The 54,691-nt window shown below is 71.4% G+C and carries 43 protein-coding genes and 1 pseudogene (1 of these 44 cut by a window edge); 19 read left to right on the plus strand and 25 right to left on the minus strand.

The window, feature by feature from the left end; all coding sequences use genetic code 11:
* The 11 genes from ACZ6SA_RS30000 to ACZ6SA_RS30050 form a co-directional block, all read right to left on the minus strand.
* Positions 1-27: the beginning of an electron transfer flavoprotein subunit beta/FixA family protein gene (locus tag ACZ6SA_RS30000; protein ID WP_347645425.1), read on the minus strand. 753 nt of this gene lie to the left of the window's left edge; only the first 27 of its 780 coding nucleotides appear in the window; its start codon is at positions 25-27; the stop codon falls past the left edge of the window.
* Between the two features lie 250 nt (positions 28-277).
* Positions 278-1,492, minus strand: coding sequence for a serine/threonine-protein kinase (locus ACZ6SA_RS30005; protein WP_465831842.1), 1,215 nt, complete (start codon positions 1,490-1,492; stop codon positions 278-280).
* A 35-nt stretch (positions 1,493-1,527) separates the two neighbouring features.
* Entirely contained in the window at positions 1,528-3,318 is a 1,791-nt protein-coding gene (locus ACZ6SA_RS30010) for a serine/threonine-protein kinase (RefSeq protein WP_465831844.1), read from the minus strand.
* A 16-nt stretch (positions 3,319-3,334) separates the two neighbouring features.
* Entirely contained in the window at positions 3,335-5,341 is a 2,007-nt protein-coding gene (locus tag ACZ6SA_RS30015; protein ID WP_465831846.1) for a serine/threonine-protein kinase, read from the minus strand.
* A gap of 131 nt (positions 5,342-5,472) precedes the next feature.
* Positions 5,473-5,985, minus strand: coding sequence for a YbaK/EbsC family protein (locus ACZ6SA_RS30020; RefSeq protein ID WP_347645429.1), 513 nt, complete (start codon positions 5,983-5,985; stop codon positions 5,473-5,475).
* Positions 5,986-6,045: 60 nt separating this feature from the next.
* Positions 6,046-7,596, minus strand: a complete 1,551-nt coding sequence (locus ACZ6SA_RS30025; protein ID WP_347645430.1) for a flavin monoamine oxidase family protein — start codon at positions 7,594-7,596, stop codon at positions 6,046-6,048.
* 54 nt (positions 7,597-7,650) lie between these two features.
* Positions 7,651-8,493, minus strand: a complete 843-nt coding sequence (locus ACZ6SA_RS30030) for a M55 family metallopeptidase (protein ID WP_347645431.1) — start codon at positions 8,491-8,493, stop codon at positions 7,651-7,653.
* Positions 8,494-8,531: 38 nt separating this feature from the next.
* Complete coding sequence (locus ACZ6SA_RS30035; RefSeq protein WP_465831849.1) at positions 8,532-9,737, minus strand: DUF6395 domain-containing protein; 1,206 nt, start codon at positions 9,735-9,737, stop codon at positions 8,532-8,534.
* Positions 9,728-10,150, minus strand: coding sequence for a hypothetical protein (locus ACZ6SA_RS30040; RefSeq protein ID WP_347645433.1), 423 nt, complete (start codon positions 10,148-10,150; stop codon positions 9,728-9,730). The genes ACZ6SA_RS30035 and ACZ6SA_RS30040 overlap by 10 nt, the downstream gene beginning before the upstream one ends.
* 110 nt (positions 10,151-10,260) lie before the next feature.
* Complete coding sequence (locus tag ACZ6SA_RS30045; RefSeq protein WP_465831851.1) at positions 10,261-11,034, minus strand: enoyl-CoA hydratase/isomerase family protein; 774 nt, start codon at positions 11,032-11,034, stop codon at positions 10,261-10,263.
* 84 nt (positions 11,035-11,118) lie between these two features.
* Positions 11,119-11,775 (minus strand): endonuclease, encoded by a 657-nt coding sequence (locus tag ACZ6SA_RS30050; RefSeq protein WP_465831853.1) that lies wholly within the window; start codon positions 11,773-11,775, stop codon positions 11,119-11,121.
* Positions 11,776-11,901: 126 nt separating this feature from the next.
* Here ACZ6SA_RS30050 and ACZ6SA_RS30055 point away from each other — a divergent pair, with 126 nt between their 5' ends.
* The 3 genes from ACZ6SA_RS30055 to ACZ6SA_RS30065 all read left to right on the plus strand — a co-directional run bounded on the left by ACZ6SA_RS30055 (position 11,902) and on the right by ACZ6SA_RS30065 (position 15,106).
* Entirely contained in the window at positions 11,902-12,186 is a 285-nt protein-coding gene (locus ACZ6SA_RS30055) for a HesB/YadR/YfhF-family protein (RefSeq protein ID WP_132595371.1), read from the plus strand.
* 71 nt (positions 12,187-12,257) lie between these two features.
* Positions 12,258-14,273, plus strand: coding sequence for a CehA/McbA family metallohydrolase (locus ACZ6SA_RS30060; RefSeq protein WP_465831855.1), 2,016 nt, complete (start codon positions 12,258-12,260; stop codon positions 14,271-14,273).
* Between the two features lie 182 nt (positions 14,274-14,455).
* Entirely contained in the window at positions 14,456-15,106 is a 651-nt protein-coding gene (locus ACZ6SA_RS30065) for a TetR/AcrR family transcriptional regulator (protein WP_347645437.1), read from the plus strand.
* A gap of 22 nt (positions 15,107-15,128) precedes the next feature.
* Here ACZ6SA_RS30065 and ACZ6SA_RS30070 read toward each other — a convergent pair.
* The 4 genes and pseudogenes from ACZ6SA_RS30070 to ACZ6SA_RS30085 all read right to left on the minus strand — a co-directional run.
* Positions 15,129-16,019: pseudogene (locus ACZ6SA_RS30070) on the minus strand (2-hydroxy-3-oxopropionate reductase); the annotation flags it as partial.
* A gap of 66 nt (positions 16,020-16,085) precedes the next feature.
* A complete protein-coding gene (locus tag ACZ6SA_RS30075) occupies positions 16,086-16,892 on the minus strand; it encodes a hydroxypyruvate isomerase family protein (protein ID WP_347645438.1) in 807 nt (268 codons plus the stop codon).
* An 8-nt stretch (positions 16,893-16,900) separates the two neighbouring features.
* Complete coding sequence (locus ACZ6SA_RS30080; protein WP_465831858.1) at positions 16,901-17,434, minus strand: GntR family transcriptional regulator; 534 nt, start codon at positions 17,432-17,434, stop codon at positions 16,901-16,903.
* A 102-nt stretch (positions 17,435-17,536) separates the two neighbouring features.
* Positions 17,537-17,935, minus strand: a complete 399-nt coding sequence (locus tag ACZ6SA_RS30085; protein WP_347645440.1) for an NAD(P)-dependent oxidoreductase — start codon at positions 17,933-17,935, stop codon at positions 17,537-17,539.
* 53 nt (positions 17,936-17,988) lie between these two features.
* Between ACZ6SA_RS30085 and ACZ6SA_RS30090 the strand changes: the two genes are divergently transcribed.
* From ACZ6SA_RS30090 to ACZ6SA_RS30100, 3 genes are all read left to right on the plus strand, one after another.
* Positions 17,989-18,966 carry a zinc-binding dehydrogenase gene (locus ACZ6SA_RS30090; protein ID WP_347645441.1) on the plus strand — a complete coding sequence of 326 codons (978 nt, stop codon included), beginning with the start codon at positions 17,989-17,991 and terminating at the stop codon, positions 18,964-18,966.
* A gap of 100 nt (positions 18,967-19,066) precedes the next feature.
* Entirely contained in the window at positions 19,067-20,788 is a 1,722-nt protein-coding gene (locus tag ACZ6SA_RS30095; protein WP_465831861.1) for an ABC transporter transmembrane domain-containing protein, read from the plus strand.
* A gap of 4 nt (positions 20,789-20,792) precedes the next feature.
* Positions 20,793-22,580, plus strand: coding sequence for an ABC transporter ATP-binding protein (locus tag ACZ6SA_RS30100; RefSeq protein ID WP_465831863.1), 1,788 nt, complete (start codon positions 20,793-20,795; stop codon positions 22,578-22,580).
* Positions 22,581-22,589: 9 nt separating this feature from the next.
* Here the strand turns inward: ACZ6SA_RS30100 and ACZ6SA_RS30105 are convergent, their stop codons facing one another.
* Positions 22,590-23,084, minus strand: coding sequence for a helix-turn-helix domain-containing protein (locus tag ACZ6SA_RS30105; protein ID WP_347645444.1), 495 nt, complete (start codon positions 23,082-23,084; stop codon positions 22,590-22,592).
* Between the two features lie 65 nt (positions 23,085-23,149).
* Here ACZ6SA_RS30105 and ACZ6SA_RS30110 point away from each other — a divergent pair, with 65 nt between their 5' ends.
* From ACZ6SA_RS30110 to ACZ6SA_RS30120, 3 genes are all read left to right on the plus strand, one after another.
* Positions 23,150-24,373, plus strand: a complete 1,224-nt coding sequence (locus ACZ6SA_RS30110) for an MFS transporter (RefSeq protein ID WP_347645445.1) — start codon at positions 23,150-23,152, stop codon at positions 24,371-24,373.
* 74 nt (positions 24,374-24,447) lie between these two features.
* Complete coding sequence (locus ACZ6SA_RS30115) at positions 24,448-24,891, plus strand: hypothetical protein (RefSeq protein WP_465831865.1); 444 nt, start codon at positions 24,448-24,450, stop codon at positions 24,889-24,891.
* Positions 24,892-25,001: 110 nt separating this feature from the next.
* The gene (locus ACZ6SA_RS30120; RefSeq protein ID WP_465831867.1) at positions 25,002-26,912 is read left to right on the plus strand and encodes an N-acetylmuramoyl-L-alanine amidase; all 1,911 of its coding nucleotides are present in this window, start codon (positions 25,002-25,004) and stop codon (positions 26,910-26,912) included.
* Here the strand turns inward: ACZ6SA_RS30120 and ACZ6SA_RS30125 are convergent.
* Both ACZ6SA_RS30125 and glgP read right to left on the minus strand, forming a co-directional pair.
* A complete protein-coding gene (locus tag ACZ6SA_RS30125) occupies positions 26,875-27,771 on the minus strand; it encodes a MurR/RpiR family transcriptional regulator (protein ID WP_132604877.1) in 897 nt (298 codons plus the stop codon). The two genes, ACZ6SA_RS30120 and ACZ6SA_RS30125, sit on opposite strands and share 38 nt — an antisense overlap.
* Positions 27,772-27,813: 42 nt before the next feature.
* Positions 27,814-30,396, minus strand: a complete 2,583-nt coding sequence (gene glgP / locus ACZ6SA_RS30130) for an alpha-glucan family phosphorylase (protein WP_347645448.1) — start codon at positions 30,394-30,396, stop codon at positions 27,814-27,816.
* Positions 30,397-30,685: 289 nt separating this feature from the next.
* Here glgP and ACZ6SA_RS30135 point away from each other — a divergent pair, with 289 nt between their 5' ends.
* From ACZ6SA_RS30135 to ACZ6SA_RS30175, 9 genes are all read left to right on the plus strand, one after another.
* The gene (locus tag ACZ6SA_RS30135) at positions 30,686-32,776 is read left to right on the plus strand and encodes an alpha-1,4-glucan--maltose-1-phosphate maltosyltransferase (protein ID WP_347645449.1); all 2,091 of its coding nucleotides are present in this window, start codon (positions 30,686-30,688) and stop codon (positions 32,774-32,776) included.
* A gap of 71 nt (positions 32,777-32,847) precedes the next feature.
* Positions 32,848-34,548, plus strand: a complete 1,701-nt coding sequence (treS, locus tag ACZ6SA_RS30140) for a maltose alpha-D-glucosyltransferase (protein ID WP_347774772.1) — start codon at positions 32,848-32,850, stop codon at positions 34,546-34,548.
* Between the two features lie 3 nt (positions 34,549-34,551).
* The gene (locus tag ACZ6SA_RS30145) at positions 34,552-35,889 is read left to right on the plus strand and encodes a maltokinase N-terminal cap-like domain-containing protein (protein WP_465831871.1); all 1,338 of its coding nucleotides are present in this window, start codon (positions 34,552-34,554) and stop codon (positions 35,887-35,889) included.
* Positions 35,890-36,104: 215 nt separating this feature from the next.
* Positions 36,105-36,569 carry a hypothetical protein gene (locus ACZ6SA_RS30150; RefSeq protein ID WP_465831873.1) on the plus strand — a complete coding sequence of 155 codons (465 nt, stop codon included), beginning with the start codon at positions 36,105-36,107 and terminating at the stop codon, positions 36,567-36,569.
* Positions 36,570-36,822: 253 nt separating this feature from the next.
* Positions 36,823-37,338: a pyridoxamine 5'-phosphate oxidase family protein gene (locus tag ACZ6SA_RS30155; RefSeq protein WP_465831875.1), complete on the plus strand. Its 516-nt coding sequence runs from the start codon at positions 36,823-36,825 to the stop codon at positions 37,336-37,338.
* A 222-nt stretch (positions 37,339-37,560) separates the two neighbouring features.
* The gene (gene glgB, locus ACZ6SA_RS30160) at positions 37,561-39,747 is read left to right on the plus strand and encodes a 1,4-alpha-glucan branching protein GlgB (protein ID WP_465831907.1); all 2,187 of its coding nucleotides are present in this window, start codon (positions 37,561-37,563) and stop codon (positions 39,745-39,747) included.
* 152 nt (positions 39,748-39,899) lie between these two features.
* On the plus strand, positions 39,900-41,912 hold the full coding sequence (locus ACZ6SA_RS30165) for a S8 family peptidase (RefSeq protein WP_465831877.1): 2,013 nt from the start codon (positions 39,900-39,902) through the stop codon (positions 41,910-41,912).
* 194 nt (positions 41,913-42,106) lie between these two features.
* Positions 42,107-43,480 (plus strand): S8 family peptidase, encoded by a 1,374-nt coding sequence (locus ACZ6SA_RS30170; RefSeq protein WP_465831879.1) that lies wholly within the window; start codon positions 42,107-42,109, stop codon positions 43,478-43,480.
* A 149-nt stretch (positions 43,481-43,629) separates the two neighbouring features.
* Positions 43,630-44,985: a S8 family peptidase gene (locus ACZ6SA_RS30175; protein ID WP_465831881.1), complete on the plus strand. Its 1,356-nt coding sequence runs from the start codon at positions 43,630-43,632 to the stop codon at positions 44,983-44,985.
* A 244-nt stretch (positions 44,986-45,229) separates the two neighbouring features.
* Here ACZ6SA_RS30175 and ACZ6SA_RS30180 read toward each other — a convergent pair whose 3' ends face one another.
* Together ACZ6SA_RS30180 and ACZ6SA_RS30185 are read right to left on the minus strand one after the other, a co-directional pair.
* The gene (locus tag ACZ6SA_RS30180; RefSeq protein WP_465831883.1) at positions 45,230-47,992 is read right to left on the minus strand and encodes an AfsR/SARP family transcriptional regulator; all 2,763 of its coding nucleotides are present in this window, start codon (positions 47,990-47,992) and stop codon (positions 45,230-45,232) included.
* Positions 47,993-48,053: 61 nt separating this feature from the next.
* Positions 48,054-48,869: a hypothetical protein gene (locus ACZ6SA_RS30185; protein ID WP_465831885.1), complete on the minus strand. Its 816-nt coding sequence runs from the start codon at positions 48,867-48,869 to the stop codon at positions 48,054-48,056.
* A gap of 29 nt (positions 48,870-48,898) precedes the next feature.
* Here ACZ6SA_RS30185 and sppA point away from each other — a divergent pair, with 29 nt between their 5' ends.
* The gene (gene sppA, locus ACZ6SA_RS30190) at positions 48,899-50,596 is read left to right on the plus strand and encodes a signal peptide peptidase SppA (protein ID WP_347645458.1); all 1,698 of its coding nucleotides are present in this window, start codon (positions 48,899-48,901) and stop codon (positions 50,594-50,596) included.
* A gap of 76 nt (positions 50,597-50,672) precedes the next feature.
* Here the strand turns inward: sppA and ACZ6SA_RS30195 are convergent, their stop codons facing one another.
* Genes ACZ6SA_RS30195 through ACZ6SA_RS30215 form a run of 5 tightly spaced genes read right to left on the minus strand, consistent with a single transcriptional unit; the run spans position 50,673 to position 54,565 of the window.
* Positions 50,673-51,155 carry a flavin reductase family protein gene (locus ACZ6SA_RS30195; protein ID WP_465831887.1) on the minus strand — a complete coding sequence of 161 codons (483 nt, stop codon included), beginning with the start codon at positions 51,153-51,155 and terminating at the stop codon, positions 50,673-50,675.
* Positions 51,156-51,195: 40 nt separating this feature from the next.
* The gene (locus ACZ6SA_RS30200) at positions 51,196-52,116 is read right to left on the minus strand and encodes an ABC transporter substrate-binding protein (protein ID WP_443154861.1); all 921 of its coding nucleotides are present in this window, start codon (positions 52,114-52,116) and stop codon (positions 51,196-51,198) included.
* A 25-nt stretch (positions 52,117-52,141) separates the two neighbouring features.
* Positions 52,142-52,834: an ABC transporter permease gene (locus ACZ6SA_RS30205; protein WP_465831890.1), complete on the minus strand. Its 693-nt coding sequence runs from the start codon at positions 52,832-52,834 to the stop codon at positions 52,142-52,144.
* Positions 52,831-53,511 carry an ABC transporter permease gene (locus ACZ6SA_RS30210; RefSeq protein WP_347645462.1) on the minus strand — a complete coding sequence of 227 codons (681 nt, stop codon included), beginning with the start codon at positions 53,509-53,511 and terminating at the stop codon, positions 52,831-52,833. Before ACZ6SA_RS30210 ends, ACZ6SA_RS30205 begins: the two co-directional genes overlap by 4 nt.
* On the minus strand, positions 53,504-54,565 hold the full coding sequence (locus tag ACZ6SA_RS30215) for an ABC transporter ATP-binding protein (RefSeq protein WP_443154863.1): 1,062 nt from the start codon (positions 54,563-54,565) through the stop codon (positions 53,504-53,506). The genes ACZ6SA_RS30210 and ACZ6SA_RS30215 overlap by 8 nt, the downstream gene beginning before the upstream one ends.
* Positions 54,566-54,691 lie beyond the last annotated feature (126 nt).

The following is a 54,691-nucleotide window of genomic DNA, read 5'->3' on the forward strand; positions in this document are numbered from 1 at the left end:
CTGCTTCACGCAGACGACGATGTTCATGGCCGGTGGCCGACCTCCCGTGTTCGCGTGCGCCACCGCCTCGCTGCGGTGGGCGCCGAATGCAATGCTGTCCAGACTGCCAGGTGCCCGCCGGGCTCCCGACAGAGGGTGTGCCATGGTCTGGCGTTATGTTACCCATGAGTAGTCGGTGTGCAACCGCCCGGGTGGGGGCGGCCGGCGGAAGGGTCCCGCCGGCACCACCATACCGAACTTCATTCTGTTGCTGCCTCCCACCCCTTCGCGGCGGGGATCACGCCGACAGCAGGAACACGATCCCCACCACCAGGGCCGTGCCCGCGAACAAGGCCAGGGTGAACGTGCTGAACACCGCCGCCAGCCCGAAACAGAGCCCGACCGTGCCCGCCACACTGACCATATCCGTGACGACGCGGCGGCGCCGGTAGAGGGCGCGCGAGAAGAGCGCCACCCCGGCGTCGGACACCACACCCAGCGCGTACGCGGCCAGCAGGAAGAGCGCCACCTCGGGCAGCGTCTCCTGGGCGGCGGCGGCCAGCAGCCCCACGAACAGCCCGGAACCGATCACCCACCGCCTGCGCACCTTCTCCCTGTGCCGCGCCCTCGACTCCTCCACCGGGCGTCGGCGGCGCTCCTTGCCCGGCCGCCACTCCCTCGTGCTCGTGTCTTCGGCGTCCGAACGCGGGCGTGCGGGCTGGGCGAAGGCACGGGGCACGTGGGAGACGGGCGCCACGTCGAGCCTGGCACAGATCTGCGCGGCCGTCGGCCGCGCAGCGGGATCGGTGGACAGGCACTCCGCTAACAGCGGCTCCAGCCAGCCGGGCACGCCCTCCAGGTCGGGCTCGTGGTGCACGACCCGGTAGGCGACCGCCGACGCGGGGCCCTGCCCGTACGGCTGTCGCCCGGTCACCGCGTAGGCCAGCGTCGCCCCGAAGGAGAACACGTCGGCCTCAGGGCCCGCGTTCTTGCCCTCCAGCACCTCGGGAGCAAGGTAGCCGGGCGTGCCCACCACCGCGCCCGAGGCCGTGACGGACAACGAGTCGAGGGCGCTGGCGATGCCGAAGTCGATGACGACCGGCTCGCCTTCGGCCATCATCACGTTGGCCGGTTTGAGATCGCGGTGCACCACGCCCGACTCGTGCATGGCGAGCAGCGCGTCGGCCAGCCCGCAGGCCAGCCGGCGGAGGTCGGCGACGGGCACGGGCACCGCGCTGAGCGGCCTGCCCTGGACGTAGCGGGTCACCAGGTAGGGGCGGGCGCCCTCAAGGGAGGCGTCCAGCACCTCGGCCACGTGCGGCCCGCCGACCCTGCGCATGGTCTCCACCTCGCGCGCGAGCCTGGCCAGCGCGCCGCCGTCGGCCGCGACATGCGGATGCAGCACCTTGACGGCGACCGTGCGGCCCTCCGCGTCGAGCGCGAGGTGCACCTCGCCGAACCCACCGGCCCCGAGCCGGGAGAGGAGCTCATACGGACCGAGCCTGTCGCCCATACTTCTTCTCTCCCCTCGAGAGCCCGCGGGGACACTCAGTTCCAGGGAGTCAGGAACCCCAGCCCGAGCCCGTCGAGCAAGCTGTCGATCATCCCCGTGATCAGGCCGACCGTGGTCTGCCTGGCGTCGCTCGCCAGGTCCTCGATCACGGTCTCCGGCGCCCGCCACGGTGTCCACACCGCGTCCTGGCCCAGCGCGAACATCACCGCGAACAACGCCGCCGTGCCCATCAGCACGACCGCGACCAGCGCGGCTCCCGGGCTGCGCAGCACGCCGGTGAGCGTGCGGGTGACGGCCTTGCGCGGCGCGCCGCCGCCGGGCAACACGAACAGGCCCGCCGCGAACGCGCCCGCGGCGTAGGACGCCGCCACGTTGACGCTCATCTGGCCGACCCAGTGGAGCAGCCCCCAGACGCACACGCCGAACAGCAGCGCCAGCGGCACATGCACCGCCGACACGAGCGCGGACTTGACCAGCGCCCACGGCGTGCCCACCACCACGAGCCACGGGTCGGCCGCGCTGCTCCCCCGCACCTGGCGCCGCTTGACCAGGTCGCCGAAGAGGTATTCGCCGATGCGCAGCACCAGCACGATCGCCACGGCGATCGCGCCCACCATGACCGGCATCATCACGGTCAGCGCCACCAGGGTGACGAGCATGAGCAGCCCCACGAACTGGCTGCCGAAAAGATATTTCCTCCGCTCGGACGGCGGGGTGTACTTCCGCGGCTCGGGCGGCGGCGTGTAGGGCCTGGCCTGCGCCGGAGCGGTGGGCCGTGGCGCGGCGTAGCCCGCCACGTGCTGGTCGGCACGCGGCACGGGGGGCCTGGCCGAGACCGGCGCGGGCACGTAGGGCGGTGGCCGCTCGTCACGCCGTGGCGGCGCCTCCTCACGCCGCTGGGGCACCGGTGGCGCGCCGTAGTCGACCGGCGGCAGCAGATCGGAGAACGTGTCCATGGTCCGGGTGCGGTCGCCCATGCGCTTGGTGCCCGTGGGGCCGTCGAAGGAGGCCTCGTTGAACGCGGTCACCGACGGGTCGAGCGCCTTGGCCATCCGCAGCAGCTCGTGCGCGTCAGGCCGGGCTGACGGGTCGACCTGCAGCGCGCGGGTGAGCCAGCCGCGCAGCCACGCGGGCGCCTTGTCGATCTGCGCCCGCCCTTCCATGATGTTGAAGCAGACCGCCTCGAACGTGCCCGTGCCGAACGGCGGCGCCCCCGTCGCGGCGAAGAACACCGTCGAGGCCATCGCGTGCACGTCGGCCGCCTGGGTGATCTCGGAGTCGCGGATGATCTCGGGCGCGAGATAGCCGGGCGTGCCGACGAACATGCCGGTCTGGGTGAGCCTGGTGGCGTTCACCAGGTGGGCGATGCCGAAGTCGATGACCAGCGGCTCGCCGTCGACGAGCATCACGTTGGACGGCTTGAAGTCGCGGTGGATCACGTCGGCCGCGTGGATGGCCACCAGCGCCCTGCACAGCCCCTGGGCGAGCCTGATGAGGTCGCGTGCCTCCAGGGGGCCCTCGGCCAGGACGGTGTCCTCCAGCGTGCGGCCGGGCGCGAAGCGGGTGACGACATAGGGCTGGCCGCCGACGAGTTCGGCGTCGATCACCTCGGCCACGTGCGGGCTGCGCACCCGGCGCATGGTCTCGACCTCGCGGGTCAGCCGGTCGCGTGCCTTGAGGTCGGCGGCCACGTGCGGATGGAGCACCTTGATCGCGACCTCGCGGCCGTCACCGTCGAGACCGAGGTGGACGACCCCCATCCCGCCTTCGCCGATCTTCCTGACCAGCCGGTAAGGGCCGAGGCGCTCTGGTGCCTGGGTGTTCATCGCCACCTTCCCCGCGTCATCCTCCTGAATTCCCCCTCAGACTTTCGAGCTGCTTGACCACTGGATCGACGTTCAGCGGAGTCCATACGGCCCCCCTTGGCTTGTCCCCGAACGTGCCGTAAGCGAGGATCAGCGAGAGCGCGGCGCCTGCCGCGAGCACTCCGGCCATCACCATCGCCGCTGTTCTCGAGGGTACGAGCGATGAGAGCGTTCTGCGCATCTGCCTGCCTGGCCCTTCCACCCCCGGACCCGCGCAGACGGTCCACAGGGCGATCGCGGCGCCCCACGCCAGGGCGTAGGACGGTTCCATCCTGGCGACCACGGTGAGCAACAACGTCACCGGCAATCCCAGGATGACGGCATAAAGCAGCAGAGCGAGCGTGATGCCCGCCGATTTGGCGAGTTCTTTGGGGTAGGAGAGCACCCTGACGACGTCGAGCGCCGCCGCGCCCGCGGCACGGCGCGCCATCAGCGCGGGCTGCGCCAGGTCGGCCGCCCGCAGCAACACCGCGACCGGGATCGCGAGGACCGCCACCAGCACGGGCGCGAGCACGGCCGCCACGATCATGAGGACGAGCAGCATGGCGCTCGCCACGCCGTAGGCCCTGGAACGCTGCAGCACGTTGCCAGGGGACACGGCCGGGATGAAGGGCTCACGCTTCGTGGGGCCGGGCTGGTAGTGCTGCTGCGCCGGGATGTAGGGCGGCGGCTGCGCCGGCGTCGGCGCCGGCCTGGCGTAGTCGTGGCCGGGCCCGGACCGGCCAGGACCTGCCGCTCCACTGGGCCCTCCAGCGGGCCCTCCAGCGGGACCCGTACCGGGCCTGGCGTCGGCGGGCGAGCCGGCGGCGAGCCTGCGAAACTCGGGAGAGTCGGGCCGCACCCGCCTGGTGGGCACGTCGGCCTCGCCCGGCGGCGCGTTGTGGGCGCCCGGCTGCGCCTGCCAGGGCTGCGACGCCCCGGTCTCACGCTGGATCCTGCGCAGCTCCTCCGGCGACACCCTGCGGGTCGGCCAGGGGTCGGGCTGGTTGGGCAGGAGCGAGACGTACTGCTGATCCTGCGGTGGCGGGGTGACCGGGTGGTCCTGGCTCTCGAGCAGCCGCCGCGGCGTCACCGGCGGCGTGGACACGTCGTGGGGCGGCTTGTCGGCCGCGGGCCGCGGGACCGGAAGGCCGGCCGGCGACGTGCCGGGCCGCGGCACGGTGGACAGCTCGTCGGGCGCGCCGCCCCGCGGCGGCTGGGGCATCATCCTGGCGGTCTGCTCGGCCAGGTCGGCCGCCTTGGGGCGCTTGGCCGGATTGCGCTGGAAAGCCGCCTTGAGCAGCGGCTGCAACGTCGCCGGGGCCGCGCTGATGTCGGCCTTGCCCGCCGTGATGTTGTAGAAGACCATCTCCAGCGTGCCCTTGCCGAAGGGCGGCTGGCCGGTCGCGGCGTACAGCAGCGTGCCCGCCCACGCGTGGATGTCGACCTCGGGGCCGGCCTCCTGGCCCTCGATGATCTCTGGCGCGAGATAGCCGGGGGTGCCGATGAACATGCCGGTCTGCGTCAGCCGGGTCGCGTCGACCGCCTGCGCGATGCCGAAGTCGATCAGCACGGGCTCGCCGTCGAGGATCAGCACGTTGCCCGGCTTGAGGTCGCGGTGGATCACCCCCACCGAGTGCACGACGGCCAGCGCCGAGGCCACCCCGTGCGCGACCTTGACCAGCGCGGGCAGGTCGAGCGGCCCGTCGTCCTTGACGATCTCGTCGAGGGGACGGCCGGGCACGTAGCGGGTGACGATGTAGGGGCGACGCCCGGTCACGTCGGCGTCGAGCACCTCGGCGATGTAGTTGCTCCGCACCCTGCGCATGGTCTCGACCTCGCGCGAAAGCCGCCGCCTGGCGACCTCGTCGCCGGCGACCTCCCCGCGCAGGACCTTGACCGCCACCTGGCGCCCCTGCGGGTCGGCGGCGAGGTGGACAACGCCCATCCCGCCTTCACCGAGCCGCCTGAGCAACCGGTAAGGGCCAAGTCGGTCATCGTTCATGGCATGAAGCACCATATCGGCTTAGTCACCGCCCACGAGATGAACCATGAGGCCACATTCCCACTCGTACAACGTCCGGAAAGGGCTCATCGGTTTCCCATCCAACGGTCTCGAATCGGCTTCGGTTTCTGTCAGCCGGCCAGCGAGAGAACCTCGGCCCCCTTCAGCCCGGCCAGCCCTGCCCCGGAGACGGCCAGCTTCGACCTGCGCACACCGCTTCCGATCACCACCCTCGGGTGCTCCGCGACGTGCGTGTCCACGAGGATCGGCCAGTCATCCGGCAGCCCCAGTGGCGTGATGCCGCCGTATTCCATGCCGGTCAGCTCGACCGCGTCGGCCATCGGCGCGAAACTCGCCTTCCTGGCGTCGAGATGCCTGCGCACGACGCCGTTCACGTCCGCCCGCATCGTCGCGAGCACCATGCATGCGGCGTAGCGGATCTCACCGCCTCGTCTGGCGGCCACGACCACGCAGTTGGCCGACTCGTCGAGGCGCACGGCGTAGCGCTCGCAGAACGCCGTCGTGTCGGCCAGATCGGGGTCGATCTCGGCCACCTCGGCATCCTCCACGTGCGGAACGGCCCGCGCCACCGGATCGGCCAGGAGGTCGATCCGTTCGGTCGCGGGCACCCAGTGCAAGCTCATCCCATCTCCTCGATCGCTTCTCCTTGGACCCTAACCCGGGCGTCGGAGCAGCGTGCGACGTCACGGAGACTGCAGCACCCGCTGGTGCAGCAGCGTGACGGCGCCGCGGGCGGACTCCATGGCCCCCGCCTGCCAGGCGATCAGATGGGTGAGCCAGTCGCCCGCGAAGTAAACCCTTCCGGCGGGGCGTTGCAGAAAAGTGAAGGACGAATCAAAGGACGGCCAGCGCACCCAGCCGCCCTGGATGTGCTCCTGGCGCTCCCACGCGATGGAGACGCTGGACAGGAGGTTCTGGCGGTACTTCTCGCCGTGGATCTTCTTGCCCTGGGTGAGCGCCCTGCGCCTGCGGTCGTCGGGGGTGAGGGCCCCGTACAGCTCGGCGTCGCGCTCGGCGTTGTAGTAGCCGACCAGGAGGCCGCGTTCGGCGTGGTAGTCGTGGGACGGATACCAGATGTGGGTGATGTCGAGGTCCGTCTCCGTCACGCCGCCGTAGATGTGGTCGTCCAGCTCCCACCAGCGCCGGCCGTACTCCAGGCCGATCTTTCCCGCGGCGACCGGGACGGGCGCCTTGAGCGCCGTGGTGACCTGGGCTCCGAGATTGTGCGGGATCTTGGCGAGGATGTGCGGCGGGAGGGCGGCGATGCAGTAGTCGGCCTTGACGCTGCCGCCGGTCCAGACGACCTCGACGCCGTCGTCCAGCGAGGTGATCTTGGTGACCTTGGCGCCGGTCGTGATGTTGTCCTCGCCCACCGCCTCCACCAGCCTGGTGACGATCGCGTCCATGCCGCCGACGGGCTGGAACATGGGGGTGGCCTGGTCGAAGCCGAAGTTGTTGGTGATGGCGCGGCCGGTGCCCGCGGCGAGGATCTCGTGGAGGGAGCCGGGGGCGTCCAGGAGGACACCACCATCTATTGCCGGAAATTTCGTGAAACCGCGGCGCGACGAGCCTTCATATTCCAGCCGCGGGCCCAGGTCACCGAACCTTCTGAGGAAATCGAGCAGGCGTTCCTGGTCGTCCTTGGTGATGGCCTTATCCAGCGCACCGACATTTGTGGCTTTCGCCAGCATTTCCGCGACATATCCATACATGTCGGCTCGGGCGGTCCGTGCCCGCATCGTCCGCCCGTTGGTGTGCACGTACGCGGCGGCGTTGTCGTTGATGAAGGTCTCGATCGGGATGCCCAGCTCGCGACAGTAGTCGAGGGTCACCATCCACGGCGCGATCCTGGCGGGGCCCGCGTTGAAGTAGACGCCCTCGCCGAGCGTCACCTCCTGCGCCGGGCCGTTCAGCTCGCTGAGGCGGTCGCCGCCGCGCAGCGTGAGGTTCCGCCCGCCGGCCTTCTCCCTGGCCTCCAGCAGCGTGCAGTCGTAACCGGCCTTGCCCAGCTCGTACGCCGCCGTCAGCCCCGCCACCCCCGCGCCGATGATCACGACCCTGGCCGTGCCCTTGCCGCGCAGGGTGAAGTCGCCCGGCCTGGGCGCCACGTAGTCCTTGGACTGCTCCGAGGGCGCCAGCCCCAACGCGCCCATGGCCGCGTACATGGCGCCCGCGCCGCCCACCGCGCCGATCCCGACGAGCAGCCCGCGCCGGGTCAGCGCCGCGCCTTCCACGTCACCCGCCCCCTACACCCGGTCCCGGGCGTTCACCGTCATCCCCACGCCCTGTCACCCGTACGGTCCGCTGCCGCAGGCGACCTGGCCGCCGATGGTGGCGAAGATGCCGAACAGCGCCATGATCTGGGTGAAGTCGTCGGTGGTGAACTCGGTGTGACGCGACCCCGCGGACTTCACACCGGGGATGAGCGCCACAGCGGCGGCGATGGCGGTGGAGTTCCACTCCACCCCAAGCGTGTACGGCGCCGCCACCTCATACGGCGTGAAGTCGCTCAACCTGCCGAGCGCCCGCGCCGTGGCCTCACGGATCCTTGCCTGGGCGACGCTCGGCGGCAGCAGCTCGGCCGAGAACTTGTCGATCCCCTTCTTCACCGCGACCGTCTCGACGTCGCCGAGCAGCGCGCGTGCCTCCTCGCCGACGGCCTCGTCCCCCGTCACCACCGCCACCGGCACCCCGTGGAACCCGGCGCACGCGGCGACGAGCCGGGTCTCCCCGCACAGCTCGCCGTTGAGGTGGACGTTCTGGATCTCCTTGCCCATCCAGGTGTGGTTCAGCACGCCGTCCTGCACGCCGGCGCGGGCGTGGTAGCCCACGAAGCAGGCGGCCTGGAACGACCCGTCGAGCCCCTGCGCCATCCGCTGTGCCTTGCCCGGTCCACGGATGAGACTGGCCCGGGGATCGAGCAGGTCGATCCGGAGGTTCTTGGTGGACCCGTGGGCGTCGTTGACCAGCACGCTCGCCGCCCCGGCGTCGAACGCGCCCTCGACGGCGGCGTTGGCGTCGGCGGTCATCAGCTCGCAGCCGCGCTCGTAGCCGCGTTTGCCCGCGTGCATCTCCTCGGGGTCCGTCAGCCCCGTCACGCCCTCCATGTCCACCGACAGATAGACCTTCACGTGCCCTGCTCCTTCATCGCTCCAAGCCCGCCCGGTGTTCAGGCGCCCCAAGTCTCCACCCGGCGCACCTCATCCTCCGTCATGAGCCCCACGTTCGCCTCGATGTACGCGGCCGCCTCGGGCCGCCACGGGGCAGGGATCTCGTCGAGGGCCGGCGGGTAGCAGTGGTCCAGCCAGCTCGTGGACTCCTCCGTGGCGTCGAAGTAGTCGAGCACCCCGGCGAAGAGGGTGTGCTCGATCCCGGGGACGCGCGCCAGCCCGTACTCGACCATCTCCTGGCCGCCGTAGGGCGGCTTCTTGAGCCACGGCTGTGCGGCGCGGTGCCTTGCGGTCATGGGGGTGTCGAGCGGCCGGCGCTCGACGGCGGCCTGGATGAGCTCCTTGTAGAGGCACTTGCCGCAGTTACGGCACGGCCCGTCGGTGCCGCGCAGGCACCAGCGCACGTACTTCTTCAGATCGGAGTCGAGGGCCAGGCGCATGGTGACCGCCTCGCTCACGCCCCCCACGGGCAGCACGATGTGCACGCCCGCCGCCGCGAATAATTTGCCCCATCTGCCGTTCGGCGCCCACATGGGGTTGTCCGGCGTGTAGCGCAACACGTAGCGATCCCCGCCGAGCCAGCGTGAACCGAGTTCATAGCCGAATGCCAGGCCGCCGAGGTTCAGCTGGTCGGCCAGGAGCAGCGCGCCCACCGCCACCGCGTGGTGCTCCGGATAGCCGGGACGCGGCTCGGCGAGGGTGTACTCCAGGTCGGAGGTGACCGTGGACAGCTCGCGGCCCGTCCGCTCGGCGAGCCTGGCCAGCACGTCGGACCGGTAGTGGGGCCAGCGGTTGGGGACCCGCCGGTGCGGCACGCGCCGGAAGTGCACGAACGGCGCCTCCGGATACATGGCGGCCGCCGCGACGGAGTCCGCGCCGCCGCTGTACGAGATCGCGAGCCTGGCCCCCGGCCGGCGCGGCTCCGCCCCCACGGGGCCCGCCTCGATCCCCCAGCCGGCGTGCAGGGCCTCGGCCAGCTCCGCCGACACGGCCCGGTCGAAGGAGACGCGCCGGCGGGTCCACGGCGCCACGACCGTCCAGGCGGCGAGGGCGAAGAGGTCGGGGTGGGCGTCGTCGGGGACGCCTCCGACGGAGCAGGAGTTGGTGGCGAGCTTGATGGGGTGCTCGTCGGACGCCTTGCCGGTGATCTCGTCGTCCGGGTCGAGGCGGAACGTCAGCTCCGCGCCGGTCCAGGTCACGCGCACGGCTGCTCCTCGGAACGCCCCCGTGCCGGCTCGTCCGCCCGGTCCGCCGCGCGGGCGTCTCCCCCGGGCAGGCGGGTACGCAGGTCGTCGATGGCCTGCCAGACGAGGACCTCGTTCTGCAGCACGCCGTCCAGCGCCTTGGCCGTCTCCTGGGCGAGCCGGTGGGCGTCGTCGGCCTTGCCGCCGAGCTTGTCGATCTTGCTGTCGACCGTGCCGCCGCCGGCCGACGGCGGGCGCGCGTTCCGCAGCCGCTCGACCTCGCCCTGGAGGGTCGCCATCTCGCGCCGCAGGGTCTGGACCTCCCAGAGCGCGTCCCTGATGTCCTGGCGATGATCGGCGATGGAGATGTAACGGGAGTCGAACCACGTACGCACGGCTTTGCGCAGCCGGACAGGGACGGGAACGCGCATCATGAAACGCCACGATAGTGGCAATCCACAGCCCGGACGGACGAAGCTACCGAGGGGTTATCAGAGTCCCTCGAAAGCTCCGTCCAGTTTGCGGTGACATGTCCAGAAGAGCGCTATTGCCCGGTGAATTTGGGCTTGGACTTCTCGGCGAACGCGCGCATGCCTATCTTGGCGTCGTCGGTGGCGAAGAGCCCGGAGAACTGCAGCCGCTCGATCTCCAGGCCGGTGTCGAGGTCGACCTCCAGCCCTTGGTCGACGGCTTGCTTGGCGGCGCGGAGCGCGATCGTGGGACCGCCCACGAAGGTGGCGGCCCATTCGAGGGCGGCGGTGTAGACCTGCTCGTCCGGGACCACCCGGTCGACCAGGCCCATCACGAGGGCCTCGGAGGCGGGCACGTGGCGGCCCGTGAAGATCAGATCTTTCGCCCGGGCCGGGCCGACCAGGCGGGGCAGGCGCTGGGTGCCGCCCGCGCCGGGGATGATGCCGAGCAGGATCTCGGGCTGCCCCAGCTTGGCCGACTCTCCCACGACCCGGAAGTCGGCGCAGAGGGCGAGCTCGCAGCCGCCGCCCAGGGCGTAGCCGGTGATGGCGGCGATGACCGGCTTGCCGATGCGGGTGACCGCGGTGAAGCAGTCCTGAAGCGTACGGGAATGGGTGGACATGTCGGCATAGGACATGTCGGCCATCTCTTTGATGTCCGCGCCCGCCGCGAAGACCTTCTCGCCTCCGTAGATGATCACCGCCTGCACCTGCGGGTCGGCGTCGACGAGGCCGGCGGCCTCGCCGATCTCCTGCTGGACCTGGCCGTTGAGGGCGTTCATCTTCGGACGGTCAAGACGGATCGTGGCGATCTGGTCGGCCACCTCGACGCTCACAAACTCACCCATACGTCGAACCTAACAGAGCAGATCGTCAGCGGGCCGCCGCCGTCCCGCACGCCCCCCGTCAGCACTCACCGTCAGGCCGCGCCGTCAGCGGGCCGCGGCGGACTTCACCTCCTCGGCGGTCCGCTTGCTGCGGGACACCCGTACGAGGGCGGCGGACAGGCGGGCCAGTTCGTCGCCGGAGCGGGCCAGCCGGGCCAGCGAGCGCTCCTGGCGGGGCAGGCCGACGTTGGCCGCGCCGTCCAGCACCTTCTTGTCCAGGTGCGGCGCGACCTGGGGCCAGACGGCCTGGACCTCGCGCAGGAAGATGTCCGCGCCGGTCGGCCCGATGCCGGGGAACTCCATCAGCAGCCCGGCGGTGCTGCGCGGATCGCCGCCCGCCTCGTCGCGCAGGCGGCGCAGATCGCCCTTCCACCGGTCGAGGAGCAGTTCGGCCCCCCGGCCCAGCATGGTGGCGGTGCGCTCGTCGTAGCGGCGGTAGTGGCCGCGACCCAGCGCGTCCACCCGGTCCTGCCAGGTCGCCTCCCGCATGGCCTTCGGGGTGGCGTACCCGGCCGCGAACAGCTCCCGGGCGGCCGCCACCGCCACGTCCGCCGAGATCCGCGCGCTGAGCAGGGTGGCCAGGACGAGCAGCTGGTAGAGCGGTTTCGGCTGGTCGGCCAGCTTGATCCCGGCCTCGTTCGCGAACGTGCGACCGTACCGGTCGAGCAGCACGTCCATGACGGCTTTGTCGGTCTTGGTCATGAGTGTCCCGCTACCCGCGACCCCTACGGGCATGCCGGGCCACCGGGTTCGCGGCGGAGGCCGGCCCGGGTTTGGGGCAAGGGCCGGAGGGGAGGCGAAGGTTTCCCGAGCGAAAAGGAGTCTGTTGTGCTGACACTGACAGACAACGCCGTTGAAGCCATCCGCGACCTCATGGTCGGGGAGGACGTGCCCGCCGACGCCGGGCTGCGCATCGCCCCGAAGACCGACGAGGCGGGAACACTCGAAGTCACCCTGGTGAGCACGCCGTACGCGGGCGACCAGGTCGTGGAGAAGGGAGACGTGCGCGTCTTCGTGTCGGAGGACGCGGCGCCGATCCTGGACGACAAGGCGCTGGACGCCCAGCAGAGCGTTCCGGGGCAGCCGACGTTCAGCCTCGGTCGGCGCGCCTGACCGTGCATCGCAGGGGACGTGGCGGCCGATTCATGTCACGATGACGACGCGTCCGATTCAGGGGGTGTCCGATGAGTGACGATCCGCTGCTCCCCCAACCGGTGGCTCGCGCGCTGGCCGGCTACCGCGCGCTGCGTGACGCGCACGGTGTCTGCTGGGGCGAGCCGCCTCTCACATACGTCGTCCAGGCCTGGACCACCGTCTTCCTCGACAACCGGTACGACTTCTGGGGCGCCGGGCTGCGCCAGCTCGCCGAGCGCCATCCCGAGGTCCCCCAGGATCAGCTCGAAGACCTCCTCGGCGGGGTCGACGCCGACCGGGTGGTGCGCGACGCGCTCGGCGGCGACGTGGTGGACAATCTCGCCGCGCTGCGGCTCGCCCCCGAAGGCGTCACGCTCGAAGCGGTCACGCAGGTCGTGCTGGACGACCAGCCGTTCCGCACGTCGCTGCTCCTCGACTCCAGCAGGGACGAGCCCGTCACCGTCGTGGTGGACGGCACCGCGTACGAGGTGCCGCCACGCGGCGCCAGGGTGGTCGCGGCCGGCGGGTCCGTCACCGCCGACGGCCGGCCGGTGGATCTGGCCCCGCTGTGCCGCAGGGCGGCGCCGGCCGCGGTCAGGGTGCGGGCGGGGTTTCCGTGCCGGTGGAGCGTGACGGGCGCGAACGGCCAGGGCTGGTATCCCGAGGGCGCTCCCCGCAAGGTCGACGCCCTGCGCAGACCGTACTTCCATGGCGACGATCTCGTGGTCGCGGTGCCCGCCGAGCCGCTCACGGTGGCGGTGGCCAGGGGGATGGAGTACTCGTCGGCCGAGGTCGTGATCACGCCGGAGGCGGGCGCGGAGACGCTCGTCGAGCTGGCCCCCGAGCGGCTCTACGACGCCGCAGCCCGCGGCTGGTACGGCGGCGACCTGCACGTGCACCTCAACTGGATGGGCGAGGAGCCCGCCGCGCCCGAGCTGGCCGCGGCCGCGCAGCACGGCGAGGACCTGCACGTGCTCAACCTCGTGGCGGGCAACGTGGCCAGCGAGCGGGTCTACGACCTGGAGGCGCTGGCGCACTGGGCGGGCGAGGACCTGCCGTGGTCGGACGACAGGCACCTGGCCAGGATCGGCGTCGAATACCGCAGCGACCTGGTCGGGCACCTCACCGCGTTCGGGCTCCGGCAGCCGCCGCAGCGCTGTCACACGGGCTTCCAGGGCACGGCCGACTGGCCGCCCAACGCCGTGGCGTGCGAGGAGCTGCGGGCGCTCGGCGGGGTGATCGGGTACGGGCATCCGTTCCACATGGCGTTCGGCGAGGACGATCCGCCCGGCGTGGTGCTCGACCGCGGGCGCGACTGCTCGGCCAGGGAGATCGTCGCGGACGCGGCGCTCGGCCTGATCGACGCCCTGGACGTGCTCAACCACTCCTCGATCACCGGCACCGCGGCCGTCTACCGGCGGCTCATCGGCGCGGGCAACAGGATCGCGGTCACGGCCGGAACGGACGCGGTGTTGTCGTTCTGCCGCCGCGGGACCGCGTCGAGCCCGCCCGGATGGGAGCGGGTGTACGCCAACGTCGCCGGCCCGCTGACCGCCGAGTCGTACGCGGAGGCGATCCTGCTCGGCCGCACGTTCGCCACCACCGGGCCGTGGCTGGAGCTCTCCGTCAACGGGCACGGGCCTGGCGACACGCTGGACCTGGCGCCAGGGCAGCGGGCGGAGATCGTGCTCACCTCGGTCGGTCCCGAGGTCGAGCGGCTGGAGATCCGCACCGCCGAGGGCGTGCTGGCGCAGGGCCGGCCGGGGCGGCTGACCGCGACGCTGGTCGCGGACGAGCCGACGTACGTGGTCGCCGTCGCCACCGGCCCGCCGCATCCGCGCACCCTGCACCGGAGCGGCGTCCACGCGCACACCAGCCCGGTGTACGTGAACGTCGCGGGCTCTCCCGTGGCCAGGGAGACGGACGTGCGGTGGTGCCTGGCGTGGCTGGACCGGCTGGAGGAGCTGCTGCGCGAGTCCGGCACGTTCGAGACCGAGGAGCAGCTCGGCGAGCACCTGGAGGTGTACGCGCGGGCCAGGAAGGTCTACCGCGGGAGGCTGGCCTGAACGTCCGGCATCGAGACGACGTACTTGCCCGGTGACGGTGCCCGTGAAGTCGGTGCCGGGGACGCAGGGGAAGCGGAGCCCGAACCTTATAAGTGAAGAGATTTTCTCCGCTTTCCAGCCGTTATGCTGCTGTGGAGAGCCACGTCAAGCGATCTCCAGCACACGAGAGGCGGCCAGCCGATATGCGCGCGCCGGGCCAACTGAGAGCGGACGCACAACGCAACCGGGACCTGATCATCGACACGGCCAGGGAGGTGTTCGCCGAGCAGGGCACCGGCGCCACGATGGACGAGGTCGCGCGGCTCGCCGGCGTGGGGGCGGGCACGCTCTACCGGCACTTCCCCGACCGCGACAGCCTCATCCACGCCGTGCTGGCCGACGCCCTCGAACGCATGATCGCGCTCGCGCAGAAGGCGCGCGAGGAGGAGACCTGGGCGTGGGACGCGCTCAGCCGGTTCGTACGCGGCTGCGCCGAACTGCGGCTCGACCTGCTCATCTCCGTGGCGGGGGCGCAGGTGCACCGCGTGGCGGGCACGCCCGAGATCAACGAGGGCCGCGGCCGCCTGCTGGAGGTCCTCGACCAGATCGTGAGCGCCGCCCACGACGAGGGGGCGCTGCGCACCGACGTCGGCACGGGCGACGTCATGGGGGTCGTCGGGCTGCTCGTCCGCGGGCTGCCCACCCTGCCCGCCGCCCTGGGCGGCGAGCTGCGGGAGCGCGCGGTGCGGCTGGCGCTCGCCGGCATGCGCGCCCACCCGGCGCCCTCCCCGCCCGAGGAGCCGCTGACGTCCGAAGAGCTGATCCGGCGCTTCACCGCCGAACGCGAAAGCTGAGCCACGCCGGCAGCCCGTGGCCCTACAGGTCGCCGGAGAGGCGTTCGACGCCCCGGAGCAGCGCGGAGTGGTCGAGCGTTCCGTCGCCCGACGCGTTGGCAGCGGCCACGAGCTGGGCGACCAGCGCGCCGAGCGGCAGCACCACCCCGGCCTCGCGGGCCGCCGACGTGACGATCCCCATGTCCTTGTGGTGCAGGGCGATGCGGAAGCCGGGCTCGAACGCGTGGTCCAGCATGTTGCCGCGCTTCTGGGCCAGCACCGCCGAACCCGCCAGGCCGCCGCCCAGCACGTCCAGCGCCGCCTCCAGATCCACTCCGTACGCCTTCAGGAACACGACCGCCTCGGCCAGCGCCTCGATGTTCGCGGCGACGATGAGCTGGTTCGCCGCCTTGACCGTCTGGCCCGCGCCGCTCGGCCCGACGTGCACGACGGTCCTGCCGACCGCGTCGAAGATCGGCCCGGCCGCCGCGAAGGCGTCGCTCTCGCCGCCCACCATGATCGACAGGGCTGCGTTCCTGGCGCCCGCCTCGCCTCCGGAGACGGGGGCGTCGAGATAGCGCAGGCCGCGGGCGGCCGCCTCTCCGGCCAGCTCGCGGGTGACGTCGGGCCGGATCGAGGAGAAGTCGATGACCAGCGTGCCGGGCGCGGCGTGCGCGAACACGCCGTCATCCCCGGTCAGCACGGCCTGCACGTCGGGAGAGTCGGGCACCATGAGGGCGACCACGTCGGCCCCCGTCACGGCGTCGGCGATCGAGGCGGCCGCGCGCCCGCCCGCCTCGGTCAGGGCCTTGGTCTTCTCGGGCGAGCGGTTGTAGCCGGCCACGGTGTGCCCGGCCCTGACCAGGTGCACGGCCATGGGGCTGCCCATGATGCCGAGGCCGATGAAGGCGATGGTGCTCACGTCGTTCCTCTCCCGTCGGTTGCTCTCGCGCCGATCCCTGCCGCGCGGGTCTCGCGCGGGTTCCTGTCGCGCGGGTCTCTATCGCGCCGGTCCCCCGGGGGCGGCGGCTCGCTCCTGGCGGGGGAGCCAGTCAAAGGCGCCGGGCCCGTCGGAGCGGTATTCCAGGCCGATATATCCGTCATATCCGGCTGCGTACACGTCAGAGATCCACGGCCGGAGCGGCAGCGCACCCTCACCCGGCGCCCCCCTGCCGGGGGCGTCGGCGATCTGCACGTGGGCGATGCGCGCGGCGTGCCGCTCGATGACGGCGGGCACGTCGTCGCCGTTGACGGCCAGGTGGTAGAAGTCGGCCAGCAGCCCAACGCCGGGCACGTCACCGAGCCGGTCGAGCACGGCCACCGCGTCGGCGGCCGTCAGCAGGGGATAGCGCGGCGCGCCGCTGACCGGCTCGACCAGCACGGTGCCGTCGACGCCGCGCGCGCAGGCCGCCAGCATCTCCACGGCCAGGTCGTCCTGCTCCTTCGCGTCGATCCCTTCGACACGGTTGCCGTAGAGGGCGTTGAAGGCCCGGCAGCCGAGCCGCTCGCCGATGGCCGCCACCACAGGGATGTTGTCGAGCAGCTCGCGGGAGCGCTCCGGCCACGACACGAGGCCGCGGTCCCCTGCCACCATGTCGCCCGCGAAGAAGTTGAGCCCGGTCAGGTGCACGCCCGCGTCCTCGACGGCGCGTACGAACGTGTCCACGTCACGGTCGGCGGGCACGGCCTGCGGCCACGGCCACCAGAACTCCACCGCCGTGAACCCGTCGGCGGCCGCCGCGGCCGGGCGGTCGAGCAGGGGCAGGCCGGTGTAGAGGATCGAGCAGTTGACGGTCCATCTGGTCACATGAGCTCCTACGCGGTGGCCTCTTCCGGCCGCTCGCGGCGCAACTGGCCGAGCAGGCGGCCCTGGGCCTGGTCGAGATGGCGGGCGAGGCGCTGCTGGGCCCGCTCGGGGTCTCCGTCGCCGATCGCCTTGAGGATGTCGTCGTGCTCGTGCACCACGTTCGTCGGGTGCGTGGTCCTGTGGGCCTGGAACTGGCCCATCGTCAGGTGCACCTCGCCGAGGATCACCTCGTGCATGCGCGACAGCCGCCGGCTGCCCACGGCCGCGACCAGCACGGAGTGGAACGCGATGTCGGCCTCCACCTGGCCGGCGAAGGCCATGTCGCCGGCCGCCGCCTTCATCGCCGCCTGCGCGCGGGCGGCGGCCTGCGGCACGGTGGCGGTGCGGGCGAGCGCCGCGACCGCCGCGCGCTCGACGGTCTCGCGGCTGAGGTAGAGGTCGCGGATGTCGTCCTCGTCGAGCTTGGGGACTTCGCCGGCGACGCGGGTCTCGGTGAGCTTCTCCCCCGGCGCGATCTCGCCGTCGACGATGCGCTTGCGCACGGACTCGTAAAGCGCTTCCGTCAGAGACGACGGTCCGAGAGAAAAGCTGGTCTGGCCGTCCAAAGGCCCCCTCCCGACAATCGCCGAACACGAGCAGAATCGTCAGACAAGTACACTAGCCCTCAATACCCGGCCGCCTTGCCGACGACGTTGCGCAGCGGCTCGCCACGGGCGAACCTGCCGACGTTGTCCAGCATGATCGATGCCGCCGCGCGAGACGCAGACGAAGCACGCCGTACGCTTCATCGCGGCGAACGCGGCCCGGTCGAACCGCCCCGGGGTGGCCGCCGTGAGCGGCGCGGTGACCACCACGAAGTCGCACGCGGCCAGGAACCGGAGGAAGTCGTCCTGGGCGAACAGCTCGTCCACGCCCGGCGCGGGCACGCCGGCCCTGCGGCGCAGGCCCAGCACCCGCATGTGGAACGCCTTCGCCTTGGCCGCCAAACCGAGCCCCGCGTTGCCCAACCCGTAGAGCCCGACGTCACGGTTGACATCAAGCAAAGTTGAGGTTGCACCCTCGGAGGGTCGAACGCACAACCTCCAAGGAGCCCCTCATGCACGCCGTCGTCCTGCACGCCTTCGGCCCGGCCGGCAATTTCCGCTACGAGACCGTCCCCGACCCCGAGCCGGGCCCCGGCCAGGTGCGCATCGCCGTCAAGGCGGCGGGCGTGCACCTGGTGGAGACCATGATGCGCTCGGGCATGGCCAGTGATTCGCTGCCGCCGCTGCCGGAGCTCCCCTCCGTCTTCGGGGGCGAGGTGTCGGGGCGGGTCGACGCCGTGGGCCCGGAGGTGGACCCCGCCTGGATCGGGCGCGACGTCGTGACCTCCGCCGGGCAGCCCGGCGGCTACGCCGAGCTGGCCGTCGCGGACGTGGCGTCGGTGCACCGGCTGCCCCGCGAGCTGGGACACGAGACGGCCGTCGCCATGATCGTCACCGGGTGCACGGCGCTGCAGTTCCTCGACGTGGCCAGGCTGACCTCCGACGACGTCGTGCTGGTGACCTCGGCGGCCGGCGGGATCGGCCGCCTGGTCGTCCAGTACGCCCACGCCCTCGGCGCCACCGTCATCGGCGCGGCGGGCGGCCCCGCCAAGGTGGCTGCCGTGCGCGAGCTCGGTGCGGACCTCTCCGTCGACTACGACGAGCCCGGCTGGGAACGGCAGGTGGCCGAGCGGCTGGGTGGCCGAACGGTCACCGCCCTGCTCGACGGGGTCGGCGGCGACAAGGCGCGGGCCGCGTTCGGGCTGCTGTCCGACGGCGGGCGTCACGTCACCATCGGCAACGCCTCCCAGCAGGACTTCCAGCCGGACCCCGCGATGCTCAAGGAGCGGGATCTCACGGTGACCAACGCCCTGCTGGTCCTGCTCGGCAGTCCGGAGCAGCGGCCGGCGTACGAGGCCCGCGCGCTGGCGGCGGCCGCCGAGGGCACGTTGACGCCGGCCGTGCAGACGTTCCCGCTGGCGCGGGCCGCCGCCGCGCACGCCGCGCTGGAGAGCCGGGCGACGACGGGCAAGGTCGTCCTCATCCCCTGAGCGGCCACGCGGCCGTCCCCGAGCGGTCACGCGGGATTCTCCGTACGCCCGCCGCGAACCCGCCGGACAGGCCGAGCGGACCGGCACATAGGGTCCAGCCATGACCTCGGCCACCATGGACCCCGGCACTCCCGACAGCCGGAGTGCCGGACGCTATCTCTGGTGGCTGGTCACCAGCCAGCGCGGCAGGGTCGTGGCCGGGGCCCTGCTCGGCACCGGCTGGACGGTCTGCCTGACGCTCGCCCCCTACCTGCTGTCCCGCGCCATCGACGACGGGCTGACGCCGGGGCACTGGCCCGCGCTGGCCGGCTGGGCGGCGGCGTTACTGGGCTACGGGGTGCTGACCGCGTGGCTGGCCATCATGCGGCACCGGACGATGACCCGGGTGCGGATGGACGCCGCGTTCCGTTCCGTACAGGTGCTGGCCCTGCAGGCGACGCGCCTGGGTGCGGCGCTGCCGCGCCAGGTCACGGCCGGGGAGGTGGTCACGATCGGGTTCACCGACGTCGCCATGATGTCCGAGGCGCTGACCGTCACCGGCCCCGGTGTCGGCGCGGTCCTCGCCTACGCCGTCGTGGCCGGGCTGCTGCTGTCGGTCTCGCCGCTGCTCGCCTCGGTCGTCCTGCTGGGCGTGCCGCTGCTGGTCGTCGTGCTCGGCCCGCTGCTGGGGCGGCTGCGGGGCGCCGAGACCGGCTACCGCTCGCGGCAGGGGGCGCTCGCCGCCCGGTTCGGGGACATCGCCGCGGGGTTGCGGGTCCTCAACGGCGTCGGCGGCAAGGACGTGTACGCCGAGCGCTACCGTCGCGGCTCCCAGGAGCTGAGGGAGCAGGGTTACCGGGTCGGCGCGGTGACGAGCTGGATCCAGGCTCTCGGGGTGGGCCTGCCCACCCTGTTCCTCGGCGCGGTGACCTGGCTGGCGGCCCGGATGGCCGCGCGGGGCGACATCACCGCGGGCGAGCTGGTGGCGGTCTACGGGTACGCCGCGGTGCTGGTGGTGCCCGTGTCGTTCTTCATCGAGGGCGGCTACGGCCTCAGCCGCGGCCTGGTGGCCGCCCGCAGGGTCGTGCGGTTCCTGGGCTTGGAACCCGCCGCCGGGGTCAACGACGACCCGGTGGACCCGCCCGCCCCCATGTCGGTGCTGCGCGATCCGGTCTCAGGCGTGGAGATCGCGCCGGGACGGCTGACCGCCCTGGTCAGCGCCCGCCCGGCGGAGGCGGCGGCGGTGCTCGACCGGTTAGGCGGGTTCGCCGGTCCCGCCGCGACCTGGGGCGGGATCCGGCTGAGCGACATCGACCCGGCGCGGCTCCGGGAGCGGATCCTGGTGGCCGACAACGAGGCCGACCTGTTCGCGGGCACGCTGCGCGACATCGTCGCGGGCAGGCTCGACCCCGACGACGACGCCATCGGCCTCGCCGTCCACGCGGCCATGGCGGACGACATCGTCCGCGGCCTGCCCGGCGGGCTGGACGCGCGCGTCGACGCGCAGGGCCGCAACCTGTCGGGAGGCCAGCGCCAGCGCGTACGCCTGGCCAGGGCCCTGCTGGCCGACCCCGAGATCCTCCTCGCGGCCGAGCCGACCTCGGCCGTGGACGCGCACACCGAGGCGACGATCGCGGCCCGGCTGCGCGCGACGCGGGCGGGCCGCACCACGGTCGTCACCACCACGTCGCCCCTCGTGCTGGCCCATGCCGACACCGTCCACTACCTGGCGGGCGGCTCCGTCGTGGCGACCGGCGGGCACGGCGACCTCCTGGGCTGGCAGCCCGGCTACCGCGCCCTGGTGGCCCGGGATGACGACGGCAGCAGGAAGGCGGCCCGATGAGCCGATGCGCGGGGAGCGAGCGCGGCAGAAGCGCGGCCCGATGACGAGCGGCGCCCTGCCGGTGGCTGACTCCGCCCGGCTGCGCAGGGCGGCGTTCCGGCTCATCCGGCTGGACCGGCGCGCGTTCTGCGCCATGGTCGTCCTCAACGCGCTGGCCTCCGCCGCGGGACTGGCCGGCCCGTGGCTGCTCGGCCGCATCATCGACGAGGTGCGGGACGGCGCAGGGGTCGCCACCGTGGACCGGCTGGCGCTCGCGCTCCTCGGGTTCGCGCTGGCACAGTTCCTGCTGGTCCGCTACGCCGGCCACATCGGGCACCGCTTCGGCGAGCGCATGCTGGCGCGCATCCGCGAGGAGTTCACCGGCCGCGTGCTCGCGCTGCCGGTGGGGGTGGTCGAGCGCGCCGGGGCGGGCGACCTGACCACCCGCGGCACCGCCGACGTCGCGGCGGTGGGCACCATGCTGCGCGGCGCGGGCCCCGACGTGCTGATCGCGAGCGTGCAGGCGGTGTTCGTGCTGGGCGCGGTCGTCGTCCTCGACCCGCTGCTGGGCGGGTGCGGCGTGCTCGGGCTGGCGGGCATCTGGTTCGCCGCCCGGTGGTACCTGCGCCGGGCGGTGCCGGCCTACCTCGCCGAAGGGGCCGCCAACTCGGAGCTCGCCGAGCAGCTCGCGGCCACCACCGCGGGCGCCCGTACGGTGGAGGCCCTCGGGCTGGGGCGGCGCCGCCTCGAGACCTGCCAGGAGGCGATCGAGCAGTGCCGGGTCACCCGCACCCGGACGTTGTTCCTGCGCAGCGTGCTCTTCCCCATCGTGGACGTCTCCCACGCCATCCCGGTGGTCGCCGTCCTGCTCGCGGGCGGCCTGCTGCTCGCGCAGGGCGCCGTGACCCTGGGCACGGTGGTCGCCGCCGCACTCTACCTGCGCCAGCTCTCCCAGCCGCTCGACGTCATCCTGCTCACCATGGAACGCCTCCAGAGCGGCGCCGCCTCCTTCGCCCGGGTGGAGGGCGCCGGCCTGGCCCTCCGGGCGGACCAGGACGCCGCCGCCCCCGAGCCGGTCGACGACCGGCTGCAGGTGTCCGGTGTGCACTATGCCTACGACGGTGGCCCCGACGTCCTGCACGGGGTGGACCTGACGGTGCAGCCAGGCGAGCGGCTGGCCGTCGTCGGGCCGTCCGGCGCGGGCAAGACCACCCTGGGCAGGCTGCTGGCGGGCATGGACGTCCCGAGCGCCGGCTCCGTGACCGTCGGGCGGGTGCCGGTCGCCGGGCTCGACCCCGCCCGGCTGCGCGAGCGGGTCATGCTCGTCACCCAGGAGCATCACGTGTTCCTCGGCACCGTACGCGACAATCTGCTGATCGCCGCGCCCGAGGCCACCGACGACGCGTTGCGCGCCGCCCTGGCCGCCGTCGGGGCGGGCTGGATCGACGAGCTTCCCGACGGACTGGACACCGAGCCGGGCCCGGAGGGCGAGCGGCTGGACGGCGCGCAGGCCCAGCAGCTGGCCCTGGCCCGCGTGGTGCTGGCCGACCCGCACACGCTGATCCTCGACGAGGCCACCGCCCTGCTGGACCCGCGCACCGCGCGGCACACCGAACGCGCGCTCGCCGCCGTGCTCGCCGGGCGCACTGTCATCGCGATCGCCCACCGCCTCCAGACCGCCCACGACGCCGACCGGGTGGCCGTGCTGCGGGACGGCAGGCTCACCGAGCTCGGCACGCACGACGAGCTCGTGGCGGCGGGCGGCGCGTACGCCGCGCTCTGGCGCTCCTGGCACGGCGGGCACCCGGAGTGAGCGCCGCGGTCATGAGGCCGGGTGGGCGAGGATCAGCACGATCGCGTCGAGCAGCCGCTGCCAGTCGCCTTGGTGCAGGTCCCGGTCGAGCGGTCCGGCGACGGCGGCGAGCGCGCCGACCAGCGTGGCCCGCACCACCCGGTCCTCCTCGCCCAGCAGCGCGGCCAGGGATCCGGCCTCGCGCCGGAACCTCCTGGTCCGCGCGAACTCCACGAGCGACGGTGGCGGGGCAACCTCCTCCGAAGCCGAGCCCGCGCCCCGGGCCGTGCCCTGGCCCGTGCCCGAAACCGTGCTCGGGTCGGCGAAGGTGAGCACCAGCCGGGTGCCGAGGGCCTCGGCGAGCCGGTCGAGGGCGGAGAGGGTGGGGTTGCCCCTGCCGTTCTCCAGGTTGGCCACGTAGGGCACCGACAGCGCGGCGTCGGTGGCCACCGACGCGACGGTCCTGCCGAGTGCCGCCCGGCGGCTGCGCAACCGCCGGCCCAGATCCGCATGATCCACGCTCATATCTTGACAGAATACTCGATCGCCCGTTTCTCTTTTGTGAGAATACAAGCGATCGGGGGAAGACCATGGTGCAGGCCCTTCGGGTGCGGGACTTCCGGCTGCTGTGGGCGGCCCGGGCGGTGGCAGGACTCGGGACGAGCATGCTGGTCGTCGCGGTTCCCGCCCACGTCTTCGCCGTCACCGGGTCGGTGCTGGCGACGGGCGTCACCCTGGCCTTCGAGTACCTGCCCTCGCTGCTGCTGGGGCCGTTCGCCGGGGTGCTGGCCGACCGGTGGGACCGCCGCCGCCTGATGGTGGCGACCGACCTCGTGCACGTCCTGGCGATCAGCGTGATGCTGCTCGCCAGGACACCCGAGACGATCTGGCTCGTCTACGTGGCCGTGCTCGGGCAGGGCAGCGCCGCCGTGCTCTTCCGCCCCGCGGGCCAGGCCCACGTTCCCTCCGTGGTGGGCACCGGGCCTGCCCTCACCAGCGCCAACGCCCTCAGCGCCGTCACCACCGGCGTGGTCGCGCTTGGCGGCCCGCCGCTCGGCGGGCTGCTGTTCGCCTTCAACGGCATCGGCGCGGTCGTCGCGGCCAGCGCCGCCGCCGGGCTGCTGTCGGCGGCGACCATCGCCATGACCTCGCCCCGGCCTCGCGACCCCGGCGCGACCTCCCGCGGCGTGCTCGCAGGCATCGGCCAGGGGCTGCGGCACGTGCGGCAGGCCGCGGCGACCCGGGGCCTGCTGGCGACGAACAGCCTCTACCTGCTGGCCAACGCGGCGCTCACCGCCCTCCTCGTGCCGTTCGGCGTGACGCGGCTCGGCGGCAGCGTGGAGGTCGGCTACCTGCTGTCCGCTCTGGGGCTCGGCTTCCTGCTCGGCGCTCCCGTCAGCCGCAGGCTCGCCGACCGCCACTCCGCCAGGACGACCGTCGCCGCCGGCCAGGCGCTCGTCGCGGCCGCGTTCGCGCTGCTGTTCAACAGCACCGCGCTGCCTCTCGTGCTGGTCGCCGCCGTGCTGCTCGGGCTGCCGGCGGTGACCGTACTGGTGTCCGTGCAGTCGTGGGTTCAGCGGACGACGCCCGGGGGGCTGCTCGGCCGGGTCAGCTCGGCGTTCCTCACCATGGAGGCCGCCGCGACGATGCTCGGCGCCTTCGCGGGGCCCGCCGTGAGCGAGCTGTTCGGCATGACGGCCGCGCTCAACGCCGCCTGCGCGGTCGCGCTGCTGTCGGCCCCGCTCACGCTCTGGCTGGTCCCCCGCCGGTCCGCGGCCTCCCGTCCCCCCGCGGAGTGCGAGGCCGGGCACTGACGCACAGCCGGGTTCTCCGCCCGCCAGACTGGGGCGGAATGACGCGCGGGCCGCGTTCGTGAGGGGAGACGGCGGTGGAGGTTCACTGGGTCGTGGAGGAGGTCGAGCGTACTTCCGAGCGGCTGGACGCGCTGCGCAGCTCGCCCTTCGTGTTCTGGATGGACGTGCGCGGCCCCGTGCCCTCTCCTGGGCCGGACCTGGCGGCGGCGGCCGTCGCGGCCTACGGGGACGTGACGCGGGTGACGGGGGTCGAGCCGGCCGCGGACTGGCGGAGCGAGGTCCGGCAGGCGGCCCGTCGGATGGGGCTCTTCGCCGAGCTGTTCCGTGGTGAGGCTCGTGAGGAGCCGGAGTTCCTGGTCGAGTGGGTGCTGGAGATCATCGAGGACACGCTCGGGACCGTACGGGCCGCGGGCCGTGTCACGCACCGGCCGACGGGGTGGTATGCGGCGTTGTGGGAGGACTGGGTCCTCGTCACGGACGAGTGGGCGGTCGTGCTGAGCCTGACCAACGACAGCTGAGCGGGCTCCCCCGTAAGGGATGAAGAATCTCTTCGCAAAGATCTCGCCTGCGAAGGAAAATATTGAGACGCTGAACCCCACCACGCTCCCCCAGCCCCAAGGAGTGGTTCATGCGCAGACTACTGGCGATCTCCCTCGTCGCCGCCCTGCCGTTAAGCACCGTGACAGCGGCGCACGCCCAGGAAGCCGGCCGCCAGGCGGCCTTCGCCTCAGCCGCCGAGGAGTTCCAGGTGCCGGAGAGCGTGCTGCTCGGCGTCTCCTACCTCGAGTCGCGCTGGGACGCCCACGCCGGCCGGCCCTCCAGCGACGCCGGGTTCGGGCCCATGCACCTGACCGACGCCGCCTCCTTCACGGGATCCAACCACCACCACGAAGGCGAGGAGGACGCGCGCGGCGACGAAAGCAGGCCCCTCCCCGCCCCGAGCGCGCGTCCCGCGCCCGCCGACCTCCCCGCCTCGCTCCGCACGATGGAGAAGGCCGCCGAGCTCACCGGCGAGAGCCGCGAGCGCCTGCGTACGGACGCCGCCGCCAACATCCGCGGCGGCGCGGCGCTGCTCGCGGACTACCAGAAGGCGCTCGGCGCGCCGCTGAGCGACGAGCCAGGCGACTGGTACGGCGCCGTCGCGAGATACTCCGGAGCCGAGGAGGCGGGCGCGGCCAGGTTCTTCGCCGACGAGGTCTTCGCGACGATCAAGGAAGGCGCCGAGCGGACGACGGACGACGGCCACCAGGTCAGGCTGGCTCCCGTCCCCGGGCTCACGAAGATCGAGAAGTGGCTGGACAAGCTCGGACTGCGCAAGCCGAGGACCGGCGGCGTGGAGTGCCCGGCGTCGATCTCGTGCGAGTGGATCCCGTCGGCGTACCAGGAGCTTCCGAACGACGACTACGGCCACTACGACCTGGCGAACCGCCCGTTCAGCCAGAAGATCGAGTACATCATCATTCACGACATGGAGGGATATTTCCTGCCCTCCATCCGCCTCAACCAGGACCCCGCCTACGGCGCCAGCTGGCAGTACTCCGTCCGCTCCACCGACGGCCACATCGCCCAGCACATCAAGGCCAAGGACGTCGCCTGGCAGGCGGGCAACTGGTACGTCAACGCCAAGTCCATCGGCATCGAGCACGAGGGTTTCCTGGCCGAGGGCGGCACCTGGTACACCGAGGCGATGTACCGCTCCTCCGCCCGCCTGGTCCGCTACCTGGCGCTGCGGCACGGCGTCCCGATGGACCGGGCCCACATCCTGGGCCACGACAACGTCCCGGGCACGCTGCCGACCACGGTCAGGCAGATGCACGAGGACCCGGGCCCGTTCTGGGACTGGGCGCACTACTTCCAGCTGATGGGCGCGCCGCTGCACGGCCTCGGCGGCCCCAGATCCGGCTCGGTCATGATCAAGCCGGACTTCGCGACGAATAAGCCGTACTTCTATGGCTGCGACCGCCAGAACCCCGAGGCCGCCTGCCCGCCGCTTCCCGCCCACACCGTCTGGCTCCGCACCGAGCCGCGCGACGACGCCCCGCTCGTCAAGGACATCGGCAAGCACCCCACGGGCGAGTCGCTCTACAGCGTGTACGACCACAGCGCCCGCGCGAGCACCGGCCAGCGCTTCGCCGTGGCCGGCCGGCAGGGCGACTGGACCGCCATCTGGTACCTCGGCCAGAAGGCCTGGTTCCACAACCCGATGAGCGCGCCCACGGCCGTGCCCTCCATGGGCCTGGTGGTCACCCCCAAGCCCGGCAAGGCGACCGTCCCGGTCTACGGCCGGGCGTACCCGGAGGCGGAGGCCTATCCCGAGGGCATCCCCTACCAGGAGGTGACCCCGCTGCAGTACACGTTCTCGGCCGGCGAGAAGTACACCCTCGCGGGGCCGGCCGCGACGGAGTACTACCGGGCGGTCACGTTCAACCTGGAGGACCACAAGGTGGTGCGGGGCAGGACGAAGTACCTGCAGATCCAGTTCGGCCACCGCGTGATGTTCGTCAAGGCTGACGACGTGCGGGTGACGTTCTCCGGGTGAACGCGTTGACGGCGCGCCTGGTGCTCGCGAGCGCCTCCTGAGAGGAGTCGAACGTACGCTGGGCGACGCCGACGAACACGCAGTCGACGACGAGGAGCTGGCTGATCCGGCTGGCCAGGGCGCCGGGACGGAACTCCGTCTCGCGCCCGGCCGAGATCAGCACGTGTTCGGCCAGCTCCGCGATGGTGGAGCGGGGGTTGTTGGTGATGGCGACGGTCGTGGCCCCGCCCTCGGCGGCCCGGGTCAGCGGCTCGATCACGTCGGGGGTCTCCCCCGACGTGCTGACCCCGAGCGCCACGTCGCCGTGTTTCAGCAGCACCGCGCTGGTCAGCGCCAGGTGCGCGTCCTGGAACGCGTGGCTGGACAGCCCGATGCGCAGCAGCTTCTGGGCGAAGTCCTCGGCCACCAGGCCCGACGCGCCGACGCCGTAGGCGTCGATCCGCCGCGCGCCGACGACGGCGTCGACCACGAGCCCGAGCCGCTCGGAGGTCAGCTGCGCGACCGTGTCGTTGATCGCCTCCGACTCGGCCCGCGCCACCTTGTGGATGACCTCCGAGAGCGGGTCGTCGGGGGCCAGGTCGCCGGGCACCAGCCGGTCGGGCTGCGCGGCGGCGGCCGCCAGGGCTAACCGGAGTTGCGGATAGCCCGCGAACCCGAGCAGCCGCGCCGTGCGCACGATCGTGGCCTCGCTCGTGCCGGAGGCGGCGGAGAGCTCCGTGATGGTGCTCCGCGCCACCGTCGCGGGGTCTTCGAGGATGAGGCGGGCGACGGTCTGGGCGGCAGGCGTCAGGGACGGCAGCACACCGCGGACCGTGGCCACCAGAGTGTCGGCCCGCAGGCCGTTGCCGCTGTCGTCCACGGTCCCGATTATGCCGCTTGCGCCGGGATCCCGAGCTGCTGGTTAGCGCAGAGTCCCGTTCGTCATGCCCGCGGGCTCCTCGGGCACCGTGATGAGGCCCAGCTCGGCCGGGGTGACGACGAGCGGGTGGTGCGGGACGACGCGCACGGTGTAGCCGAAGGCGCCCGTGTGGTCGAGCGGGACGACGCCGGTGAAGTGCGCCCGCCCGTCGTCCTCCGCCGAGGCCATCTCCAGCTTCGCGTACGCGGGACGCACCAGCTCGTCGTGCGGCCCGACCCTGCCGTAGACGGCCTCGACCCGCACGTCGGCGGCCTCCAGGTCGCCGAGCGCGATCGTCGCGTGCAGCTCGATGGACGAACCGACCTCCGGGGTGTCGCCCACCCCCGTGGCCTCGGCGTGCTCGACCCTGACGCCCGGCCACGCCTTGGCGACCCGCAGGCGCCAGGCGGCGAACGCCTTCGCCGGCGCGTAGCCGTCGGCGGACAGCGCCCTGGCCGCGCCGGCCGCCGGGTTGTACAGGGTCACGACGTAGTCGCGCAGCATGCGCCCGGCGAGCACCTTCGGCCCGAGCGAGGCCAGCGTGTGCTTGACCATCTCCATCCACCGCCGGGGCAGCCCGTCACCGGGACGGTCGTAGAACCGGTCGGACACCTCGTGCTCGATCAGGTCGTAGAGAGCGGCGGCCTCCAGCTCGTCGCGGCGGTCGGTGTCGGCCACGCCGTCCGCGGTGGGGATCGCCCAGCCGTTGGAGCCGTCGTACCACTCGTCCCACCAGCCGTCACGGATGGACAGATTGAGGCCGCCGTTGAGCGCGGACTTCATCCCGGACGTGCCGGACGCCTCCAGCGGGCGCAGCGGGTTGTTCAGCCAGACGTCGCAACCCTGCACCATGAGCCGGCCGAGCGCCATGTCGTAGTCGGGCAGGAAGACGATGCGGTGGCGGACCTTCTGCTGGTCGGCGAACTTGACGATCTGCTGGATCAGCTTCTTGCCGCCCTCGTCGGCCGGATGGGCCTTGCCCGCGATCACGATCTGGACCGGCTTGTCGGGGTCGAGCAGCAGCTCGGTGAGCCGCTCGGGGTCGCGCAGCATGAGCGTGAGCCGCTTGTAGGAGGGGACGCGCCGGGCGAACCCGATCGTGAGCACGTCGGGGTCGAGCGCGTCGTCGATCCACCCCAGCTCGGCGTCGGAGGCCCCGCGCTCGCGCCATGACCGGCGCAACCGCACGCGGGCGCCCTCGACGAGCTGCCTGCGCAGCGTTCCCCTGATCTGCCAGATGTCGCCGTCGGGGATCTTCTGGATGCCGTCCCAGCCGCGGGCGCGTTCGATCAGGGAGGGCAGCTCGCGGTCGGCCAGCTCCATGAACTCGCGCCCCACCCACGTGGGGGCGTGCACGCCGTTCGTGATCGAGCCGATCGGCACCTCGTCCAGGTCGAAGCCCGGCCAGAGGCCCTTGAACATCTCCCTGCTGACCTCGCCGTGGAGGCGGGACACGCCGTTGACGCGCTGCGCCAGGCGCATGCCCATGACGGCCATGTTGAACCGCTGGGGATCGGACTCCGCGCCCAGTGCCAGGATGCGGTCGACGGGCACGGTGGGCCAGGCGTTCGATCCGCCGAAGTGGCGGGCGATCATCTCGACGGGGAAGCGGTCGATCCCGGCGGGCACGGGCGTGTGCGTGGTGAACACCGTGCCGGCCCGCACCGCCTCCCACGCCTCGTCGAAGGAGAGCCGGGCCTCGGTCAGCTCGCGGATGCGCTCGAGGCCCAGGAATCCGGCGTGGCCCTCGTTGGTGTGGAACACCTCGGGCTCGGCATGCCCGGTGATCTTGCAGTACGCCCTGATCGCGCGCACACCGCCCACGCCCAGCAGCAGCTCCTGCATGAGCCGGTGGTCGGTGCCGCCGCCGTAGAGCCGGTCGGTGACGTCGCGGGCGGCGGTGTCGTTGTCGGCCACGTCGGAGTCGAGCAGCAGCAGCGGCACCCGGCCCACCTGCGCCACCCACACCTGGGCGTGCAACATCCGCTCGTCCGGCAGGCCGATGCGGATCTTGACCGGCGCGTCGTCGGCGTCCTTGAGCAGGGTGAGCGGCAGCCCGCCGGCGTCGAGCGACGGGTAGTGCTCCTGCTGCCAGCCCTCGGGCGACAACGACTGCGTGAAGTAGCCGTGGCGGTAGAGCAGGCCGACCGCGAGGATCGGCACGCCCAGGTCGCTGGCGGCCTTGAGGTGGTCTCCCGCCAGGATGCCGAGACCGCCCGAATATTGCGGGAGAGCCGCGGCGATGCCGTACTCGGGGGAGAAGTAGGCGATGGCGCGCGCGGCGTCGGGCAGCGTCTGGTACCACCGCGGCGAGGTCATGTACTCGCGCAGGTCGTCGGCGGCGTCGGCGAGGCGGCGCAGGAAGCGGCGGTCGGCGGCCAGCTCGGACAGCCTGGCGGGGGTGACCGCGCCGAGCAGGGCGACGGGGTCGTGCCCGACCCGCTCCCAGAGGTCGGCGTCGACCTCGGAGAAGAGGTCCATCGTCTCCGGGTGCCAGGACCAGCGGAGATTGTGCACGAGCTCGCCGAGGGCGGCCAGCTCCGCGGGCAGGACGGTGCGGACGGTAAACCGGCGGATAGCTCTCACGTTTCTGCACCCTACGGGCTAGGAGGGACCTCTCAGTCCTTCACCCTCATGATGACCGTTCAAACCCCTTCCAGGAACAAGCATGAAGAGGCACCATTGGGGCAACTTTCCTCTTTGTTGGCCCTCCCACAGACACACTCGGGAGGTCTATCCGCTGCTGTCCAGAAATAACGTGCAAGGATCGTTACTGCCTGGGTAGGCCGCCTCCAGCGGACCACCGGCAACGGCGTGTGCATCCACGGAAAGCCTCCGGCGGCACCGAGTGTGTCGCCGCAAACCCTTGAATGCGATGATCGGACGAATTCCCATCACGGACATCTCCCCCGTCGTCGACTGCGGGCAGTGGCCCGCCAAGGCGGTCGCCGGCGAGACCTTCGAGGTCTCGGCGACCGTGTTCAGAGAGGGCCACGACGCTGTGGCCGCGGGCGTGGTGATGACCGCGCCCGACGGGCAGCGCGGGCGGTTGAGACCGATGCGCGAGCTGGCGCCGGGCACCGACCGCTGGGGCGTGGAGGTGTGCCTGCCGGCCGAGGGCGACTGGCTGTTCCGCGTGGAGGCGTGGAGCGATCCGATCAGCACGTGGCTGCACGACGCCGAGATCAAGATCCCGCGCGGGATGGACGTCGACCTCATGTGCGAGGAGGGCGCGCGGCTGTTCGAGCGGGCCGCCAGGGCCGTGCGGGTGGCCGACTGCGCGAACGACCGGCCGGCCCAGGAGGGGCACGCCGGCGCGAACGGGCAGCGCAGGCAGAACGGCAACGGCGACAGCGCGTGCGGGCACCGCGCGGCGCTGCTGTCGATCTCCGCCACGCTGCGGGACGAGGATCTCGACCCGCGGGCGCGGTTGTCGATCGCCCAGCTTCCCGAGACCGCCGCGCTGCTGCAGGCCCACCCGTTCCGCGAGCTGGTGACCAGGTCCAGGTCGCACAAGGTCAGGGTCGACCGGCGCAGGGCGCTCTACGGCTCCTGGTACGAGTTCTTCCCCCGGTCGGAGGGGGCGATCGTGGACGAGTTCGGCGTCTCCAAGTCCGGCACCTTCCAGACCGCCGCCAGGCGGCTGCCCGCGATCGCCAAGATGGGCTTCGACGTCGTCTACCTGCCGCCCGTCCACCCGATCGGCACGACGCACCGCAAGGGGCGCAACAACACGCTCAGCCCCGAGCCCGACGATCCCGGCTCGCCGTGGGCGATCGGCTCGGAGGACGGCGGTCACGACGCCGTCCACCCCGACCTCGGCACGCTGGAGGACTTCGACGAGTTCGTCGGCCGGGCCAGGGAGCTGGGCATGGAGGTGGCGCTCGACTTCGCGCTGCAGTGCTCGCCCGACCACCCGTGGGTGAAGGAGCACCCGGAGTGGTTCACGATCAGGGCGGACGGGTCGATCGCGTACGCCGAGAACCCGCCGAAGAAATATCAGGACATCTACCCGGTCAACTTCGACAAGGACCCGGAGGGCGTCTACGCCGAGGTCAAGCGGGTGCTGCTGCACTGGATGCGGCACGGCGTGCGGATCTTCCGGGTGGACAACCCGCACACGAAGCCCGTGGCGTTCTGGGAGCGGCTGCTGGCCGACATCCACACGACCGATCCCGACGTGATCTTCCTGTCGGAGGCGTTCACCCGGCCGGCGATGATGCGCGCGCTGGCCAAGGTCGGCTTCCACCAGTCGTACACGTACTACACGTGGAAGAACTCCAAGTACGACGTGGAGGGCTACCTGTCGGAGCTGGCCCACGAGACCTCGCACTATCTGCGGCCGAACCTGTTCGTCAACACGCCGGACATCCTGCACGAGTACCTGCAGCACGGCGGCGTCCCTGCGTTCAAGATCAGGGCGGTGCTGGCCGCGCTGACGTCGCCGGCCTGGGGTGTCTACTCCGGGTATGAACTGGGGGAGAACGTACCGGTACGCCCGGGTAGCGAAGAATACCTGGATAGCGAAAAATATCAGTACAAGCCTCGCGATTGGGTTACAGCAGAACGCGAGGGACGTAGTCTGGCTCCCTTCATCACTCACCTGAATTTGTTCCGAAGAGCGCATCCGGCACTGCAGGAATTGCGTAACCTACGATTCCACAGGGTCGATCAACCGGACATCGTTTGCTTCTCCAAACGGCTGCCGGGCGCCTACGACCCGGCCACACGAAGGCACGGGATGGGCGACGTCGTGCTCGCGGTCATCAACTTGGATCCACACCACACCCATGAGGCGACCGTGGATCTCGACCTGCCCGCCATCGGTCTCGACTGGAACGCGGAGTTCGTCGTCGACGACGAGCTGTCGGGCGAGTCGTACCGCTGGAGGCAGAGCAACTATGTACGCCTCGACCCCCACATCCAGCCTGCCCATATTCTCACCGTACGAGCCGCGCCACGGTAGAACTGAATTCAGCGGGGAGTCTTCAACGTGTGTGACAGCGCCTCCCTCATGAGCACCCTGCGAGGCCGCTCATGAGCATCACACCCATTCCCAACACTTTTGACGAAGAGAAGCCGCGCGACCCCTACTGGTACAAACGAGCGGTCTTCTACGAGGTCCTGATCAGGGGTTTCGCCGACTCCAACGGCGACGGGACCGGCGACATGCGCGGGCTCATCAGCCGGCTCGACTATCTGCAGTGGCTCGGCGTCGACTGCCTGTGGCTGCTGCCGCTGTACGAGTCGCCGCTGCGCGACGGCGGCTACGACATCGCCGACTTCATGAAGATCCTGCCCGAGTTCGGGGATCTGGGAGACTTCGTGAAACTCGTGGACGAGGCACACAAGCGCGGCATGCGCGTCATCGCCGACCTCGTCATGAACCACACCAGCGACGCCCACCCCTGGTTCCAGGCGTCACGGCACGACCCCGAGGGCCCGTTCGGCGACTTCTACGTGTGGTCCGACACCGACGAGAAGTACCAGGACGCCCGGATCATCTTCATCGACACCGAGACGTCCAACTGGACCTACGACCCCGTACGCGGCCAGTACTACTGGCACCGGTTCTTCCACCACCAGCCCGACCTCAACTACGAGAACCCGGCCGTGCAGGACGCGATGCTGGAGGTGCTGCGGTTCTGGCTGGACCTGGGCATCGACGGGTTCCGGCTGGACGCGGTCCCCTACCTCTTCGAGGAGGAGAACACCAACTGCGAGAACCTCCCGAGGACCCACCAGTACCTCAAGCGGATCAGGTCGGAGGTCGACCGCCTCTTCCCCGACCGGGTGCTGCTGGCGGAGGCGAACCAGTGGCCGTCGGACGTCGTGGAGTATTTCGGCGACCCGGTCGGCGGCGGGGACGAATGCCACATGGCATTCCATTTCCCTCTGATGCCGCGCATCTTCATGGCCGTACGCCGGGAATCCCGCTACCCTATTTCCGAAATTCTGGCCCAAACGCCGAAAATTCCGGAAAATTGCCAATGGGGAATCTTCCTCCGCAACCATGACGAGCTCACCCTCGAAATGGTCACGGATGAGGAACGCGACTACATGTACACCGAGTACGCCAAAGACCCCCGTATGCGGGCGAATGTCGGCATACGCCGCCGCCTGGCCCCCCTGCTGGAGAACGACCGCAACCAGATCGAGCTGTTCACCGCGCTGCTCCTGTCGCTGCCGGGCTCCCCGGTGCTCTACTACGGCGACGAGATCGGCATGGGCGACAACATCTGGCTCGGCGACCGCGACGGCGTGCGCACCCCCATGCAGTGGGACCCCGACCGCAACGCCGGCTTCTCCGACTGCGACCCCGGGCGGCTCTACCTGCCGGTCATCATGGACCCGATCTACGGCTACCAGGCCATCAACGTCGAGGCCCAGCAGAAGAACGCCGGCTCGCTGCTGCACTGGACCAGGCGCATGATCGAGATCCGCAAGCGGCACCCGGTCTTCGGACTGGGCGGTTACGCCGAGCTCAACTCCTCCAACCCCAGCGTGCTGGCGTTCGTACGCGAGCTGGGCGACGACCGCATGTTGTGCGTGAACAACCTGTCGCGCTTCCCGCAGCCGGTCGAGCTCGATCTGCGCAGGTTCGTCGGCGTCGCTCCCGTGGAGACGATGGGTGGGGTCCCATTCCCGGCAATTGGCGAACTTCCGTATCTTTTGACGCTTCCCGGGCATGGGTTCTACTGGTTCACGCTCCCGCCGGCCGTCATCCAGGAGGAGTAGGACGTGCTTGACGAGCTCCTTGCCGCATGGATCGGCCGCCAGCGTTGGTTCGGTGGCAAGGGGCGCCCGATCGACCATCTGTCGATCGACTCGGACGTCGAGCTGACCCCCGGGCTCCGGCATCTGATCGTCGCCGTCTGGCAGGAGGGCTCGCGCGAGCGCTACCAGGTTCTGCTCGGGGAGCGCCCCTCGCTCCCCGACCGGCTCGCCCACGCGCTGATCGGCACGATCGGCGACGTCTACCTCTACGACGCCGTGCACGACGCCGAGCGCACGGACTGGCTGCTCGACGGGATGGCCCGCGACGAGGAGCGCAGCGGCCTGCGCATGCGCCACGTCCCCGGCGCCGCCGTCGACACCGAGCCGCGCAGCGTGGTGCTGAGCGCCGAGCAGTCCAACACCTCTCTCGTGTACGGCGACGCCTACATCTGCAAGCTGTTCCGCCGCCTCATCCCCGGCGTCAACCCCGAACTGGAGATCGTCACCGCGCTGGCCGCCAGGAACGCGCCGCACATCGCGCAGCCGTACGGGTGGATCGAGACCGACCTCGACGGCACCGGCACCACGCTCGCGTTCATGCAGGAGTTCCTGTCCACCGCGAACGACGGCTGGGACCTCGCCCTGGCCAGCGTGCGCGACCTCTACGCCTCGCTGCCCGAGGTCCCGGCGTCCGAGGCCGGAGGGGACTTCGCGGCCGAGTCGCTGCGGCTGGGCACGGCCACCGCCCGCGTGCACCGCGAGCTGGCCGCCGCCTTCCCCACGGACGTCATCGAGACCCACGAGGTCAAGCGCATGGCCGAGGGCTTCCGACGCCGGCTCGGCCGCGCCGTGTCCGAGGTGCCCGCGTTGCGCCAGCATGTGACCGTCATTGAGCACGCCTACCACCAGGTGGAACTGCTCACCAACGAGGTGCCCGTGCAGCGTGTTCACGGCGACTACCACCTCGGCCAGGTGATGCGCACCACGACGGACTGGGTGGTGCTGGACTTCGAGGGCGAGCCGGGGCAGCCGCTGGCCGAGCGCAGGGCGCTGTCGTCGCCGCTGCGCGACGTGGCAGGGATGTTGCGCTCGTTCGACTACGCGGCCAGGCACCTGCTGGCCGGCCACTCCGAGGCCGAGGCGCTGGAGCCGCGGGCCCAGGAGTGGGCCGACCGCAACAGGGCCGCGTTCCTCGACGGGTACACCGAGGGCGGCGGCGTGATCACGCGCGGCGACGCGGTGCTGCTGAGGGCGTTCGAGCTGTCGAAGGCCGTGTACGAGGTCGTCTACGAGGCCCGCAACCGGCCCTCGTGGCTGCCGATCCCCCTGGCCGCCTTCCGCCCGCCGGCTACTCGCCGCTGAAAGAGGATGGTCGGCGACCAGCAGCACCACCAGGAACGCGCGCCGCCAGCGGCTCGGCCACGCTCACCCGACCGCCATCGATGTACCGGATCCCGATGTCACCCTGCGGCGGCGCGTCCGTCCGCGCTGAAGAGATCGACAAGAAGGTGTGAATCCACTGCCAACGACTCGCGGGCAGCGCTGCACGATACTTCCCCCCGAAAGAAGGGAAACACGTGCGTAGCAGACATCTCACCGCTGCATTGAGCCTGGGCTTGGCGGTTTCCATGCTCGGTACGGCCCAGCCCGCCGCTGCCGCCTCCTCCTCCAAAGAGTCCAGCGCAGATCTTGAGTGTTACCTGCAAATGTGGGATGGCCGCATCTACGCCGGCTCTCTCTCGGGCATCGTCCGCATCTACTACACCGGGCGCAGCCTTCGCTCCGGCCTCGTGACGCGTATCCGCTACAGCGTCTGGAACGGCAAGTGGCCCCAGCGATCCAAGAACAACGTCAAGGTCGAGGACCATGGCGCGAAGGGCGGGAAGAAGACGTTCAAGAACGCCGACAACGGCCGGGGAAATGACAAGTGGCAGAATTTGACCATAAGCGACTACCGGAGGACTGGCGGGAAGGTGAAGATCCAGTTTGACTTCGACTTCCCCGGCAGCGACCCGCGGTGTTCCAAGACCTTCAACCTGTGACCGTCCGGCGAAGGCGATGACCCTCTCCATTCCGGCCATGGGCGGCGCCGAGGCAGTGATGCGGTGACATCGAAGGACAGGTGCCGGTCGGCGTTCATCCTGTTCGTTCTGAAGGACCCGCGTTCAACCCGAAGAAGACGGCGCCGTTGTCGGCCGCGTTCTTCGGGACCGACCAGACGGACTGGGTAGTGCTGAACTTGGAGGGCGAGCCGGGGCAACCAGACGGTTCGCCGACCGCCGTTGAGGGGGAACCATGGTTCGTACGCCGGAAACCACCATCGATCCGCGGTACAGCAGCGACGACGCCCGGCCCACCCCGTGGCCGGACGCCGTCGCCCACCTCCGGGACGCGGAGCTGTTCTGGGTGTCCACCGTCCGGCCCGACGGGCGGCCCCACGTCACTCCGGTCGTCGGGGTCTGGCTGGACGACGCCTTCTACTTCTCCAGCGGACCGGAGGAGCAGAAGTCGAAGAACCTCGCGGCCAGCGCGCACTGCGCGGTGACCACCGGGTGCAACCGGTGGAACGACGGCCTGGACCTCGTCCTGCACGGCGACGCCGTCGCGGTGCGGGACCGGCGGCTACTGCGCCGGGTGGCCGGCGCCCACACCGCCAAATACGGCAGCGCCTGGGCCGCCGAGGTCGACGACGACGGCGTCTTCCGCATGCACGGGCACGAACCCGTGGTGTACCAGGTGCGCCCGGCCCAGGCGCTGGGGTTCGGCAAGACGGACGGGTTCAGCCACACGCGGTGGGACTTCACCGCCTAGCCCGCCTGGCCTGACGCGGCGCGGCAGGACCGGCCCGCCGGGAATGGTCTGGCGCTGGTGGCGCGGCGGCGGGGGGACGGTATGCCGGGTTAAGAACGGGAAAAGACTCTGAGTTCCGCCTTGTGGATGAACCCGGATTTTGCACTTTCGGTGATTGTCTCGGTGATAGCGGGCAGTGCCTGGGATGGACGGTCATCATGGGGCAAGGTGGGGAGTATGCCGATGAGGACAGAGCTCGACCGCCTGGCGGGCGGGGCGCATCACGATCCGCACTCCGTGCTGGGCGCGCATCCCGTGGCGGGCGGGATGGTCTTCCGCGCCCTGCGACCGCTGGCCGAGCGGGTCGAGGTGGTGTTCGACGACGGTACGGCCCACACCATGAAACACCAGGCCCACGGCGTGTTCGAGGTCACCGTCCCCGGGCTCGACAAGGTCCCCGGCTACGCGTTGAGGATCAGGTACGCCGGCGCGGAACCGTACATGATGCGCGACCCCTACCGGCACTGGCCCACGCTCGGCGAGGTGGACCTGCACCTCATCGGCGAGGGGCGGCACGAGCGGCTCTGGGAGGTGCTCGGCGCCCGCGTGATGGAGCACGAGGACATCGACGGCACGGCGTTCGCGGTGTGGGCGCCCAACGCGCGCGGCATCAGGGTCGTCGGCGACTTCAACCACTGGGACGGCACCGGCTATCCGATGCGCTCGCTGGGGCGTTCGGGGGTGTGGGAGTTGTTCGTTCCGGGGCTCGGGGTGGGCGAGCGGTACAAGTACCAGATTCTCGGCGCCGACGGGATGTGGCGCGACAAGGCCGACCCGATGGCCAGGCGGACCGAGGTGCCGCCGATGACGGCGTCCGTGGTGGACAGGTCCGAGCACGTCTGGGAGGACGGCACGTGGATGGCCGAGCGGCGGGAGCGGCAGCCGCAGCACGGCCCCATGAGCATCTACGAGGTGCACCTGGGTTCGTGGCGGCCGGGGCTGTCGTACGTCGAGCTGGCCGAGCAGCTCTCCGCGTACGTGTCCGACCTGGGATTCACCCACGTGGAGCTGCTGCCGGTGGCCGAGCACCCGTTCGGGGGTTCGTGGGGCTACCAGGTGACGTCCTACTACGCGCCGACGGCCAGGTTCGGCACGCCTGACGACTTCCGCACGTTCGTGGACCTGCTGCACCAGCGCGGCGTCGGGGTGCTGCTCGACTGGGTGCCGGCCCATTTCCCCATGGACGACTGGGCGCTCGCGCGCTTCGACGGCACGCCGCTGTACGAGCACGCCGACCCGGCCAGGGGCGAGCACCCCGACTGGGGCACGTACGTGTTCGACTTCGGTCGCAGGGAGGTCAGGAACTTCCTGGTGGCGAACGCCCTCTACTGGCTGAAGGAGTTCCACGTCGACGGGCTGCGGGTGGACGCGGTGGCGTCGATGCTCTACCTCGACTACTCGCGCCGCGAGGGCGAGTGGACGCCGAACGTCTACGGCGGCAGGGAGAACCTCGACGCGGTGGACTTCCTCAAGGAGATGAACTCCGTGTGCTACCGCGAGGCGCCCGGCATCTCTACCGTGGCCGAGGAGTCGACGGCCTGGCCGGGGGTGTCGCGCCCGGTGCATCTTGGCGGTCTCGGCTTCGGGTTCAAGTGGAACATGGGCTGGATGCACGACACGCTCGAATACCTGCGCCACGAGCCGGTCTTCCGCCAGTACCACCACCATCAGATGACGTTCTCGCTGCTGTACGCGTACTCGGAGAACTACGTGCTGCCGCTGTCGCACGACGAGGTCGTGCACGGCAAGGGTTCGCTGCTGGGCAAGATGCCCGGCGACGAGTGGCAGCGCTTCGCGCAGGTGCGGGCGCTGCTGGCGTTCATGTGGGCCCATCCGGGCAAGCAGCTGCTGTTCATGGGCAGCGAGTTCGGCCAGGGCTCGGAGTGGTCGGAGGAGCGCGGGCTCGACTGGTGGGTGCTGGAGTTCGACGGCCACCAGGGCGTGCAGCGGCTCGTACGCGACCTCAACCGCGTCTACAAGGAGACCCCCGCGCTGTGGCAGCAGGACCACGCGCCCGAGGGGTTCCGCTGGATCGACGCCGACGACGCCTCGGGCAACACGTTCTCGTTCGTCCGTTACGGGACCGACGGGTCCGCGGTGGCGTGCGTGGTCAACTTCAGCGGCGGGCCGCACGAGAGCTACCGGCTCGGGCTTCCGTACGGCGGCCAGTGGACGGAGATCGTCAACACCGACGCCTACGACTACTGGGGCAGCGGCGTGGGGAACATGGGCATGGTGGAGGCGGGTGACGAGCCGTGGCACGGGTTGCCCTACTCGACGACGCTGCGGGTGCCGCCGCTCGGCGCGGTCTGGCTCACGCACGAGGCGCCGGCGGCGGACGGCGGCCGATCGGTGCCGGACGAGGGCTGATCGGCGGCTGATCGGCGGTCGATCGGCCGCTGATCGGCGGTGCACGGTGGTTGACCGGCGGTCACTGAAAGTTCGGTGAGAAAGCGGCGGGAGCCCTGTGCCTGTCGGGCAAATCACCATAAACTCCGAGATCATCCCTTCTCGGAGGACGCGTGCGACTTCGCCCCCTGATCGTATGCTCGATCGCCCTGGCCCTGCTGCCGCTGTCCGGCCCGGCCCATGCCGACGATCCGACGACCACCCCGTCGCCCACCGTGACGGAGTCGCAGGCGCCCCCGGCCGAGTCCCCGTCCCCGGCCGGGCCCGAGGCCACTCCGGACGCCCCCCCGGAGACACCGGCGGACACACCGGCTGAGTCCCCTGCCCCCACCCCCTCCTCGCCCGAGGACAAGGTCGAGGAGGGCTTAGGGGTCGACGGCGGCACGGCGCGGGCCATCGTCGAGCTGACCGGCCCCACGGAGAACGCGCCCGTGGCGGCCCAGGCCGCCGCCGAGAGCGTGGACGTGGTGCTGCAGCCGCAGAACCAGACGTTCATGGTCGTGAACGGCACCGCGGAGGAGCTGGCCAAGCTGGCCGAGGACCCGCGGGTCGCCTCCATCCGCCGTGACAGGACGTACACGCCCACCCAGGTCGGCTCCAACCTCACGCTGATCGGCGCCGACCAGGCGCACGCGAAGGGCCACACCGGCGCCGGTCAGGCGGTGGCGGTGCTCGACACCGGCATCGACCCCGACCACCCGTGGTACAACGGCAGGGTCGTGGCCGAGGCCTGCTTCTCCGCGGTGGAGCCCGGCGTCGAGACGCTCTGCCCGAACCAGCAGACGCAGCAGACCGGGCCCGGCGCGGCGGACGCGACCACCGAGAAGTGCCTGTCCGGCGGCGTGAACCTGTGCGACCACGGCTCCCACGTGGCCGGCATCGCGGCCGGCAGCAGCGGCGTGGCGCCGGGGGCGAGCATCGTGGCGGTGCAGGTGTTCAGCCGGGTCAACGACGAGAACCTCTGCGGCGAGCCGTCGTGCCTGCTGGCGTACGAGTCGTCGTTGCTGCAGGCCATGGACTACGTGGCCGGGCTGAGCCAGCCGATCGCCGCGGTCAACCTGAGCCTGGGCGGGATGCCGTACGAAGGCGCGTGCGACACCTCCGAGGAAGGCTCGGTCTTCAAGCCGAAGATCGACGCGCTGCTGGCCAGGGGCATCGCCACCGTGGTGGCCGCGGGCAACGAGTACTTCGAAGGGGCTTCGTACCCGGCCTGCGTCTCCAGCGCCGTGGCCGTGGGCGCGAACGACGGAGGCGACGCCATCGCGGACTTCTCCAACCGCGGCGCCCTGCTGGACCTGTTCGCGCCCGGCGTGGACATCGAATCGTCGGTGCCGGACAACGCGACCACCGTCTACAGCGGCACCTCCATGGCGACACCGCACGTGGCCGGCGCGCTGGCACTGATGAAGGCGGCCTCCCCGGACACCCCGATGGCCGACCTGATCGACAAGCTGAAGACGACCGGCAGGCCGTACCTGTACGAGGCCAACGGCGCCCAGGTCACCACACCGCGCCTCGACCTGGCGGCGGCACTGGCCGGGACGGCCCCGCAGCCGCCGATCTCGCAGACCCCGGCGCCCCCGCCCGAGCAGGACCCGGAGCCCGACCCTGGCGACAGCAGCGGGCCCTCCCCCGAGCCCGACGACCCGGCGGATCCGGGCCCGGACCCCGCCCCCGACCCCGAGCCGGTGCCGCTGCCCACCGTGACGGTCACGGTGACGGTCACCGCGAGCCCGGTCGCGAAACCGGCGGCCACCGTCTGCACGCGGGGCAAGGCGGCCAGGAAGCTGACGGTCAAGAAGTGGGCCGTGGAGATCCACCGCAGCAGCGGGACGATCCCCGACGACACGCTCACCTGCTACCTGAAGCTGATCAGCAAGTCGAGCAAGGTGTTCCCCGAGCTGACGAAGGCGTCCTCGCTCGGCAAGGCGTACCGGGTGCTGAAGAACACCCGCACCGGCAAGGCCAAGCTGGACCGCGCGCTGCTGACGGCCTGGCTGAACTGGGCGCACGGCACGAACGGCACCACGACGCTGGCCGCCGCCGAGAAGGTGCGGCTCGGCAAGAAGCCGTCCGCGGCGGCGCTGAAGAAGGCGGCCGACAAGGTCAACAAGTCCACCAAGTGATCCATGGGAAAGGGCCGGTCTCTTGCGACCGGCCTTTCCCATGGGTCGCCCTGAGGCAAAAACGTCTCCAAGGTCGCGCTGCTCGCTTTCATCCCCCACATCACCCTTGTGGCAAGGGGGATGTATGCGGCTGTACGCGGGCCAGGAGCCGGAACGCTCCCGCCTCGAGGACGAACCGACCTTCGGAGGAACATGTGAGGCTACGGTCTCTGCCGGCCCGCGCGAGCGCGCTGGCCGTCCTGTGCGCCGTGCTGTGCGCGGCCCCGCCGCTGCAAGCCGACACGAAGAACACCAACGACCCCGTCATCAGCCCCGCGCTCGTCGCGGAGATCAAGGCGAAGACCCGGGTCCGATCCATCATCCAGGTCAAGCCGGGCCAGAACGCCGAGGCCGTGGCCCAGGACCTGGAACAGGCCTCGGAGGGGAGCCGGGTCCTGGAGGCGGCGTCATCGCCGCACTTCTTCGTCGCCGAGGTGGACCGGCGCACGCTGGCCAAGCTCAGGAAGGACGCGAGGGTCCAGTCCGTCTACAAGGACGAGCTGCGCCACCCGACGCTGGACTCCAGCACCGCCCTGATCCGCTCGGACCGGGCGAACACCGCCGGCTGGACCGGCAGGGGCACGACGGTCGCCGTGCTCGACACGGGGATCGACCGCGACCACCCGTTCTTGCGCGGCCGGCTGGTGGACGAGGCGTGTTTCTCCTCCTCCGACGCCAGCGACGGCACCGTCTCGCTCTGCCCGAACAGCCAGCCGAGCCAGACCGGGCCGGGCTCGGCGGACGCCGAGACCGCCCAGTGCCAGGTCAACGGGTCGAACGCCTGCTCGCACGGCACGCACGTGGCCGGCATCGCGGCGGGCGCCGTGACCGCGGGGGCGCCGTCCAACGGCGTCGCCCCCGCGGCGCGCATCCTGGCGATCCAGGTCTTCAGCCGCGTGGACAACCCGCTGACCTGCGGGTCGGGTGGCGGCAGCGCCCCCTGCTTCCTCAGCTACACCTCGGACCAGAAGCTGGCGCTGGAGTACGTGGCCCGGGTCGCCAGGGCCAGCAACGTCGCGGCGGTGAACCTGAGCATGGCCGGCGGGAGCCTGTTCACCGAGGCGTGCGACGCCGACCCCGCCGCCGCGGGGGTCAAGCCGGAGTTCGACGCGCTCGTGGCGCTGGGCGTGGCGCCGGTCGTGGCGGCCGGCAACAGCGGATCCCCGAACGGCGTCTCCTCCCCTGCCTGCATCTCCACCGCCGTGACGGTGGGCGCGACCGGCGACGACGACGCCCCCGCCTCGTTCAGCAACCGGGGCGCCATGCTGGACCTGTTCGCGCCCGGGGTGGACATCAACTCCTCGGTTCCCGACGACGCGTACCGCGAGCTGAGCGGCACCTCGATGGCCGCGCCCCACGTGGCCGGGATGTTCGCGCTGATGAAGCAGGCGTACGCGAACAACACCGTCGCGCAGAGCCTGCAGCGGTTGAAGAGCACGGGCACGCCCATCCGGTACGGCGCCGGTGGCACGTCGACGGTCACCGCCAGGATCGACGCCGAGCGGGCCACCCCTGCCGCACGCGTCTGAACGGGCGTCACGGCCGGAGCCCCGGAGACTCCGGTCACGTCCCTGACCAGAACAAGAACAGGTAACAGAACGCATCCACCCCTCTGACAACAGTTGTCCGATTACTACACTTTCGGTGAGAAATGCCCCCCGAACCACCGGAGGATCAGTTGAGACTGTCGTCTCTGCTGGCAGGCGCGATCGCCTTGGCCGCCTCCGCGGCCGCGCTCGTCGCCACACCCGCCCTCGCCGACCCCGAAACGAAGATCGACCCTGCGATCACGGCGAGCGGCGAGCACCGCGCCATCGTCCGCGTGCAACAGCCCGACCAGGTGAAGTCCCTGCTGTCCAGCGCTGAGAAGATCAAGCGGGGCAAGAAGAACCTCATCGCGGAACCGCCCGCCGCAGTGGCCGGCGCGCTGGACTTCTTCGTCTACCGCGGGACCCGCGCCGAACTCGAGAAGCTCGCCGAGCAGACCGCGGTCGTCTCGATCCGCAAGGACAAGCTCAACAAACCCTCGCTGGTGGAGAGCATCCCCCTGATCGGCGCCGACCAGGCGCACGCCGGCGGCACCACTGGCAAGGGCACGGCCGTCGCGATCCTGGACACCGGGATCGACACCGACCACCCCGCCTTCGGCGACCGCATCGTGTCCGAGGCGTGCTTCTCCGCCGAAGACCCCGCCGACGGCTCCACGCCGCTGTGCCCCAACGGCGCCGAGTCCCAGGTCGGCGCGGGCGCCGCAAGCGCCGAGAGCGCCGCCTGCCTGCAGGACGCCCCGCAGCCGCAGTACGGCCTCTGCTACCACGGCACCCACGTCGCCGGCATCACCGCCGGCCAGCGGACCGCCGACTTCGCCGCCGACGGCGTCGCCCCCAAGGCGCTCATCGTGCCGGTGCAGGTGTTCAGCCGGTTCGACGACTCGCCGTACTGCTCCGGCCGGCCCGTCTGCATCCTGGCCTACGACTCGTCGATCCTGACCGGCATGGCGTACGCCGACCTGATGACGTCCCAGTACAAGATCGCTTCTGTCAACCTCAGCCTGGGCGGCGGCGCCTACACCGCCGCCTGCGACACGGGCGACGGGGCCGACTTCAAGGCCGAGGTCGACAAGCTGCAGGCCAAGGGCGTCGCCACGGTGGTCGCCTCGGGCAACGAGGGCTTCGACGCGTCGGTGTCGTGGCCGGCGTGCGTCTCGAACACCGTCGCCGTGGGCGCCACGGACAAGAAGGACGCCGTGGCCACCTTCTCCAACCGCGGCACGCTGATCGACGTCTACGCGCCGGGCGTGTCCATCACGGGGGCGATCGCCAGCAACACGTACGCGACGCTCAGCGGCACCTCGATGGCCGCCCCGCACGTGGCGGGCGCCTTCGCGCTGCTGCACCAGAAGCGCCCCAACGCCTCGGTGGACACGCTGCTGGAGACGTTGAAGAGCACCGGCAAGCCGATCACGTACAAGAGCGGGAACACGGAGGTCACCACGCCCCGCATCGACGTGTGGGCCGCGCTGAGCGCCAGGTAACCATCGAACACCCCGGGTGGGTGCGGCACCTACCGCCACCCACCCGGTCGGGTGCGCGAAACCCGCCCGATTCGCGGCCCGCTCCGCCCCGCTCTCCGTGGCGGTCAGAAAGTGAGAGCGATCTGATAGCGAGCCCTGATGTGCTGGTCAGACGTCAACCGACGTGTCCGCACATACAGGAGGAAAAGCTCGTGACCCGCACGTCGCGGAACTCGTTCCGCCCGAGGCCGCGCACGCTGCGTGATCAGCAGCCCAGGCCCCTGAGCAGCTGATCGAGCCTGGCGTAGTTGGGATCAGCAGGCCTGAGCAGTGCGCGCGCCTCCTCCCAGGAGGCGCGCGCGTCGTCCGGGCGGCCCATCGCGAGCTGGATCTCGCCCCGGGTCGTCAGCGCCTCGACCTGGCCGCTCACGTCGGCCAGCCGCAGGGAGATCACCAGCGCCTGCCGGCAGTGTTCCAGGGCCGTCGGGTATTCGGCGGTCCCCTCGCACGCCGCGGCGAGGTTGGTCAACGCGCACGCCTCCTGCAGCTCCAGGCCGTGCTCCTGGTAGATCTCCAGCGCCTCGCGGGTGTGCCCCAGGGCGTCGGCGCAGCGCCCGGCCAGGATCTCGGTGGCGCCGTAGTTGAGCAGCGCGTGCGCCCGGACCACCGCGGAGGCCGCCGGCCGGGCGGCGATCTCCGCCTCCCGGTGGCAGGCGAGCGCGCGGTCGAAGTCCCCGGCCCGCTGCCAGACCAGCCCGAGCACGCTCAACGCCCGTGACGTCTTCGCGGGGTCGCCGAGCCGCTCGGCGTGCCGCAGGGCTTCGCGCAGCGTCGCGTCGGCTTCGTCGTACGCGCCGGTGACGGAGTAGGCGCCGCCGAGCACGAACGCGGCCTGGTATCCGGCCAGCGGATCGCCGAGCTCCTCCGCGCACTCCAGGCCGGACCGGCCCGCCGCCAGCCAGTCCGCGAAATAGCGTGACCGGTCGAGGAAGTCGCGTATGTCGACAGCCAGCTGCCAGCCGTGGTCCGGCAGGCCGTGATCGGCAGCGGCGCCGACGGCGGCGACCAGCGTGCTCCGTTCGGTCTCGAACCATTCGGTTGCCGCACCGCTGCCGGGAAGGGCGGGCAGCGGAACCGCGCTCTCGCCGATGCCGCGCGAGAGCGGGATCGGGCGTGAGAAGCCGAGCGCGATCCGCGCCTCGTTCGCCGCCCGGACATACCAGTCGAGCACCCGGCGCAACGCCGCCGCGCCCGCCTCGGACCTGTCGGCGGCCAGCCGCTCGGCGGCGTACTCCCTGAGCAGGTCGTGCAGCCGGTAGCGCCCCGGCCGGCGCGCTTCCAGCAGGTGCACGGCGGCCAGCCGGTCGAGCAGGGCGCGCGCCGCGGCCGGCACGACGTCCAGCAGCGCCGCCGCGCCCGGCAACCCGATGTCGCTGCCCGGGTAACAGCCGAGGTGGGTGAACGCGCGCGCCAGGTCCGGCGGAAGCAGGTCGTACGACCACGAGAACACCGTACGCAGGTCGGCTCCCGGATCGCTGTCGGCCAGGGCGTCCAGCGGGCTCCGGCGCTGCCGCAGATCGTCGACCAGCTCGGCGAGGGAACGGTCGGGGTGCTGGGATCCCAGCTCGGCGGCGATGCGCAGGGCCAGCGGCAACCGTCCGCACAGCAGGGCCAGCTCGGCCAGCGCGTCGGGTTCCGCCTCCGCCCTGTGCCGCGGGATCGCCGCCGTCAGCAACGCCATGGCGTCGGCGTCGGGCAGCTCGCGCAGCGCCACCCGGTGCGCCCCATCGCGCGCGGCCAGGCCGCGCAGGTCGCTCCGGCTGGTCACGATCACGAAGCAGTGGGAGCCCGGCAGCAGCGGCCGGACGTGCTCGGCGTCGTGGGCGTTGTCGAGGAGCAGCAACATCCGGCGGCCGGCGAGCAGGGTGCGCAGCAGCGCCGCGGCCTCCCCCGCGTCGTTCGGAACCCGGTCCGGCGGCGTGCCGATCGCGCGCAGCAGCCGGCCGAGCGCCGCCTCCGCCGTGACCGGCCGGCCAGGGCCGTAGCCGTGCAGGTCGAGGTAGAGCTGCCCGTCGGAGAAACGATCCTGCCTCAGCCTGGCCCAGTGCACCGCGAGCGCGGTCTTGCCCGCGCCGCCGACGCCGTGAACCGCCACCAGGGCGAGCCCGCTGCCGGACCAGCGAACGAGGTGCTCGTCGAGCGCGGCCAGCTCGGCCGTCCGACCGGCGAAGCCCGCCGGCGCCGGGGGCAGCTGCCGCGGCGTCACGCGTTCCGGCTCTGGGCTTCCCGCCAGCAACCGCCGGTGCAGGCGTTGCAGGCGCGCCGACGGGTCCGCGCCGAGGGTGTCCGCGAGCGTGTTCCGTACGGACTCGTACGCCTCCAGCGCCTCGGCCTGCCGCCGGTCCGCGATCAGCACGGTCAGCAGCCGCTCCCAGAGCGACTCGCGTACGGGGAAGCGCGCGGTCAGCACGCGCAGCTCGGCGATCATCGCGCTCGGCGCGCGGTCGCCGAGCGCCAGGTCCAGATCGATCCGCCGCTCGACGGCCGCCAGGTAACGCTCGGTCAGCGCGGGCGCGTGGTCGCGCTCGAGCGAGTCGGACGCGACGTCGCCGAGCGGCTCGCCCCGCCACAACTCCAGCGCGTCCCGCAGCAGCTCGCGGGCGCGCCCGGGCTCGTCGTCCGTGGCCTGCTCCGCGGCGCGGACGAGCCGGTCGAAGCGCGACGCGTCCACCTGATCGGGGTCGACGTCCAGCAGGTAGCCGTCGACGACGTTGCGCACCAGCCCGCCGAACTGCGGCCCGAGCAGCCGCCGGAGCCGGTGCACGTTGTTCTGCACGGCCTCGCGAGGGCTCGACGGCAGGTCGGCGCCCCAGATGCGCTCGGTCAGGACGTCGACGGGCACGACGCGCCCCGGCAGCACGGCCAGGCTCGCCAGCAGAGCCCGCTGCCGTTTCGAGGCGATCCTCACGGTACGGTCCGGCAGCCGCACCTCGAACGGTCCGAGAAGGCGGATCGAAACCTCGGGCACCCCGCCGCGCTCCTTTCCCCTGAGCCATGCGTTCAGGTCGAAACTATCTGCAACCGGGCGCTCACGCGTACAGGTCGTCGAGGGCGACCAGCCGGACGTCTCCCGGCATGCCTTCCTGGAAGCCCGCGCCGCCGTAGCAGGTCAGCACCGTCCCGCTGGTGTCGTATCCCTTGACCGCCAGCAGGTCCCTGGCCCGTCGCAGCCGCTCCACGTGGCCGGTGGTCATGACCTTGTCCCACTTCGCCTCCCCCAGGGAGAGCACGCCGCGCGGCCGCCCATGCTCCTCCTGGGCGAGAACCGCCACGTCCACCTCAATCTGCGTGCGATTGTGCGGGTCCGCCACGGTTCCGGCGGCCACCCTGCCGGGAAGCTCGCCGAACATCTCCCCGTCCGAGAGCATCGTCCACTCGCGGCAGATGGCTTCGAAGTGCGGGCCCACCACCTGTGACAGGAAGGTGGCACGGGAGTTGCGCCAAGCGGCCTCGGGCTGGACGCGCTCCAGCCGGTCCCATTCGCGCCGCATCACTGCCTCATAGAAGACGATCAAAGGTTCGCAGATGCGATAGAGAGATCTGCCCTTTCTGAACGCGTCCGCCTCACGAGCGATCAGCTGTGAATCTTCCAAGACCGACAGCGGGTGCCCGATATCCGGGGATTTCCGGCCTATATGGGAGGCGATGCCACCACGCGTGGCGTTCCCCGAGGCAATGGCCCCCAGCACCGCGTGGTGGATGGCCGTGTGGCCGAAGCGGGTCAGCGCCTCGGTCTCCGTCTCGTCCGTGGCCGCGAAGAAGAATCCGCCGACCTCCCGGATCAGGGCGTCGAGCAGATAGGTCTTGCCCTGGCGACGCCTCCCGCTCACGATGCCGAGCCGCACGTCGGGATCGTGTCGCCTAGGGTGGCTTCATGGACGCAGGCAAGGCGATCTTCGAAACCGTCGACAAGCTTCGCCAGCGGCGCACCGCCCCGCTGGTGCTGGAGCTCGACCTCACCGAGGGCCTCACCGAGGGCCCGCCGTCGGATCCGCTCGCCGCGGTGTTGTCGATGCGCAAGCCGCGCCTGTCCGACGTCCTGTCGGGGCTGCGGCGGGCCAGGCAGGACCCCAGGGTCAGAGGGCTGGTCGTCAAGGTCGGGGGCAACCCGATGGGCCTGGCCATGGTGCAGGAGTTGCGCCAGGCGGTGACCCACTTCCGCGCCTCGGGCAAGCCGGCCGTCGCGTTCGCCGAGACGTTCGGCGAGTTCGGCGGCGGCACCGTGCCCTACTACCTGGCCACCGCCTTCGAGCGCGTCTACCTGCAGCCGAGCGGCGACGTCGGGCTGACCGGCGTGGCGGTCGAGCAGCGCTTCGTCAAGGGGACGCTGGCCAAGCTGGGCGTCGGCTACGAAGTGGGCCAGCGGCACGAGTACAAAACCGCCGCCAACACCTTCACCCAGGACCACATGACCGAGGCCCACCGCGAGTCGATCGGCCGCATCGTGGAGTCGGTCACCGAGGGCCTGGTCGCGGGCATCGCCGAGGGGCGCAGGCTCGACCCCGCCAAGGTGCGCGAGCTGATCGACCGGGGCCCGTTCACCGCCGCAGAGGCGCTGGAGGCGGGGCTGGTCGACGAGCTGGCCTACCGCGACGAGGTCTACGACGAGGTCAAGCGTTCCGCGGGGGCCGAGGCGCACCTGCTGTACGTCTCCCGCTACGCCAGGAGCACGGCCGTACGCAAGCTGCCGCAGCCGATGGCCGACGCGGTCGCGCTCGTCCACGGCCACGGCATGATCAGGTCCGGCCGCAGCGGGCGCAGCCCGGTGGGCGGGGGCGGGGCGATGGGCTCCGACACGATCAGCGCCGCGTTCCGGGCGGCCCGGCGCGACGAGCACGTCAAGGCCGTCGTGTTCCGGGTCGACAGCCCGGGCGGCTCCTACGTCGCCAGCGACACGGTGTGGCGCGAGGTGACGCTGACGCGCAAGGTCAAGCCGGTGATCGTGTCGATGGGCGACGTGGCCGCCTCCGGCGGCTACTTCGTGTCGATGGGCGCCGACGTGATCGTGGCGCAGCCGGGCACGCTGACGGGCTCGATCGGGGTCTACGGCGGCAAGGCCGTCCTCGCCGAGCTGTTCGAGAAGATCGGGATGAACACCGAGCTCGTGGGCAGCGGGGCCAACGCCGGGATGTTCGCCACGTCCCGCGGGTTCTCCTCCGAGCAGTGGGAGCGGATCAACGCCTGGCTCGACCGGATCTACGACGACTTCGTGAGCAAGGTGGCCGCGAGCCGCGACCTCACCCGCGACCGCGCACACGAGCTGGCGAGGGGCCGGGTGTGGACCGGCGCCGACGCGCAGGCGAGCGGGCTGGTCGACGAGCTGGGCGGGCTGGAGGACGCGCTGGCCCTGGCGCGCGGGCGGGCCGGGCTGGCCGACGACGCGCCGGTGCGCGCCTATCCCCGGCTCAACCCGCTGGAGCGCCTGCGCGGCCCCGACTCGAGCGAGGACAAGTCGGCCGCGCTGGCCAGGATCCGCATGGACGCCTGGGGCCCGCTGGCCCGGCTGTCGGCCGAGCTCGGCCTGCCCGTCGCGGGTCCGCTCATCCTGCCCGCGTGGTACACGATCCGCTGACCTCGGCCGGCGTGCGGCCCGCCGTCACGCGCCCGCGGCGCTGCAGCGGCGCCGACGGGTGACGTGACGCCCGCGGTCACGCGCCTGTCGGGCGATAGCGGCCGCGGAGTCGTACGAGGGGTTGGAGCTCGGGCTCGACGTAGTCGATCGCGAGGACGGTGGCGATGTAGAGGGTGTGGTCGCCGGCCGGCACCACCTTGGTGGTCTCGGCCTCCAGCGCGGCCACCCCGCCCGCCACCACCAGCGCCTGCGTGTGCGGCCCCCGGTGGTGCGGTGTGCCGGCCACCAGCAGGCGGGCGCTGGGCCGCCCGGCGGTGGCGAACCGGCTGGCGATGGCCGCCTGACCCGACGACAGCAGTGACGCCACCCAGCGGTCCTGGCGCAGCAGCACCTCGTTCAGGTAGCCGCGGCTGCCCAGGCTCACCAGAACGAGCGGCGGCTCCATCGAGACGGACATCAGCGCCGAGATCGTGGCGCCCAGATCGTCGCGCCCGTCGCGTACGGTCACCACCGCCACGCCGGCCGCGAGTTGCGCCATCGCCTCCGTGAACTCGCTCACCGCGAGGGCCTCCGGCTTCGTGAGGCCCTCGCGGCGGGCGTCAGGCGAGGCCGTTGGAGGTCAGCCATTCCTCGGCCACCATGGCGGGCTCGTCCTTGTTGACGGAGATCTTCTGCATCATCTCCAGCAACGACTCCGTGGTCAGCTTGGCGGAGATCCCGTTGAGCGTCGTGCGGATCGTGTCGGAGGCGGACGCCTTGTGGAGCAGCGGCGTCACGTTCTGGGCCGGGAAGATGTTCTTGGTGTCCTGGAGCGGCACCAGGTTGTTGGCGGCGATCTTCGGGTCGGTGCTGAAGACGTTGCCGACCTGGATCGTGCCGTCCTTCAGCGCGTCGGCCGTGGTGGGCCCGGTGGGCTTCCACTCCTTGAACTCGACCCCGTAGACGTCCTTGAACCGTGCTTCCCACCGCTTCTTGAACTCGGGCGGGCCACCGACGATCATGCTCTTGGAGACCTTGGCGAGGTCTTCCATGGTGGTGAGCGACTGCTTGGTCTGGGTGTCCTTGGTGACGGACAGGGTGTCCTTGTCCTCGGCGGGTGAGGAGTCGAGCACCTCCAGCTCGGTGGGCAGCTTCTCCTTCAGCGCGGTGTTCACCTCGTCGGTGGTGGCGGCCGTGGCCGCCTGGTCGATGAAGGCGAGCAGGTTGCCGTTGTATTCCGGCACGATGGTCAGGCCGCCGCTCTTGACCTGGTCGTAGACGGCCTCGCGGCTGCCGATGCGCGGCTTCTCCTCGACCTGCACGCCCTTGGCCTCGAGGGCCTGGGCGTAGATCGAGGCGAGCAGCACGCTCTCGTCGAAGTCGAACGATCCGATGACGGCCTTGCCCCCGCCCGAGGCCGAACCGCTGGGGGCCGCGCTCGTGGTGTCGAGCGGGTTGCCCGTGCTGCCGCCGCCACCGCAGGCGGCCAGCGTGAGGACCGCTGACACGAGCACCGCCGCGGTGCCGAACATGCGTCTCATGGTGTTTCCCTTCTCAAGCGGGAGGTTATCGAATATTCACTCGCTGGCTCACCCCCGGCGAGACCGTCACCCTCTGCGCGAGCGCGAACAGGAGCTGCACCACCAGGGCGAACAGCACAATGAGTACAGAACCCCCGACGACGCTCGCGTAATCCTTCGTCGCGAAACCGTCGATCACGTAGCGTCCGAGGCCGCCGAGCCCGGTGTAGGCCGCGACCGTCGTGGTGGCCACGACCTGGATCGCCGACAGCCGGCAGCCCAGCAGGATCAGCGGCAGCGCGACCGGCACCAGCACCCGGCCGAGCACCTGCCCGCCGCGCAGGCCCATCCCGTACGCCGCGTCGCGCAGCTCGGGATCGACCCCTTTGACGCCCTCGAAGGTGTTGACCAGGATCGGCGGCACCGACAGCAACACCAGCGGGATGATCACCGGCCAGATCGAGGCCGTGCCCAGCAGCAACACGAACATCACCAGCAACCCCAGCGTGGGCAGCGCCCTGGCCAGATTCGCGGAGACGACGATCAGCACCTCACCCCGGCCCGTGTGCCCGATCGCCAGCCCCAGCGGCACGGCCACCAGCACGGCCAGCAGCAGCGCCAGCGCCGAGAACTCGAGGTGCTCCAGCAGCCGCATGGGGATCCCGCCGGGCCCCGACCAGTTGGCGCCGTTGCCGAAGAACTCGGCTATCCAGACGAAGAACGAGGTCAGCCAGTTCACGACGCCGCCCCCTTCCGCACGCGTACCCAGGGGGTGAGCACCCGCTGAGCCAGGACCAGCAGGCCGTCGGCGATCAGCGCCAGCAGCACGATCAGCACGATGCCGACGATCACCGGCGGCATGAACGGGTTCTGGTACGCCCGGGTGAACAGCCCGCCGAGGCCACCCTGCCCGATCAGCGCGCCCACGCTGACCAGGCTGATGCTGGAGACCGCGACCACCCGGAGGCCGGCCAGCACCACCGGCACCGCGATCGGCAGCTCCACCGCCAGCAGCCGGCGCAGCGGCGAGAAGCCCATCGCGACCGCTGACTGGCGCACGTGGTCGGGCACCGAGTCCAGCCCGCCGACCACGGCCGGGAGCAGGACGGCCACGCCGTAGAAGGCGAGCGGGATGATCACCGTGGTCTGCGACAGCCCGGTCACCGAGATCAGCAGCATGAAGACGGGCAGCGAAGGCAGCGCGTAGATGACGTTCATCAGGCCGGAGGCGGGCTGGTAGAGCCAGCGCCAGCGCACGCAGGCCAGGCCCAGCGGCAGTGCCACGATCAGCGCGAAGAGGATCGGCACGAGCGACATGGTCAGGTGGTCGATGAGCAGGTCCTTGATGCTGCCCGCCCGGCCGGTGTCCCAGTTGCGCCCGATCCATTCCCACAGGGAGGGAGGACCGTCACCCATCTGCGGCCTCCGCCAGCGCCTCGTCGAGCGCCTCCCTGGTGGCCACGCCGACGACCCTGCCCTCGTCGTCCACGGCCACCGAGCAGCCGGACGGCGACAGCAGCGCCGCGTCGAGCGCCGAACGCATCGAGTCGCGGCCGTACAGGAACGTCCCGAACGGCTCCAGCTCTCCGGGGCGCGCCCCGGAGATCCAGCCGACCGGCCCGCCCTGCTCGTCGACGACCAGCCGCCACGGCTCCTGCGACGAGCCGTCGCCGCCGTCCTGCCGGACCGTCAGATCGGTACGCAGGCGCAGCCCTTCCGTCGAGACGAACTGCAGCCGCCTGATCCCCCTGTCGTGCCCGAGGAACTCGCGGACGAAGTCGTCGGCCGGCTCCGACAGCAGCGTCTTGGGCGCGGCCAGCTGCGCCAGCCGGCCGCCGACGCGCAGCACAGCCACCCGGTCGCCGAGCTTGATGGCCTCGTCGATGTCGTGCGTGACGAACACGATGGTCTTGTTCAGCTCGTCCTGCAGCCTGAGCAGTTCTTCCTGCAGGGTCGTGCGCACCACGGGGTCGACCGCGCTGAACGGCTCGTCCATGAGCAGCACGGGCGGGTCGGCGGCCAGCGCCCTGGCCACGCCCACGCGCTGCTGCTGCCCGCCCGAGAGCTGGAACGGGTAGCGGCCGGCCAGCGCCGGGTCGAGCCCGACGCGTTCCAGCAGCTCCATGGCCCTGTCGCGGGCCTTCTTCCGGTCCCAGCCGAGGAGGTAGGGGACGGTGGCGATGTTGTCGACGATCTTCCGGTGCGGGAACAGGCCGGCCTGCTGGATGACGTACCCGATGCCGCGGCGCAGGGTCGGCGGGTCGATGCTCTGCACGGGCACGCCGTCGAGGAGGATCTGTCCCTCCGAGGCGTCGATCATGCGGTTGATCATCCGGAGTGAGGTCGTCTTGCCGCAGCCCGAGGGCCCGACGAGCACGGTGATCTCGCCTGTGGGAGCCTCCATGGTGAGGTCGTCCACGGCGACCGTTCCGTCCGGGAAACGTTTGGTGACAGCGTCGAATGTGATCACGCGCGAACTCTCGCTCGGTGGGCTTGGGGGGGGGGGGGGGGGGCCCCGCCCCCACCCCCCCCCCCCCCCCTTGCCCCCCCCCCCCCCCCCACCGGCTGTGTAAAGGCCCCAAGAAAGAAAAAACGG

It is taken from the genome of Nonomuraea sp. NPDC049378 (assembly GCF_055586745.1).

Coding starts and splice junctions, on each gene's coding strand:
- ACZ6SA_RS30015 (WP_465831846.1), bottom strand. CDS start 5,341: ATGAACGATGACCGACTTGGCCCTTACCGGTTGCTCAGGCGGCTCGGT.
- ACZ6SA_RS30050 (WP_465831853.1), bottom strand. CDS start 11,775: ATGACCAAGACCGACAAAGCCGTCATGGACGTGCTGCTCGACCGGTAC.
- ACZ6SA_RS30060 (WP_465831855.1), top strand. CDS start 12,258: ATGAGTGACGATCCGCTGCTCCCCCAACCGGTGGCTCGCGCGCTGGCC.
- glgB (WP_465831907.1), top strand. CDS start 37,561: ATGAGGACAGAGCTCGACCGCCTGGCGGGCGGGGCGCATCACGATCCG.
- ACZ6SA_RS30210 (WP_347645462.1), bottom strand. CDS start 53,511: ATGGGTGACGGTCCTCCCTCCCTGTGGGAATGGATCGGGCGCAACTGG.
- ACZ6SA_RS30110 (WP_347645445.1), top strand. CDS start 23,150: ATGGTGCAGGCCCTTCGGGTGCGGGACTTCCGGCTGCTGTGGGCGGCC.
- ACZ6SA_RS30155 (WP_465831875.1), top strand. CDS start 36,823: ATGGTTCGTACGCCGGAAACCACCATCGATCCGCGGTACAGCAGCGAC.
- ACZ6SA_RS30040 (WP_347645433.1), bottom strand. CDS start 10,150: ATGATGCGCGTTCCCGTCCCTGTCCGGCTGCGCAAAGCCGTGCGTACG.
- ACZ6SA_RS30045 (WP_465831851.1), bottom strand. CDS start 11,034: ATGGGTGAGTTTGTGAGCGTCGAGGTGGCCGACCAGATCGCCACGATC.
- ACZ6SA_RS30010 (WP_465831844.1), bottom strand. CDS start 3,318: ATGAACACCCAGGCACCAGAGCGCCTCGGCCCTTACCGGCTGGTCAGG.
- ACZ6SA_RS30135 (WP_347645449.1), top strand. CDS start 30,686: ATGATCGGACGAATTCCCATCACGGACATCTCCCCCGTCGTCGACTGC.
- ACZ6SA_RS30120 (WP_465831867.1), top strand. CDS start 25,002: ATGCGCAGACTACTGGCGATCTCCCTCGTCGCCGCCCTGCCGTTAAGC.
- ACZ6SA_RS30065 (WP_347645437.1), top strand. CDS start 14,456: ATGCGCGCGCCGGGCCAACTGAGAGCGGACGCACAACGCAACCGGGAC.
- ACZ6SA_RS30100 (WP_465831863.1), top strand. CDS start 20,793: ATGCGCGGGGAGCGAGCGCGGCAGAAGCGCGGCCCGATGACGAGCGGC.
- sppA (WP_347645458.1), top strand. CDS start 48,899: ATGGACGCAGGCAAGGCGATCTTCGAAACCGTCGACAAGCTTCGCCAG.
- ACZ6SA_RS30095 (WP_465831861.1), top strand. CDS start 19,067: ATGACCTCGGCCACCATGGACCCCGGCACTCCCGACAGCCGGAGTGCC.
- ACZ6SA_RS30020 (WP_347645429.1), bottom strand. CDS start 5,985: ATGAGCTTGCACTGGGTGCCCGCGACCGAACGGATCGACCTCCTGGCC.
- ACZ6SA_RS30090 (WP_347645441.1), top strand. CDS start 17,989: ATGCACGCCGTCGTCCTGCACGCCTTCGGCCCGGCCGGCAATTTCCGC.
- ACZ6SA_RS30005 (WP_465831842.1), bottom strand. CDS start 1,492: ATGGGCGACAGGCTCGGTCCGTATGAGCTCCTCTCCCGGCTCGGGGCC.
- ACZ6SA_RS30200 (WP_443154861.1), bottom strand. CDS start 52,116: ATGAGACGCATGTTCGGCACCGCGGCGGTGCTCGTGTCAGCGGTCCTC.
- ACZ6SA_RS30105 (WP_347645444.1), bottom strand. CDS start 23,084: ATGAGCGTGGATCATGCGGATCTGGGCCGGCGGTTGCGCAGCCGCCGG.
- treS (WP_347774772.1), top strand. CDS start 32,848: ATGAGCATCACACCCATTCCCAACACTTTTGACGAAGAGAAGCCGCGC.